Consider the following 57671-nt stretch of genomic DNA (forward strand, 5'->3'; position numbering starts at 1 on the left):
CGGCTGTATTTCCAGTCTAGCGTTCTTGCAATAACCGCCACGACGTTCGTTCTCTAGGTTTTCCACGCATCAGGCAAGCACAGCCAAAACCCCGCTTCTGGAACCTCTTCATTGAAAATTCTTGATGCCTCCTTCACGAAGCCGCACACGCGCAGATCGCGGCCAGTTCCTCACTACAACGTGCGACCATGTAGGTGTCCATTGGCCTAAATTTTGCTCTCCCAAACCAGTGGAAGAGCTAAGGTTGTTCTCTTATCAGACAATTATCAAAAGGGTTGCTCCGCAAGGGGTAAGCGAGCACAATCGTGGCATTACGTCGTTCGCGGCAATTCACAATACTGCGTTGTGTATACGGAGGCGATATCGTGACGACGCAAGCGATTCAGGACTATGCTACGCTGATCAAGGTGCCGTTTCTCGTGCACTTCACCCGAGCAGTAAACTTGCCTTCAATCATGACGCATGGGTTGTATCCTATTGCACGTGCGCATGAAGTTGGTGCAGCGCCAATCATAAATGATCGCCACCGTATTGATGGTCGTCTAGGGGGAACTTCGCTATCAATAGCCTTCCCCAACTGCCAAATGTTATATAAGTATCGCATGGAGAGCGCAGGAACGGACTGGGCAATTATTGTTTTGGAACCATCTGTGTTATGGGAAAAAGAATGTGCGTTTTGCCGCCACAACGCAGCAGATAACCGAATTAGATTCCAGCCACTCCCAAAGCTTATGAAACTGGAAGCATTCTCTGGTATGTTCGAAGAAATAGAAGGGATCGAATCCAGAAGTGAGCAAAAACTTAATACGTTTGATCCAACCGATGTACAGGCAGAGGTTTTGGTATTCGATGTAGTAGAGCCCCGTTATATTGCTGGCGCTTTGTTCGACAGCGTTGCGGCGCAAGCGAACTATGCTCCGTTTATGGGCGGCCGTCAAACGGCTGTTCATGCCAACAACAAGGGCCTATTCGCGTCCCGTGGTTATGCCCGTAAGTACCAATAGGACTTCCCATGGCTGAAAGACCAATCTTCATTCCCCGCTCAGAAGGGCGAGCTTTGGTTGTGACGAAACATGTTGAGTTCCAGTGGCATCCCGGAATGTCAGTAGTACAAAAGCAAAAGTCTGTGGATTCTCTCCACGCTGCCGCTTGTAAAATTCCGGGGATCAGCCGGGTTCTGGAAGTGTCAAGTAAGTCACGTGATGATATTGGCGTTTCTCTTAGCGCGTTCAATCTCAAGTTTACTACCGTGAAATATCAAATGGCAATAAGCGTAGAATGCGCTTTTCAGGGCAGCAAGGTTTTTGAGCGTGGAGGCCCATACACTGATTTGTACGAGAAAACTTCACGTGAAGCGAAGAAAGATGAAAGACTGATTACATCTGGTGATCTCAAAGGCTTTCGCTTTTTTGGTGTTGAATGGGCGCTCGAGCCACAGACAGCATTCTATGATTGGCTGTACATAAACACGCTTAGGAAGAACCAAGAACTCAGCGACAATCTTGAAGCTTATTCCGCGTTTTCTGACATTGAGTTTAATCCGAGTCGTTCAATTAATTGTCAGGCCTACTCCATCGCGCTATTTGTATCATTGCGCCAACGGGGATTGCTTGATGAAGCCATGTCATCTAAAGAATCATTTCTCCGGATTATTGAAAACGCCGTTGTGAGCAATGCACGGCAGGATGATACCAAGCAGCTTCGACTAAGGGGGTAGTGTGCTCAGGCAATGCCCCGGTGGAGTTTGACACGCGCGGCACACTCGTCAGCCAGTATTCCCGTGCGAAAACTCACGTCGGATGCCGCCCCTTAATTCTTATAACAGACCAATGCGGAAGTGCACGCGACTGCTGTCAGAGTCTGCCCCACCCCCTTATCCGGTTCTGAGCAATTTCTACGTATTTGTCATTCATGTCGATGCCGACGAAACGGCGGTCTTCCAGCATGCAAGCGACGCCAGTGGTCCCGCTTCCCATGAATGGGTCAAGCACCAACGCCCTTTGCATCGTGACAAGCCGTACCAGCCATTGGAGGAGTTGAATGGGCTTTGGTGTTGGGTGGGTGTTGATCATACCAGCGGGGAGATAGCGGTCCTTCTCGCCAATTGTTGCCCGCGGTGCGAAGAAGTGCTTCTTAAATTCCGCGCCGATGTTGCCCACAAAGTTAGCGGGGTATCGGTGTAGCCCGTCCTCGCCATGAACTCGACAGGCGTCCACGTTCAGCGTGCCAGTGCCGAACTTCATCACGTTGTCGAGCAACAAGCCTTCCAGGGGGCGGCGGGCAACAACGATAACCTGATGTGCGGGCTTCAACGCGGCGCGATGGCCGTCCCACGCCGTCGCCGTTGCAAGCAGCGACTTGTGTTCCAGGGATAGGGTGAACGAACTGTGCATAGCTGACGGGAGTACCGTGTACTTGCTCCGCACCCGCGCTCCCGCAACAGGGTAGCGTCGCAACGGCAAATCCATTGCTTCGCCATTATGCCCGCGCTCAACATCGTGATCGACACCATGGGCGTCCTTCAAAGCAGCGCGCATCACGCGACGACGGAGCATGCGTCCAACATCCTGAGTTCGAGGCATGCCGTTCGTCGTGATCCAGGCGATCTGATCACGAATCTCGAAGCCTGCGAGGCGAAGGGCCAGCGTCAGCAGATCAACAGTGCGTGGGGAGGCGAATGCCAGCAGGTATCCACCTGGGCGAAGCACCCGATGCACCTGCCGCCATGTAGATGGCTGCGGCAGTCCGCCATCCCAGTCCGCGTTGAGATAACTTCGCTGTTTACTGAAATCGAAATCGTGCCCCGTGACCCAGGTGGTGACGATCTGGTTCACGAGTTCTGAAGGGTACTCGGCCAGCCCATATGGCGGGTCGCATACGCATGCATGGAATTGGTGATCAGGAAAGTCGGACAGGACGGACTGCGCGTCACCTTGAACGACAGCGAAGTTGTCGCGCTCCACGGCCCGCAGAACCGTTGCCGACCTTGGCGTCAGGTCGAGGCGGATGTCCACGCCCAGCGCGTTCATTGCGGCAGCGAAGCTGGCGACGTGACCCCGCCCACGTTCCACACCGATCACCGTGGGCTTGCTGATCCCTGCCGTCGTTGCGAGACGCTGCTGGGACCATCCCTTGCCGACGCGGACATTGCGGAGCCATGAACCAAGTTCGACGGGATCACGACCATCCACTGTGGCCCCGAGTGCGGTCAGGATTGCGACCAGCATGGTGATGGTGCCGCCACCCGCTTCCACTGCTGTCACGGTGTCAGGATCAATCGCGGCATGCGCAGCAAGCTCGTTCTGGGTCATCCTTCGGTGCGTCCGCAAGGTGCGCACTTGGTCGCCAAGCGTAGTCAAGGTTTGTCGGTCCCGCCTGATCGAAGGCGGGTTTCGATACCCGAAGAAGGTTTACCAAAGGGTTTATCCACCAGCGGAGAGGCGGTGGGCACTGATCTTGTCCACCAGCAGCAAAGGTTCTGATTACGTTCTATTCAGTGGGCATGCGATAGCATGCGCTACGTCGCAGTGTGTTCGCTGGCTGGGCCAGCATTTGCGCACTGGCGCTCTTGGTCGGTGTGGCCTGACCCAAACCTACGGTCTCAACATGAGTGCGAAGCATGGGCGCATGCCGAAGACGGGAGATATTTCCTCAACTTTGTTTTAGCACTTAGATAAACAAAGTTTAGGACTTCTTGCTTCAATCAAACATAGTTGACGAATACGTTCTTGTTGATTTCAGAATAACCAAGGCACATTATCGCTTCGTCAGCCATACCTAACGTGAATATAGTTAGTTCGACGGCGATTACGTGGTGAAAGGAATAATAGAATGTCTTACACAAACACCTATAAAGTCGATGGAGAGACTTTGCGTTTACGGGTAACGGTCTCGCAAAGTCGAGATGCATATGCATATGCGTTACAAGTTCTTGTGAGAGAAGGCGCGAAGGACAAAATGGAGAGGATTAGAAGTTGGCTTGAGGATAACGCCCCACTCTCCTTGGTATCCTGCACACTCACTTCGGAAGGCGTGTGGGGAACCTCAGATACATTCTGTATGGGCTATGAGTTTGAGGTCAACTTCAAGCACGAGACTGACATGGTGCACTTTGCCATTGCAGTTCAAGGACAGAATGGCATCTTAGGTAATTCTCTGATGTCGGCTCTTCATATCTGAAGACACGCTCGTCGTGCTCTGCTCAGTGGACTTCCTGCCGAAGGCGGAGCACGGCGTGGCTTCCATAAACATAAAGCTGCGTGCCCCAACTACACTGGAAACGCTTCTCCTTATAGGACCACCCCAAGATTGATGAATATTGATAAAGCTGGATGAGATTAAGTACAATACGATCAGCAGCGGGAGCACTGTTGTTGCTGACGTAAGCCGCGACAATCTGCGCGGTGATCGCCTGGAAGTAGGTGGACATGCAAGTCTCCGATAACAGAATGTATCTCAGAAAACCTTAAGACCAACCGATGGAATGATCAATGCGTCGCGGCCCATCAGATTGGGTGTATCAAAGATTAACACCCGACAAGTCTGTGGACTGCTTTCCCTTAATGATCTATTCTCTTCTTTGTGTGGCGGACTGGACTGGCAGCGGCGGAAAGTTCAGTCACAACTGGTGGTTTGCTCAATGGTACAGCCTAGCGATATCGCCGAATTTGTAGAAGCTGCTCGTAAGGGGAACGTCGTCAAGTTTATCCGCTTAATGCCAGCAAGCAATTCCTTCGTTCTTAGCAAGCATAAGCCGAGCGGTTGCTATGCAATACCCGCTTTTGATTTTGGATACACCTGTGATCCAACCGATCCAAATTATACAGGCGATAGTTTCACCGGAAGTTTTACCGATGCCGCTTGGGGTGTCGGATTGGAGCTTTTGAAGCGGGGCGAGTTTCAGCTTCCATATCCAGAGTGCCTGTATCTTTTTCGCTTTCACGAAACCCGGACCAAGTACGCCACTCTCAACCTCATACGTCTCGTTCAAGACGGTAACGAGATCACAGGTGAGGTTTACTTCCGACAGGCTACAGCGCCAAAGTCGGAAATGCGGCTGTGGACCAAGGATGTGCACCAGTTCACGTTCGTTAACGGCACTGATGGGGTGGAGATTGCCTTCGATCCTGCGGTGTTGATGGATTCAGTGGCCGAGCGAGAGAAGTACGAGGACTGCAAGGCCGCATATACACACGTCGTCGTAGCCACGATCCTGTTGAATAATCCGAAACACACCTTCGAGGTGGCGCGTCCATCGGATTTCACACAATCCGTGAATGCAGGCCGCACCAGGGCTGGGCTGCTGCCGCTTCCAGACCTGCGGGTGGTGCATTGGGACAAGGAGGCTGCGATCCGTTACGTGGATGAAACTCGCGGCCCTGCATCGCGGAATTCGCCTCGTCCCCATGATAGGCGGGGGCATTACCGTACTCTGAAGAGTGGGAAGCGGGTACCGGTTTCGCCTGCAAAAATCAAGGGCGGCTCAGAGGTGCCTCCCAACTACGATGTGTCCCCGTAGCGATAGGGTGGCGGACGCGGGGCTGGGTGTAGGATGGGCGGCTGTCCTCTTCTGCATGGAAGAGAACAGCCTCCGCCGTAGGAATCTGGTCTACCGCAGCTTCAATCCACTCCGAACGCCTTGAATACCGCGTCCACTGGATCACTGAAGAACGAAGTCTGGAACTTGGTAAACAATTCGGCAGGAATGGTTGGGATGTCGGCGGCGCTCGACATCGGGATCAGGATGCGCTTGGCACCCGCGTCGAAGGCCACCTGAAGGCACTCTGCAAGGTTCTCCACGGGCACGACGCTGCCGCCCAGGCTCATGTCCCCAAGCACCACCATCTGGCTCTGAATCGGCTTCCCGAGCGCCCCTGAACAGAACGCCACGAAGCTCGCCAGCGTCATAGCCCTGGCAGCGCCCGTGTTATGGAGTTCGACGGCGTGAAGATGGAAGTCGTGGTCACCAGCCTTGGCATGGCCGCTGATCCGCGAGAGGTTGGCCTTCAGATAGTCGAAGGCAACCTTCACCGCCTCCTTCGCTGCCGAGTTCGATCCCAGCCCCGAGGTGGTCAGCTTGCCATTGCCTGCCGTCACCTGGGTTTCCAGTCGGTACAGTCCCAGGTGGCTGCTGGTTCCCGTGGCGACCGAATGCAGGACACCGGGCTTGAGCGGCCCTTCGGGAATGAGTTTGCCGCCCCCTTGCTCGGGAACGGTGATCCACCGCTCTTCCAGGGTCTCTTGGTCGATATAGGAGAAGTGAACGTCGAAGAACTCCATGCCGCCGATCTTCTTTAGCTGCTCCTTCACGCGGCGGCGCGCTTCAAGGGCGTATTCAAGGCAGCGACGAACGGCTTCCTTGTCGTATTCGCCATGGGGATAAAGGAGCTTCAGCAGCCCCGATACCGTCCGACGAACGGCAATTGTGTCGCGCTGGTTCAGGTTGTTCCCGAGCTTGAAGAAGCGGTCGATGGCGTCTCCGAACGTCTGCTTCCGCATCTCGCGCATGAATTCCGCGAGGTAGTCCACGATCAGCCCATACTGATTCGTGAAGAACTCGGGGCGCATCTTCGGGATTTCCCAGCCAGGGATGTAGGCGTGGAAGCGGTCGAAGAAGGCGCTGTCGATCATGGCGTCGGGGAAGGGGGACAGCAGGTGGCTGGTCTTCACCAGGGTATCGACGGGCTGGTTGATGTTGCCGACGAACACCATGGATGCGTAGGCCGACACGGCGTCCTTGCCACGCGCGAACGACCCTGACGCCATGTAGTCCTTCATGATCTGGACACCATCCTTGTCCTTGAAGGTGATGCCCGCCACCTCATCGAACGCCACCACATCCCACAGGCCGACCAAGCCAACGGTGCGTCGGCCCATGTTGTAGAACAGGTTCGCGACGGTGGTTTGCCCGCCCGAGATCAGGATGCTGTTCGGGCTGATCTCCTTGTAGATGTGGCTCTTGCCCGTACCGCGCGGCCCCAGTTCGCAGACGTTGAAGTTGTTCTCGACCAAGGGGATCATGCGGGCCAACATGTGCCACTTGACCCTCGGATTGAGGGTGGTCGGCTCCATACCGGTGGATCGCATCAGCACGTCGATCCACTGTTCCTCTGTGAACGCCTTCCGCCCCTGGTACACCTCCTCCATGTCCATGTTCGGCATCTGGATCGGCTTCAGATCGCTGATGATGAACGGCGACCCCTTCTGACCCTCTTCGTGGTAGAACTGAAGCGAGATGATGCACCAGATGCCGCCGACGAGCAGCTTTTCGAATTCACGGACATAGTGGTCGGGTATCTCAGCGTCCTTTACGCCGAGGTTCGATAGAAGCGCCTCGTAAACATTGCGTTTCTCATTGAGCCTGACGGTCACCTTGTCGATGATCTTGTAACTGCCACGCTCCCTGATCTTGGACTTGACCTTCTCGGCCTCATCGGGACGGACATAGTTCTCCGCAAGGACACGCTTGACCGTATTCATACCCTCACGAATGGTCTCCTCGTCGTCCGACGCGCAGTACATGCCCAAGAGGTATTCGAGCACGTAGACGGGTACGTTCGCCCCTTCCTTCACCAGCTTGGTGAGGTCTTTGCGAACGACCTTGCCAGGGAAGGTCTTGTTGAGAAGTTCGTCGAGGCTATCGCTCATAGATGGCTCAGTGCTTTAGAAATCGTTCGTGAAGGCGATGTTGATCGTGACTTCCACTCGGCTCTCCTCAACGCCGGTTTCGGTGTTGCGGAGGATCAGGTGGTAGGCACTCTTCTTGTCATAGGTTCGGTTCTGAAGCGATAGGATGACCTGCTTCTTCCGCTCATCAAAGTTCTCGGACTCGCTGTCGAACGTGATGCGCTGGACGTTGGTGATCGCGGCGTCATCCTCGTACACGGCGATATCAAGCGTCACCGGTTTCACGCGGTCGCTGACCCGCTCCGTCTGAATCAGTTCGAAGCGGCACCGATTTGTGGTGATTTTGTGCGTGGAGCCAAGGACGGTCACGCCGACCTGCTTGGTCTTCGTCTTCTGCTTGGACGCACCTTTGGCCTCCCGCACGGTGACCAGGGGCACCACGATCTCCTGCAACATCGCGCCGCCATGGACAAAACGAGCGCCCCCGACGAAATGGAAGCGGTTGTTGCCCTTGGGTACCCAGAACTCCATTCCACCATCCGCCTTGGCGGTCGTTTCTGTGCTTCCGTGATACGCCTTGCCGCTGTCAGGCAGATTTCGTCCCAGCAGGTAGCGTTTCTTCGCCTTGATCGTCCCAAGCGGCTTGTCGGACAAGGCGTTCTTGTCCGACAGATCAGGTGCGGTCTCTTGATACAGGAAGCCGTGGTCTGCGGTGACCAGAATGTACGAACCGTTCAGGTTGTTCATGATCAGCCGCACGAGTTCGGATAGCTCGACCACGGCCTTTCTCACCGCGTCGAACGTATCGGCCTCTGTGGCGAGATGGTCGCCCGTTGCGTCGATCACGTTGTGGTAGACGTACACCACCTTGTGGTGCTTCACGAACGCGCGCCCCTCGTCCTTCTTCATGTTACGGAGATCATCCGCCTTTATGGCGATGCCACCCACGGACGCCAGGATGTTCGACCGTTGCTGAAGCGTGCCTGTCGGCTGTCCGTCAGCCAGAACCTCGCCCTTGTCGGTGTAGGTCAACTTCTTGTGCGGCAGCAGCGCCGCCATGCCTAGCGCCGTATAGGACGGCAGGACGCCCAACAGCGGGTCGATGCTGGCCTGGATGCGGTAGGTGCCGTTGAGATCGTCCGCAAGCTCCTGGGCGGCTTCATAGCGCAGCGCATCGCTGATGATGACGAAGGCCCTTCGGTCATTGTCGCCCATCAGTGCGGCGGTGATCTTCTGCCGATAAAGCTCCTGCTGGTTCATGACACCAGGAACGCGCCACTCCTTGAGCAGATCGGCTTCTACGAAGCTGCCCCACTTCAGGCTAAGGTTGGTCAGGAACCAGTTGCCGTAGCAATCCTCCACCCGATCCCGCAGCGTCTTCAGGATGTCCCATCCCTGCGCCTTGGCCTTGTCAGCGGCCTCGGTGAAGTCGCGATAGAGGCGGTCGAACCGGTACAGGCGTTCAGCGTAGGCGCGGAACATCTCCTGTGCAGTCGTGTAGGCGAAACCGGTGCCGAATTCCCCACGAAGTTCGAAGAGGTCGGCAGCGGCAATCAGCGCGTCATAGACTGCGTGCATCGCTTCGCGGGGCGCGGCAGCGGTGGATGGCCTTTCACAGACCGCCCAGTACCCGTCCTGACGGCGCGTCGCGATGGCCTTGATCGCCGCAGCGTTGATCGCGGACGCGGTGTCGATCACCCGGTCTCGCAGCGCGCTGGCGATGTACTTCTCGACCATCAGGAAGGTCTTGGTGTCGAGCAGCGACTCGATCTCGAACCCGCCAAGCTGGGTATCGAGCTTGAGCGCGTCCGCGACGGCCTTCGACAAACGGTCATAGCTCTGGCTGCGCGAGTGGCTGTCCCGCCACTGGCTCAAACAGACAGAGGCGTTCGCGGCGAACGCCTTGGGAAGCTGAAGGTGCTTCAGTGCAGGCGGAAGCTCCTGAGTGGCTGAATGGGCCAGATCAGTCACCACCAACCTGATCAGAAGGTTTCTCAGCGATGGGTTGCCCTCGGTATACCCGAACTGCTCCTGCACCATCGTCCAGAACGGCGCAGCAAGGTCGAACTTCTCGATGTCCTCCCACGCAGCAGCGGAGCCATCCAGATCGCCTTCGGGGATCGAGTGATACAGCGCCGTAAGCACGTTGAGGAAGTCGTGTTGGTCCAGCTTCAGCAGGACCGCCAGCATCTTGCGGTCGATAGCCGACGCCGTGTCGGTTGGCTCGATGAGCTTCTTCAGTCGTGCCAACCGGTCCTTGCTCGCCAGGAATTTCCCGCGAGCGGCCAGATGGTCGCGGAGGTGCTGTTCGGCCAACCCGAGTTCGCCATGCACGATGGAGGCACGGTCGGCTCGGAATGCGCGGCTATAGAGCCGCACGTCCAGCAGCCAATCGTCAGACGGCGAGGGTGGGTTGGACGGAGCGTAGAGGAGGAACCGATGATTCGGCTCCTCCCTCTCAATACGCATCTTCGCTTCAAGCGCGGGCATGCCGTCAAGGCGCAGCACCGTCACGCCGTCGATAGACAGAGTGGGGACCGAATCCTCGAACTCCCGGTCAGCGTCGTTCCAGAACACGACGCGGTGGCCCTCTTCGAACAGCTTCGTGAGAGCCGCCGCGACCTGATCCTCATTCATCCGAACCGCCCGTTACCGTTTTCACCTCGGCCAGCAGATTGCCGAACTTTCCGTAGTTCACTTTCACGCCATCGTCCAGATCGAGCTTGATCCGCTTGTCCGCATAGTGGCGAAGCTCCTCGTCGAACTTGATCAACTCGGCCTGCTGCTTCTTCAGCTTTTCCTGCTCGACACGCAGCTTCTTCTGGGCCGCCGTCGTGGAGGCTGCCTGAATGTCCCGGTCAAGCTGCTCGATGCGCGCCGACACCCTACCTTGCAGCGGAGTGACATATTCCATGCGCATACGGGAGAGCGTGCTCTCGTTGTACCGGTGCAGGTAGACAAGGCATTCGAATGCCTTCTCCTTGCCGCTGCTGAACAGCCAATAGATCGGACGCTTCTTGTACGTCTTCAGATGATCCTTGTAGAAGTCGCGGCTCAGGTAGCGCCGAATCGTGTCCATTGGCGTCTCGTTGGCCTTTGCCCCAAGACTGTCCGCGACGAACCTCAGGTTCTCCTTCAGCGCCTCGAGCGACCACGCAACCTTAAGGAACTCCGAAAACCGATTGGCGGCATCATCCGAGAACCACGCCGTTTCAGTGATCGGGATAATGCCATCCTCATCAGCGGGGAAGTCGCCGTATCGAGACGCATCAAACCCTGTATTCCCGCTGCTGGCGTAGGCCAGACCGGGTTCTGCAAGGCTGTAGCGACCAAGCATGCAGCCGATAGCATATGACATCGCCTGCTTCACGTCCGAAAGGGGATTGGGACGTGCAAGTGAAACTTGGGCTTCATCTACGTTTTTATCCACCTTTCCATTCAGGTTATACAGATTAATAAGGGTTTGGTTAATCGACTCCTCAAGGTTTATTGTTTCCTTGATCCGGTTCGTTCTCTCCTGATTCCATGCTTCAATTTCCTGAGATAGGCACGTAGTTTTGCTTCCTAGGAGTGCTGTGGAGGAAAAATTCCAAGAAGTCTCACGTTCGTCCCAGTCTTTTTTAGACATTTCAATAAGGCGGTCAACAAGGCTACAATCTATGCTCTTAACGGCATCATCCACCGGTACATTGCCGATGTCCCCACTTGTATAGCTCATCGTCGGGTTTAGCGTTGAAAGAAATACCCCCCCTACCTTGCTGCACAGAAGACCAAGAAGAGGCTTTTGCCACGACATATCAATGGGGAAAGCTGAACGTCCGGTGTCATCGAAAACGAAACCAGCTTCCTTTATCCTGGCAGAGAAAAAGGAAGACGTAATCTTCGTCCAGGTGATCCCTTCGCGAAAGAACCACTCAGTATTCTGGGGGCGTGAGCGCAGCTTCCCGTTTGCATCTTTGAAATTGCGGATACGCTGTCCATTATGTTGCCAGTCAACAATAATTTCGTTATTTCCGTACCATTTCCTGAATGGTCCGCCGCTGTTGCAGGGGTACCACTTCTCACTGCGGTGCTTCGTCTCGTCTATTGAAGTGACGCCAAATCCGATGTTATCAAAAGCGACTTCCCACCAATACCGCTGAAATATAGTGTTGTCGCCCGTTGCCAATCCCGCTCGTGGTGATGCGAGACTGCCAAGTGAGCGGCGCTTCTTGAAAGCATTGCGCAATTCAGAAGGAATAGAATAGGCAAATGGCGATCCAGGTAGCGCCGCGAATTCCGAACTCGCGACTGAATACCTCCAATTGGCGGATTTATTCTGCACTGCTTCTTGCAATTTTACCGGCTGCAACTCAGCGCCATAGAACTTCCCTAAGTCAAAATATTCGCCAATCTGCTGTCGGCTCCTTGTGTCGATGGCGAAAGCACAAATGGGAACATAAGCGGAATCAAAAAATGCATGATACTCTGGTTGCACAAGGGTTCTAATGCTGCCCCTAGCCAATATAGAATATCGGAATCTCTCAAACGAAGAGATATACATCCATACAAATGGGGTCATAAACGCAAAGTAAGTGCCTGTTGGTTGGCTTCGCAGCCACCTTTCTATGAACATTGAGAACATGTCTGCTGAATGATCTTTCAGGCTTGCTCTTGCTGCATATTCTTTGATACTTGCTGTGATGTACTTCAACCCCATATATGGCGGGTTCGCGACAACGCAGTCATAGTGTCGAGACAGCACCTCGGCTTGCATCATAAGAGACGCTATTGTTGCCGATGAGTGGAGTTGAAGCTGGCCTTCCAAAGAATTCGCTGAAGTGGTGCCCTCAATGTCGCTTTTCAGTATATCAAGGTGGCTTTGAAGATCGGAGGGCACCTCTATGAGCGAACCTAAGGTCTTCCCTCGCTGGAAAAGCTCCACGAGAGAGTGTACTGTCGCTCTATTTAGCTTGCTACCAGTGTTGATCGCCAGCGTTGGCTGTGCAATTGTTTCTGAAAACAAATCGCTGTTTGGTAGAAGCTCGATACGTCTCTCACCCGGAAGATGTCTGATTAGTTCTAGTGCGTTAAGATGATCGCTTGCCTGAATTGACAATACGTTGAGATGCAGAGGATTTGTAAGAATGCGACGATCATCCTCGCGAGCCTTCATCATCAGCGCAAAACAGGCCAACTGAGTTGCGCGATCATCAATGTCAAGTCCGAAGAGATTTTTCGTCAGAATCAATTTCGGAATTTCACGAAGAGAGTATCCGCATTCAAGGTATATATCCTTGAGTAGATCGTATGCCTCTACAAGTATGTGGCCCGATCCGCATGCGGGGTCGATCAGCGTCAACTTCTCTGGGTTCAAGGCTGCTGGGGTGACGCTTGCGAGCGTAGCTTTAGCATCGCCTGACTGTTCCTCCGTCTCTACATAAAATTCCATTTTCGTGCGGATGCCTGATTGCGGATAAACTGCGATCCACTTGGCACCAAGGGAATTCTGGACCATGTATTTCACGATCCAGTTAGGTGTGAACAACTGAGTTGCAGCGGGAATATCCTCTGGCTTAACGACCCGCCCGATCACCTCATCTTTTTTTTCAGAAATGTAGAACTGATAGAGCCAGCCGATGATTTCAATTTCCTGCCAGTCAGATTCATCAATCTGGCTAACCATTTGACGGATTAAGGAATCTGAGTGCAGCAGGTTGTCGGGGAGGAGCAGTTCCGTCTCATCGTTAATTAGCTCGAACAGGAACGGCATGGCTGCATGCAGCGCGTTGCACTGGGCTGTCAGGAGCATGCGGTAAAGCTCCTCGTCCTTGGTGCCGTCCAGCTTGAGGCTGATAACCTTATCGCGGCCCAGACCTGGAAGATCAATGTGCTCTGCGTGCTCAATGATCTCGGGCGTCGCTTTCCCCTCCGGGTGGCTCAGCACACGGTAGCCGTGATCAAGATAGCCGTGGACCTCCATGAACCGGATCGCGGCGAAACGGTTGAACCACGTATACGCCGCTTCCTCCATGACCTGCTCGAAGCCACGAAGCGCGATCCGCTCTTCCAGCTTGCGTCGCTGCTCCGCGACCTTGCGCGGGTATGCCTGTCCGCCGATCAAGGCCACATCGCCTTGAACCTGAACAGGTTCGATCTTGGAAGTGGTGATGCCAAACTTCGAGGCTCGGGCGGTGACCGCCTGGATAAACGCACGACGAGCCTTTGGGGCGTAGGACTTCAGCTTGTTCCGGTTCATGGTCTGCTCTGTGGTCGGCGTGGCGGTCAGCGGATTTCAATGGGTTCGTTCTTGGCGAGGGCGTCTTCAAGCTCCTTGCGCAGTGCGGCAAGGAACTGCTCCACGTCCTCCTTGGTCTTGAGGTAACCACCCTTGTGGATCGCGACGGGGATCACCACGCGCGGTTTCTTGAAGATCGGCTTTGCTGGCGCGGGTCGGCTTGGTGGCTGAGGATCAGCCTTCGCCGCTGGACCTGCCCCAGCCGTCTCCTCCACCGGTTCAGGAATGGGATTGTGTTGCGGCGCCTTGCTGCGGACGAAACCCTCAATCTGCTCCATGGCGATGTCTTTGGCATCCAGAGCTTCGGTCTGCTCCGTGAAGATGCGAGCAATGCTGGTCTCCTTCAGCACGCTGGTGCGGATCGTCTGCAATCCCTGAAGGCACTTGTTCTGAAGGTCGGGTGGCGCGGCCACCTGTTCGAGCGCCTGCTTCACTTCGGTAATGTGCTCATCAATCTTGCCCACCGCATGAGAGCGCCGCTTGGCAACGAGATCATCGTTGATCCCGCCCACCTTGGCGATGAGGCCGTTGATCTCCTTGATGAACGAGTATGGCTCAACGTGGCTCAGGATGATGCTCATGCGCTTCAAGCCAGCGGCGGCATCGGCATTCTGATCGAGTTCCTTCCTGTTCAGTTGGAAGTCGCTGTACCGCTGCCGCAGGGCGTCCCAAACCGGACGCTGGGAACTGTAGAAAGTGTCTAGATCGTTCACACGATCCGAAAGCTCCTCCAAGTCGCTCTTCAGCGCAACGAACCGCTGGACGAACCCGTAGCTCTCCTTCTCGGCCATGAACTTCTTCAGTAGCGACAGCCCACCTTCGATGGCATCCTTGCCAGGGTAGTTGCCCGTCTCAGCCAGCTTGAGATAGCCCGTGAGATTGTTCACCCAGCCATCACAATTGGTCCGCAGGAACGTGTAGAGCGCATCTTCGCCATCCGGTCCCATCTTGGCGAACACAGCTTTGCCGATGTTACGTGCTTTCTGAAGCAGGGCCGCATCAACGGTCTGACGCTTCACGACCGTCATGCTGCGCCACTTGTTCGGGGTTTTAACCGCCTCGCCCACCTTGTCCCGAGAGAGCGTCGCGCCATCCATGACGAGGCTGACCTCGCCACCGGTCATCAGGCGCACGACGAGCAGCAAAATCTCCCATTCAGGCCACCCATAGGGTCGTTTGCCAAACCGCCCTTCGATGAGTTCGTGAAGGATGATTCTCTGGTTAGCGGTGTCCTTGAGCCGAATGAAGCTCAATACCTCCTTCAGTGCCTCGGCGTTGCCTTCTCCGCCGTCCAATTGGAGCTTCTGGTCAGCAGTATCGGGTGCACTCAGAACGGCGCGAATTTCGGCCTGTGGGTCTTGGCAGATGTGCTTCAGCAGCCCGAGCTTGGTGAAGGTATTGCGGATCAGGTAGTCCAGCGCCTCTCTGATCGCGGCGTCACCTGACCCACCCTTGGGACGGATCACCTGCCCAGCGGCATAGAAGTCAGCTTCCTTCAGCAGACCGCGAACGGTAACGATCAGCGTGTCCCAGCGAGTCCGGTTCTCATCCGCGCGGTCACGGAGAATCTTGATGGTGTTGGCAGGTAGACCACCATCGTTGGCGCGCGAGATGAACTTTTCGGTCTGTAGCCATGTGCGCAACTCACGGCCAAGCTTTCTGTCGTCGCGCAGCTTCACGATGATCTGCCCGCCGTCCGCGTTCGACTGCATAAGGCACTTCGCCTCGTGCCAGTCGGTATAGTCGTCGGACAGGGGCGTGATGACAGACACCGCTAGGTCTCCGTCTGTCTTGGTCCCGTGAGGGTGCTGATCGCAGAACCGGTTGAACGGAAAGTCCTTCTTCGTGTCTTCGAACCGGTGCTTCCGGTTGCCACCCAGCACCTCGTCGAAAATCAGTTCCCCGAGCTTCTTAACCTCCTCCCCACCCGACAGATCGACCGCTTTGATGCCACGCCCGATCTCCCGTTCCTCGTCGGTGAGGAAGAAGAACTCGTCACCGTTGCGGCGAACTAGGGTTTGCCCCTCAAGGCGCTGAAGGCTGGCCTCCACCTTGTTCCGCAGCGCCAACCGATCCGCGTCGATTTGGTCGATGAACAGGGTGACGAGGTTATCGACGTTGCCCTTGATCTCATCAACGTAGCGGATGAGGAACAACGTACGGAGCAACAGACCGTCGAATGGCTGATCCAGCGCAGGGTTGTCAGCGGCTTGGTCGATGGTGGCCTTCACCGCCGTATCGAGGAAGCTCTCGATGGAGGCGTAGAAGCGGTGCAGCGGCACCAGCGCACCAATCTCGTGAGGGCCAAGCTGGGTTGCCGCTGATTGGAAGGCGTCAAGCATCGACCGCTCACCGCGCGCCAAATGCAGACCGCTAGCTCCTACACGGCGGATCGCCTCAAAAATCTTCTGAACTAATTGGAACTGGTAGGGGGCGAACGGGTAGACCGCCGCAAAGTGGTTGCTGTCCGTGAACGCGCGGAAGGTCATGCCCGTGTTCGTGAAGCTAAGCTGGTTCTTCAGGATGTCGGCCTTGTCCTTGTAGACGGCGGTCAGCACATCCTTCGCATCCTCCGTCTTGGTCAGCAGGCGGGCCTGGATCACCTCATCGACATTGGCGCTGGACAGCGACAGGCGGGTGCGGAAGCGCCCCTGAATCTTGGAGAAGTCGTTGTTCTTGGTGGACTTCAGGTCTCCTAGGACCGCCTCGATGTCCTCTTGGGAGGTGACGATCACCCAAGCGCGACCCTTGCACACAGTGCCAAGGTTCTCTGTAATGGTCTGAAGGCGCAGCATCATGTGGGTATCTTGACCGATGAACTGGCCGATCTCGTCCACGAGGAACACGATGCGGTGCTTGGGACCACGGGAATCAAGATACTGCTTCACCCACTCCGCAAAGTTCTCAGGGGAGAGATGAAAGGCCGCCTCGGGGTTATCGAGCCACTGCTCAAACGCTTCTTCCGACTTGCCCAGCACCCGCGCGAGAGCGGCCTTTATGCTGTCGGTATTCAGGTAGAAGGCGTCGCGCTCTTCCACCCATTCGGCCCCAGCGATGTCCCGGTAAGCCACCTGAAAGTCGTGGAACTTGCCCTTACTGTCGAGCCACCGCTCCATATCTGCGATGTGCGGGTGGTCGGGACTGTATCCCAGCAACTCGTTGAACACGTTCAGAAAGACCGTGAGGATGGGGTCTTCCTTCCCGGTGTCGGCCTTGCTGTCGATGTTGAAGAGGATGACATCGGTGTCGGTGCTCACCGCGCGCTTGATGTCAGCAGCGAGCATGGCGTCGGTGATCTTGCCACCGAAGAAGCCTATCGCCCGCTTCGTCTCGCCGTCCCTGGACGCCTGTCGATTCGACAGCAGGTAAGACAGAACCTTGATGAAGTGGGACTTACCGGAACCGAAGAAGCCCGACACCCAGACGCCAATCTTTCCAGCGGCATCCATGTCCCCAGACAAATCCAGGGACTTGAGGTAGGTATCAAAGAACTTACGGAAGTGGACATCAAGCTCCCGCGTGATGACATACTCATCAAGTTCCTGCCAAACAGAATCATCGTCCCGCTGATCGGCCTTAATGACTCCATTAATGGGGCGGTCAATTTTCTTGTCGAACAATTCACGAATAATCATTATTCCCCACCTCACGCAACGAGCTTGAAGGCTCGGTAATAGTTGTCGTCTTTTATTTTTCCAAAAAGACGAAGGGATTGGCCGTCATAACGACCAGGGAAGAACATCACCAAAGGCTTGTCCTGCATCACATGGTGCAGGTTGTTCAGCATGGTGTGGGTCCGAAGGAGCGGGTATACACTTCCGACACCGGACACCAAGAAAAGGTCATGATTTGGTATGTCGCAGGCCTTCTCGAACACCGGGGCAAGCTTCGTCCCATGCAACGGCTTCTCAAGAGCCTTCAGCAGGAACTCATCGCCCTTTTCCCGAGCCTGCTCCAACGCCTTCTCGAGAAGGTTGCGTTCTTCGAGGTGCACCAGGACCATTTCGAATAGGTTGACGTGCTTGACCCGGATGCCAGGACGCTTCTTGGGCAGTTGCTCCAACAGGAACGCAATGTGCTCCCGCACCGCAAGTTCGTCCTCGGGCTGGTAGTCGAAGATGTAGAATCCGATCTCGTTGCCCAGCCCCTTACCGCTCAGCAGTTCGTCGGAGATCAACCGGTCCAACACCTTGTTTAGTCGGTCGGTTAGCGCGCTCATAGGCTCACCTGCATGCAACGAAGCACGTACTGCTCCTCGTGCTCGCGGAGGTACGCAAGAACTTCGGCTGAAATCCTGACGGGCTGAATGCGGTAGTTCTTGGTGTCGGTCAGGTAGCCGACCTCGGCCAGGATGCGGTAGATGCTGTCCGCAAGCTTGTTCGAGGTGGATTCCTGCCATTCGGGCATGAAGGGGTCGCGGTTTCGACACTGGTCAAGAAAGTCGTTCCACCGTTTGCGCGGGAGGTCTGGCCGAAACAGCCGAAACTGCTCTCGCACCACGAGATCGAGGAAATCGCCCAGCAGCCTGGAATGCTTGATTGCGCAGGAGAACACAGCATGCGTGGCGACAACATGGGAACCGTCTCGTACGAGTTCCCAGAGTTCCGGTCCCATAGTTGCGAGTCGGCTGCGCACCAACAACGCCTGTCTCTTTGCCGTTCCAGGGCTGCGCTTCTGAAGGACATTCCGCACTTCGATGGCATCCCGCCATTCAGAGTCATCGGCACCATCGAGCAGCAGCCCCGCGACCACACGGCTTTCAGGTACCTTCAGGGAACCGCCCGCGATATCCGCCTTGTAAAGAGCGTCCATCAGGCGATTTTCCCAATGCAATAGGCGGGGGCCTTGATCGGAAAACCGATCACCTGGAAGTGGTCATGGGAAATTCGGTCGGCGCACCGACCGTTTCGCGGAAGGGGACGCCGATTCGGGTTCACAGTGCAGAGCCGCGTAAGCGTCCTCTCAGCCTTTCTGTGCCCCAGGGGAGACAAGGGTCTGATCGGCTGGGCGGCGGTACAGCGCGGAAACACGATTGCCTCTTTGGTTTACTAAAATTGCCGATACCCATTTGGAGATGCTGCCCGATCAGCGACAGAGATGCAACGTCGGGAGCGTCGCGCCTGCGCCTTTCCGTTGAAAGGTTACAGGGCTGAAACACTTTTTGGGGCGTTCTGCTGAGTGTCGGTCGTTCCGTCGAACGACCTTTGGCGGTGGCGTGCAGGATAATCGCTAAGCCGATCAGTTAGATAAATAACTCCATAACAATGGAGGCTAATATGTTGGAATACATATATAACGAGCTTGTTAAACGAAATCTTATTCAATCTCGTCGCGCATTCAGTAAGATGTACCTGTGTCGTGCCAGTAATTATCTGTCTGATGCTAAAAATCCTAGTGCAAATACGCTTTCCTTTTTGCACACTAACCTGATGAAAGCTGGTCAGGATGACTTGGCGCTACAGGTTCTTCTAATGATTTTTGATCAAGCTCAGGAAGAGGTATCAAAGAGAGTTCGGAGGACACGATGATCCCCGCTCCACTCGTAACAAATAAAGGCAATTGTCTGATCCACAGCACCAAAACCGCGCACGTTCAGGAAGATAGGTCCAGGCCCAGCATCATCATCGTATCCAACGATGTATTTCTGGTGCGACTTCCACTGTCCACGAATGTCCTGTCGCTGAATGATCATCTATCACATGGTGATGAACCGTTCAGTCGTCTGTGCCCGCGCGATAGGAGGGGCATGGTATTGGACCCATGTGCAATGCGTCTTGAGCATAGATTTCGACGTGCAGGCATCGAAGCCAATTTTGTTGGCATGACAGAACTGTGGGATATCCCGGAGAAGGATATTGTTCTCAAGACGCTCGTGGCGGACTGGTGTATCCGTGAGTTCAACTCAGAAACTTTGACCCCCTTGCTGGATGGCCTTGGCTCCAACAGGGTTACCATTCGTTTCAGCTATCACAGCATCCGTCGTCTCTGTCCTACAAGCGTTCCGGTCGATGAGTTCCTCAAGAAGGCTGTGGTGGACCTTAGGCTTGATTGGTGCGCCAGAGAGAGTGTACCTGTCCAGTACATCAAGAACTATGAGGGCAATGTCGATGACGTGAATTGCAAATTCTTATCAGGGACGTTCGTCTTCGAAAGCCATGCCGATGCTACAGATTTCGAACTACACTGGGGCTGCGGGTTACAACACGTCGTTTTGGTCGAACCGCAGCACCGCATGTAATCTATTAGAGGAGATTGGGACGAAAGAACCTATTACCACCCAGCATCTTCGAGCATGTCCCGCACTGTCTCGCTCGCGCATGCGACCGTTACCGTCCAGAAATCGGGCAGAGATTTATCCACGTTACTGATAATCGCTTCAGGATGGCTCTCAGCAAGCTTCTGGAACCGCGTCCAAAGGTATGGGTCCATGTTGATGGTAGCGGTATACGGATGTGTTTTCGTTAGCTGACCTGAACAAGATAGGCCGTCAATCTGCTGAATGGTCATAATTTCACCTCACAGTCAGACGCTGTGAATTCAGCGTCAGCCGTATTTATCTCCTCTGCTTTCATGGCAAGACCAACATGCCAGTACCTGTAACCGCCCAAATGGTGATGAGTGCTGGCCCCGCCACCTGATTCGCCGACACCACCATCACCATAAAATCTCTCTTCTCTTGTGAGATGAGGATTGGTGCGGTGTTGGACGCAATCTTTCGGTTGACAGACTGAGAACTCGTGAGACCATGCTTGTTGTGTGCGGTTTTATTGTGAGATCAGCATGGCAGGTCGGCAGGCAAAGGTACTCTCCACAGCCCAGATGAAGGCAGTGCTGGCACACCTGTCCACGACTCGAAACCCAGCCCGTGACGCGGCGATGTTCCTGCTGAGCGTGCGGGCTGGATTGAGAGCCAAGGAGATCGCCGAAGCGACCTGGGGGATGGTTACCAACTCAGACGGCCAAGTTGGGGATTTCCTGCACCTGGAAGATCGCGCCGCAAAGATGGGGTCTGGTCGCACCATCCCTCTCAGCAGGGAGTTGCGTGACGCCCTGGTGCAGCTTCATGCCGAACGCCGTCCGCATCCAGATAGGCACATCATCTATTCGGAACGCGGGCATCGGATGTCGGCGGCATCGGTCACCCGTTGGTTCTTCGACCTCTATCACCGGCTTGGGTTCAACGGGTGCTCTAGCCATTCAGGTCGTCGAACTTTCATCACCAACGCTGCGCGCAAGATTACCCTGGTAGGCGGTTCCCTGCGGGATGTCATGGAACTGGCTGGACACCGATCTCTGGTCGTCACGGCCCGCTACATCGACGGAGATACCGAAGCCAAGCGCAAGGTGGTCAACATCATCTGATGCCAGTGATCATCAGCGTACCGGAAATCAACGGTTTGCCACGGTTTTTCATGGCCGTTCCAACCGCCGTGTAACCAAACGCATCATCGACATGAACCAACTGATCCTGATGACCTTCAGCAGCACCATGGTGGTGCTGCTGGCGGGCTATCGGACGTGCTTCTCGCCCTTCACTTCGTTCAGTGCGGCATCACGTCCGTCAGCCCATTCCTAATCACTGAATGAATGATTCAGATTCACATCCTAGATTTCACGTCACTTTCTCTCCCCCTTGGTCCAGACTCAAAGTCACACGCATGGACGTTTGATTATTCTGAACCAAGGGGAAGAAGATGACATCCTGAGTTTATGTAGTCACTCGATAAGCCACTTGCCATGTCTATAATAGCAGCAGGCGGTTGCCCTGTACCTGCTTAAGCAGCCTTTCTTACTCCCGTTCCACCTGATGGCGAGACTTCGGGGTACTGTAGGCTGGATGTGCATAGCATGCCTTTTTCATCCGCTACACCTTGCATCTCCGGTGAACGTTTGGGAGTCAACGGTTATGGAATTGATAATTCCAAGCTCACGCACTCAGCAATCGAGTAACTGGTGCGTGTGGGTAGTTGTCAAACATGTGAAGACAGAGCCACCCTCATTTTCGTTAAGCCTTCTTGTGGGAACTCAAGTCCCACCGAGCGGTCGCTACTCATCTCACCTGCTGTGGGTTGATGATGTTCGTCTCGTCGGTTGCCCTAACCTCATGGTCGTTTTCTGCTCGCCACGCTTCCACGCGCGAACTCCAACCGTGTGGGGTGGAGGAACCCCTGTACTCTCCTGGGCATTATGAATGAACGCATGCGTTCTCTAAGATTATTTATACCACGAAGGATTATGTCTTGTCGATATTATTCACTGCGCCGATCTCTCCCTGATCAACGCCGCCGCGCCGCCGACACTCCTGTCCTGGTGCGGAAGGAACCCAGCACCAGGAACAGCTTGGCCGACGAACGCGCCCTGTCAACATGACGATGCGTCAGCCGTTGTGTTGGCTGGGTGATGGCCTGCCAGTTCGGGCCGATGAGCACTGCGTTGGCTGGCAACGCCGAATCCGCCCTTGACGCCTATAGCGGGGGATCATCGGCACTCTCCGGAGGATGCTGGCGCTGGAATAGGAGCGGCTGCGGGTCTGATAGCACGCGCGCGCGACCATAGCGGTGCCGGGGGGCGTTTTAAAGCCTCGCGATGGCCCGATCCGTCCGCCCAACCGGCTTGTCTGCCCGCTCCGCTGTTGGCGGCATTAATCTTCACGGGCGAATCTTTGCCAGCCTAAGGGAATCCGCGCCTAACGTTGCGCGGGCGGACTTTCCGTCAATTCCCTGTCAACATAGGGATCCGCACGCCACCGTCCATCCAGACGCGAGGAAAACAGTCAAAGAGTCGCGCCTGGGTGGATTTGATTTGCTTGCAGTTGAATCCGCGCGAGCATTAAGCAACACTTGCACAGCGCATCGGGACCGGCCCCAGCCGGTTTCCGCGAGTTCCGCCGAACAGGCCATCCGAAGGGAGCCCTTCTTGTCCGACCCCGTCGCCGAGCTGGTCCGTGCGCCGTCGCGCTCGTCCGACGAGGCCCGGCTCTACCGCCTGCAATTCCTGGCGTCGATGGCGCTGGTCTCGGCGCTCGTCCTCGGGCTCGGCCTCTATTTCGTCTGGCAGCATTGGGCCGACCTGGAGCACGACCTCCAGCAGAGCGAGGCGCGCTATGTCGAGGAGCAGCACCAGGCCCTGGTGCAGGAGGTGGAGAACGCGCAGTCCTACCTCGCCTACATGCGCTCGCGCGTCGAACCGCTGCTGAAGGAGCAGCTGCGCGCCCAGGTGGACGAGGCCTATTCCATCGCCCGCAGCGTCCATGACCGGGAAAAGGACATCCTGCCCGAAGCGTCGGTGAAGGAATCGATCAAACAGACGCTGCGGCCGCTGCGCTTCTCCGGCGGGCGCGGCTACTACTTCATCAACGACCTGAACGGCGAATCGGTGCTGATGCCGGTCGACCCGGCGCGGGAGGGGACCTCTCCCTTCTCCGCTCCCGATCCGCAAGGGGCCGCGGTGATGCGCGAGCTGATGCGGGCCGTCCAGGATCCCAGCCTGCGCGGCTTCGCCCGCTATCGCTGGCGCATGCCGGACGATCCGGTCCAAACTGGCGACAGATCGGCCGTGGACAAGCTGGCCTTCGTCCGCCGCTTTGAACCCTATGACTGGGTGATCGGCGCCAGCGACGCGCTGGGAGCGGTGGAGGCGCGGTTGCAGCACGAATCGCTGGAGCGTCTGCGCGCCTTCCGCTTCGGGGAAACCGGCTATGTCGGGGTGCTGCGCCAGGACGGGCAGGTGCTGCTGTCGCCCACCGCCCCGGCGTCGGAGGGGATGAACGCCCGCGACCTGCCATGGAAGACCGAGCGCGACCTCGTCACCCGGTTGCTGGAACTCGGACGCCAGGGCGGCGGCGAGCTGCGCTATGACTGGATCCATCCGGTCACCGCCCGGCCGACCCCGAAGATGGCCTATGTCTCGGCCCCCAGCGTCTGGGGCTGGATCCTGGTCGCCGGCTTCTACATCGACGATGTCGGCAAGGAGATGGAGGTCCGCCGGGCGGAAATCAGCCGCGGCGTCAACCAGCGGGTCTGGACCACGGTGGCGGTGCTGGCCGTGGCGCTGGCGGCGTCGGTCGGCGTGTCATGGCTGGTCACCGGCTGGATCCGGCGCATCGTCGGCGGCTATCAGCTGCGGGTCAGGCACAGCGACAGCATGCTGCGCGAACGGGCGCGTCAGCTGTATCTCGCCAACTTCTTCATCGACCATGTGTCGGAGATCGTCGTGCTGGCCGACGCCGGCCTGCGCATCGCCTACATCAATCCCTTCGGCTGCCAGGCCCTGGGCGGAACGCTGGAAGACCTCGTGATGGGGCAGGCCGATCTGCTGAAGCGCTTCGCCGCCGAGGGCGAGGCCGCGGCCAGCCATTACGAGACCGCCTACCGCACCGCCGACGGCCGCACGCTGGAGCTGGAGGTCACCGCCAGCCGCATCACCTACGAAGGCGACGTCTATTACTCGGCCATCGCCCGCGACATCAGCGAGCGCAAGCGGGCGGAGTGGCAGCTGCGCCTGTCGGCCAAGGTGTTCGACAATGCGGCCGAGGGCATGTTCGTCGCCAACGAACACCGGCAGATCGTCGCCGCCAACGACGCCTTCTCCCGCATCACCGGATATGATCGGGACGAGGTGCTGGGCCGGGGCCCCGACTTCCTGCGCTCCGACCGCAATCCCTCCGGCTTCTATGAGGAGCTGTGGGCGCAGCTGCTCGAAAACGGCCATTGGGCCGGCGAGATCTGGAGCACCCGCAAGAACGGCGAGGTGTTCCCGGAGTGGCTGAGCGTCAAGCTGGTCTGCAACGAGGACGGCGCCGTCGCCAACTATATCGCGGCCTTCAGCGACATCACCGCGACCAGGGCGCAGGAGGAGCGCATCCGCCATCTGGCGCAGTTCGATTTCCTGACCGACCTGCCCAACCGCTTCCTGCTGCGCGACCGGCTGGAGCGCGCGATGCTGGCCGCCGGGCGCCACGGCACCAAGGTCGGGCTGCTGTTCGTCGATCTCGACCGCTTCAAGACGATCAACGACAGCCTGGGACATCAGGTCGGCGACGACCTGCTGCGCGAGGTGGCCGGGCGGCTGACCGGCACCGTGCGGGCGGGCGACACCGTCAGCCGCCAGGGCGGCGACGAGTTCATCATCCTGATCGGCGACATGGGCAGCCCCGACGCGGCGGACATCGTCGCGCGCAAGGTCCTGCACACTCTGTCTGAACCCTATCTGATCGACGGGCACGAGTTGCGGGTCACGCCCTCCATCGGCATCGCCATCTACCCCGACGACGGCACCGACATCGACGGGCTGCTGAAAAGCGCCGACATGGCGATGTATGCCGCGAAGGATGCCGGGCGCGCCACCTACCAGTTCTTCACGCCGGAGCTGAACCGCCGCGCGTCGGACCGGATGTGGACCGAAAACAACCTGCGCCGGGCGCTCGCCAACAACGAACTGGAACTGCATTTCCAACCGCAGTTCTCCATGGACGGCCGCCGGCTGATCGGGGCGGAGGCGCTGGTGCGCTGGCGCCAGCCCGACGGCACGCTGATCATGCCCGGCCAGTTCATCCCGGTGGCCGAGGATACCGGCCTGATCCTGCCTCTGGGCGATTGGGTGCTGGGCGAGGCCTGCCGCCGCGCGGCCGAACTGCTGCGCCACCATGACCTGCTGATCGCCATCAACCTGTCGGCGGTGCAGGTGCGCCGTCCGGGACTGGCGGAGCGGGTGGCCGGCTGGCTGTCGGCCTACGGCATCCCGCCCTCGGCGCTGGAGCTGGAGGTGACGGAAAGCGTCCTGATGGACGAGTCCGACGTGGTGTCGGAAACCTTCTCGCGGCTGCGCGAGCTGGGGGTGCCGGTCGCCATCGACGATTTCGGCACCGGCTATTCCTCGCTGGCCTATCTGAAGCGCTTCCGCGTCGACAAGCTGAAGATCGACCGCAGCTTCGTCAGCGGCCTGCGCGCCGGCAACCCGGACAGCGGCGCCATCGCCGAGGCGATCATCGGCATGGCGCGGTCTTTGCGCATGCAGACGCTGGCCGAAGGGGTGGAGACGGAGGAGCAGTATGGCTGCCTCGCCGAGATGGGCTGCGACCAGTGCCAGGGCTATCTGCTGGGCCGCCCGATGCCCTACGAGGATTTCCTGGAGTTCGTCCGCCGCGACGCAGCGGCAGCCGAGCCGCGGGTGGCCGAACCGGTGGGTTAGGCGGTCGATCAGGGCAGGCGTCACCCACCGGGCGTCACCCGTACCGCAGCAGCCGCGTGCCGTTCGCCTTCAGCCAGGCCCGCGGCCAGTCCACGCCGCTGCCGTCCGTCAGGCTGGCGCACAGCGCCCAGAAGCGCGGCGAGTGGTTCATCTCGCGCAGATGGGCCACCTCGTGGCCGACCACGTAATCCAGCACCGGCTCCGGCGTCAGGATCAGCCGCCAGGAGAAGGACAGCCGGCCGGTGGACGAACAGCTGCCCCAGCGGCTTTTGGTGTCGCGGATCGTGACCGCCGCCACGCGGGCGCCGATGACTGCGGCCTTCAGCCGGGCACGGGTCGCCAGCTCGCGCTTGGCCTCCGCGGTCAGGAAATCGCGGATGCGGCGGGCGACATGCTCGGGCTGGCCGCCGACCAGCAGGGCGCCGTCCTCAAGGCGCGTCGGGCCGCGCATGGCAGGGTCGTGGCGGATGACATGCTCGACGCCGAGATAGGGCACGCTGGCGCCGTCGGCGAAGGGCAGGGACGGCGGCATCGCCGCCAGCCGCGCCCGCAGCCAGCCGTCATGCCGGCCGACGAACTGGCGGGCATCGGTTTCCGACACGCCGACCGGCACCACCACCTGGACCAGCCCGCGCCCGGCATCGACCCGCAGGGTCATGCGGGTCGCACGCGCGCTTTCCCGCAGCTCCAGCGGAATCGGCAGGCCGGATATCTCCAGCGCGCGGGGCGGCTGGGGCGGCCGGGCGGCGGATCGCTTGCGGCGACGCACAAGGGCGGGGAGGCGTTGCACCATGCCGTCTTATAGCGCGGCCACTGCCGGCTGCGGAAGCATCCTCCGCCCTTTGTCTGAATGGTGCCGCGGTTCGGTTTCGGCTTAAAGCATTAGGGCTTTTGAACGATCCCGGCCTATGGGATCGACTGAGGTCACATTTGACACGATCGATCGGGGCACAAGATAAAGCAGAGGTAACGCGGTGGTCTGTAGACCTCCCATTTGCCGCCGGTTCACATGTTCGTTTGCCTATGGTTGTTCCGTTCGCCTCGCCCCTTAGCATTGCCGAGTACATGCCATGCCCCTCATCCCTGGAAAGACTCCGACACGTGAGGATTGGCTGGACACACTGCTGTCGGCCAACGCTTCTCCCCAGGCCCTGCTTGGCGAGGACGGGCGCGTGCTGGTGGCAAATCCGGCCTTCGCCATCCTGATCGGCCATGGGCCGGGCAGGGTGGAGGGGCTGTCGCTGGCGGAGGCCGGGCTGCCGGCCGGAACGGCCGAAGCGATCGACGGGCTGCGGCGGCGGGTGATGGCGACCGGCACGCCTGCCTCCGCCACCGGACCACTTCCCGGCTTTCCCGTCACGCCGGCATTGACGCCGGTCACGGGCGCCGATGGCCGTATCCACGCGGTGGCTCTCGTGGCCGACGCCGGGGCGGCCGCCTTGGCGCAAGCAAGGGCGGAGGCGGCGCAGGCCCGCGCCGATGCCGAGCGCGCCCGCACCGCCAAGGGCAAGTTCCTGTCGGCGGCCAGCCACGACCTGCGCCAGCCCTTCCAGGCGATGCACCTGTTCCACCATCTGTTGAGCGGCAGGCTGACCGATCCGGCCTCCATCGAGCTGGCGAACAAGCTGGAGCAGGCGATCCTCGGCGGCGAGGCGCTGCTGCGCGCCCTGCTGGAGGTCTCGGCGCTGGAGGCCGGGCTGGTCACCGCCAAGCCGCAGACCTTCCCGGTCGACGAACTGTTCGCCAAGATGCTGGAGGAGTTCGGCCCGGAGGCGGAGGCGAAGGGGCTACGCCTGAACATCCACCCGTTCGACGCCCACATCACCAGCGACCCGGCGCTGATGGAACGGCTGCTGCGGCCGATCATGGCCAACGCCCTGCGCTACACGCTGAAGGGCGGAGTCCTGCTGGCGGCACGGCGGCGCGGCGAGTTCCTGCGCATCGAGGTTTGGGACACCGGTGTCGGCATCGACCCGTCCAACCATGCCGTGATCTTCGAGGATTTCCACCAGCTCGGCAATCCGGGGCGCGACCGCAAGCAGGGTCTGGGTCTAGGCCTCGCCATCGTGCGGCGGCTGGGGCAGGTGCTGGGGCATCCGGTGACGGTGCGCTCCAGGCTCGGCAAGGGCTCCGTCTTCGCGGTGGAGGTGCCGCTGGCCGGCAATGACGGCGACCGCTCGGGCGACGAGTTCGGCGACAGCGAGCCGGAGCCGGCGGCCGGGCAGTCGTCCTTCGCTGCCGCTCCTGCGGTGACCGGCACGGTGCTGGTGATCGAGGACGACGCGGTGCAGCTTGAGGGGATCGGGTTGTTGCTGCGCGGCTGGGGCTATGCGGTCATCCCCGCCCGCGGCATCGACGAAGCCTGTGCCGGGCTGGGGGGCGGTGCTGCGGCGCCCGACCTCGTGCTGTCCGACCTGCGGCTGTCAGGACCGGAGACCGGCATCGACGCCATCCAGGCGGTCCGTGCCCGCTGCGGCCGGCGGGTGCCGGGCGTCATCGTCACCGGCGACACCGACCCCGACCGGCTGCGCAGCGTCGACCGCAGCGGCTTTCCCCTGGTCCACAAGCCCTGCGATCCGGCCGCCCTGCGCCGCCTGTTGAGCCGCAGCCTGATGGCCGGACGGGCGGGGGCTCCGGCACCCATCCGCCGGACGGATGCCGCCTGCCCGCGTTAGCCGTTCCGCACTTGCGCGTTTTCGCTCTGCAACATTCCATCGCCGCGATTTTCACGTCACAAAACTGTAATGCGACGCCTTGACAGACCCTCGTGTGCGTGCGCAGTGTGACGGTTAGAGCAACCAAACAGTTTCGGAAGCGATCATCACGCTGCCGGTCTTTTTCGCAATCGCACACAGCAACGTTGGCGATTGCCACCAAAACTTCACGAAAGCGTCGCGGGACGGCAACCCGTTGCCCTCATGACAACCGCGAACCATACCGGGATAGGGAGACCCACCGCATGTTGACCCGCCGCAAGCTTGCCCTCCTGACGGGCGCCGCCTCCGCTTCCGCCCTGCTGTTCGCCGCGGCATTGCCGGGCTCGGCGCTCGCGCAGCAGAAGACCGTGGTCGATTTCTGGCACGGCCTGCCGCAGCCGCTGGGCGGCCAGCTTGAGCAGATTGCCAAGGACTTCAACGACAGCCAGCAGGCGGTCCAGGTCAACGCCTCCTACAAGGGCAGCTATCCGGAGACGATGCAGGCGGCCATCGCCGCCTTCCGCGCCGGCAACGCGCCGCACATCGTGCAGATGTTCGAGGTCGGGACCGCCACCATGATGGCCGCCGGTCCGGCGGTGAAGCCGGTCTACCAGCTGATGCAGGAGACGGGCGCGTCCTTCGACGCCGACGCCTACATCCCGGCGGTGAAGGGGTACTACTCGTCCAAGGACGGGAAGATGATGGCGTTGCCGTTCAACAGCTCCAGCACCATCATGTTCTACAACAAGGACGCCTTCCAGAAGGCCGGCCTCGATCCCAACAAGCCGCCGGCGACCTGGCCGGAGATGATCGAGGCGACGAAGAAGCTGAAGGCCTCGGGCTCCACCTGTCCGTTCACCACCGCTTGGCCGGTGTGGGCGCAGTTCGAACAGCTGGGCGCCATCCACAACACGCCCTTCGCCAGCCAGGCCAACGGCTTCGGCGGCCTGAACGCCGAGCTGAAGATCGACGCCCCGCTCTACGTCAAGCATGTCCAGACGCTGATCGACATGCAGAAGGACGGCCTGTTCAAGTATGGCGGCCGCGACAACAAGCCCGACGCCCTGTTCCCGTCGGGCGAATGCGCGATGATCCACGCCTCGTCGGGCCTGCGCAGCCGCATCCTGAAGGAGGCGACCTTCGCCTGGGGTGCCGCTCCGCTGCCCTACTGGCCGGAATTTGCCAAGGACGGCCCGAAGAACAGCATCATCGGCGGCGCCGCCTTCTGGGTGATGACCTCGCCCAAGCGCACGCCGGCCGAATACAAGGCGGTGTCGCAGTTCTTCACCTATCTCGCCCGGCCCGAGGTCGATGCCAAGTGGCACATGGACACCGGCTATGTCCCGGTGACGATGAAGGGCTTCGACCTCGCCAAGGCGCAGGGCTATTACGAGAAGAATCCCGGCGCCGACGTGCCGGCCGCCCAGCTGACCCGGACGCCGACCACCGAGAACAGCATGGGCCTGCGGCTGGGCAACCTGCCGGAAATCCGCAACATCATCCAGGAAGAGCTTGAGAAGGCCTTCCAGGGCCAGCAGGACGCCCGCCAAGCGCTCGACGCCTCGATCAAGCGCGGCAACACCGTGCTGCGCAACTTCGAGCGCGCCAACAAGGGCTGAGATCGCCTGCAACACCATCCCTCTCCCGCCCGGTGGCGGGGGAGGGATGGCGCCGCTTACCATTGACGAAAGACCATCCTTTGCAGCGTCGCGTCACCTTCGACAACCGGCTGTTGCCCTACCTGCTGCTGGCGCCGCAGGTGGCCGTGACGCTGGTGTTCTTCATCTGGCCGGCCGCCAACGCGATCTGGCAGTCGGTGCATCTGCAGGACGCCTTCGGCATCCGCAGCGAATTCGTCTGGTTCGAGAACTTCACCAATGTGCTGGGCGACCCGAACTATCTCGACACGCTGAAGGTCACGGTCGTCTTCAGCCTGGCGGTGACCGTGCTGGCGATGGGGCTGGCGCTGCTGCTGGCGGTGCTGGCCGATTCCAAGATCAAGGGTGCGCGGGCCTACAAGACGCTGCTGATCTGGCCCTATGCGCTGGCCCCGGCCGTCGCGGCGGTGCTGTGGATGTTCATCTTCAACCCCGACATCGGGTCCTTCGGCCGGGCGCTGCGGGCGCTGGGTTATGATTGGGATTACCGGCTGAACGGCGGGCAGGCGCTGACGATGGTGATCATGGCCGCCAGCTGGAAGCAGGTGTCCTACAATTTCATCTTCTTCCTGGCCGGATTGCAGGCGATCCCGCGGTCGGTGATGGAGGCGGCCAGCATCGACGGCGCCGGTCCGGTGCGGCGGTTCTGGACCATCACCTTCCCGCTGCTGTCGCCGACCACCTTCTTCCTGCTGGTGGTCGACATGGTCTATGCCTTCTTCGAAACCTTCGGCACCATCCATGCCCTGACCCAGGGCGGGCCGGGCAAGGCGACGGAAACGCTGATCTTCCGCGTCTATCAGGACGGCGTCGTCAACAACGACCTCGGCGGATCGTCGGCCCAGTCGGTGATCCTGATGGTGATCGTCATCGCGCTGACCGCGGTGCAGTTCCGCTTCGTCGAGCGCAAGGTCCACTACTCATGAAGCCGACCCGTTTCATCGATCTGCTGCCGCACATCGTCCTGATCGTCGGCGTCCTGATCTTCGCCTATCCGATCTATGTGACGCTGATCGGCTCCACCTGGGATTCCGGCACCATCGGCCGCGGCGGCCTGCCGCTGTGGCCGGGCGGGCAGGGGCTGACCAACTACGCCCAGGCCTGGGTGGGCGAGGCCGGCGACCGCGCCATGTACACGCCCGTCCGCACCATGATGCTGAACAGCCTGGTGATGGCGCTGTCCATCGCGCTGGGCAAGATCGCCATCTCAATCCTGTCGGCCTATGCGGTGGCCTTCTTCCGCTTTCCGCTGCGCATGGCCTTCTTCTGGCTGATCTTCATCACGCTGATGCTGCCGGTTGAGGTGCGGATCATCCCGACCTACAAGGTCGTCGCCGATCTGGGCCTGATCAACAGCTATGCCGGGCTCGCAATCCCGCTGATCGCCTCGGCCACCGCGACCCTGCTGTTCCGCCAGTTCTTCCTGACCATTCCGGACGAATTGCTGGAGGCGGCGAAGATCGACGGTGCCGGGCCGGTGCGCTTCTTCATCGACGTGGTGCTGCCGCTGTCGCGCACCAACATCGCCGCACTCTTCGTCATCCTCTTCATCTATGGCTGGAACCAGTATCTCTGGCCGCTCCTGGTCACCAGCAGCGGCGACATGGAAACCATCGTGACCGGCATCACCAAGATGATCGGCACCGGCGAATCGGCCAACGACTGGCACATCATCATGGCGACCACGGTGCTGGCGATGCTTCCGCCGGTGGCGGTGGTGGTGTTCATGCAGCGCTGGTTCGTCAAAGGTCTTGTGGACAGCGAAAAGTAAGCGCGGGCGAAGGGAAAGAAAAACAATGGCAACCGTTGAAATCCGCAACGTCCGCAAGTCCTACGGCCCGGTCGAAGCGATCAAGGGCATCGACATCGCGATCCAGGACGGGGAATTCCTGGTCCTGCTCGGCCCGTCGGGATGCGGCAAGTCCACCCTGCTGCGCATGGTCGCCGGGCTGGAAGGCATCACCGGCGGCGAGATCGCCATCGGCGGGCGCGTGGTCAACCATCTGGACCCCAAGGACCGCGACATCGCGATGGTGTTCCAGAACTACGCGCTCTATCCGCACATGACGGTCTTCGACAACATGGCCTACGGCCTGAAGATCCGCGGCATTCCGAAGGCGGAGATCCGGGCGCGGGTCGACAAGGCGGCGACCATCCTCGAGCTCGGACGCTTCCTCGACCGCCGGCCGAGCCAGCTGTCGGGCGGCCAGCGCCAGCGCGTCGCCATGGGGCGCGCCATCGTGCGCGAACCGGCCGCCTTCCTGTTCGACGAGCCGCTGTCTAACCTCGACGCCAAGCTGCGCACCCAGATGCGGGTGGAGATCAAGCGGCTTCAGGACCGGCTCGGCATCACCAGCCTCTACGTCACCCACGATCAGGTGGAGGCGATGACGCTGGCCGACCGCATCCTGGTGATGAACCATGGTGTCGCCGAACAGATCGGCACGCCGCTGGAGGTCTATCAGCGCCCGGCCAGCCTGTTCGTCGCCGGCTTCATCGGTTCGCCGCCGATGAATGTGCTGGATGGCCGCATCGACGACCGTGGCGAGGCGGTGCTGCTGCCCGGCGGCCAGCGCCTGGCCCTGCCGCAGCCGCGCCCGACCGACGCAGGCCGCCCGGTGAAGCTGGGCATCCGGCCGGAGCACATGGCCGTCGCCGCGGAGGGGCTCTCAGGCGGTTTCTCCATCGAGGTCGAGCTGGTCGAGGCGCTGGGCGCCGACACCGTGGTCTATGGCCGCCTGCCGGACGGCGAGAGCCTGCTGGTCCGCATGGCGGGCATCCCCACCGTGCGCGAGCGCGACCGGCTGACGGTCACCCCGCAGGGCGGCGCCCTGCACCTGTTCGACGCGGTGACCGGCCGGCGGGTGGAGTGACCGGGTGCGGTCGCTCTCCGATCAGAAGTCCGAACAGCGTCCCTTGAACTCCCAGTCGCCGTAGCGGGTCGGCTCCGGCCCCTTCGGGCCGCCGATCTCGCCGGGCTTCTGTTCGGGGCTCTTCGTTTCCGTGGCGTCCGGAGTTGTCTGGTCGGACACCGCCTCGGCGGCGTCCTGCTGCGGCTTGGTCGGTTCGGTCATCATGTCCATCGCGATACTGCGGGTATCTTGAACGCGGGCGCGGCCCGGCCCCATATCTTTGCCATGTCCGGGATCGGAGCGGGTTACCCCGCTTCGGCCCATCCTGAACCGATATGGCGATCATGACCAGCTATCTGAAGACCACCATCCTCCTTGCCGGCCTGACGGCGATCTTCATGGCGGTCGGCTTCCTGCTGGGCGGCAAGACCGGCCTGATCATCGCCTTCGTCATAGCGCTGGGCATGAATTTGTTCAGCTACTGGAATTCGGGCGACATGGTGCTGTCGATGTACGGCGCCCGCGAGGTCGACGCCTATTCCGCCCCCGAATTCCATGGCATCGTCGCCCGGCTGGCGGAACGAGCCGGCCTGCCGATGCCGCGCGTCTACATCATCCAGAACGACCAGCCCAACGCCTTCGCCACCGGCCGCGATCCGGACCATGCGGCGGTCGCCGCGACCACCGGCCTGTTGCAGCGCCTGACGCCGGAGGAGATCGCCGGCGTGATGGCGCATGAGCTAGCCCACGTGAAGAACCGCGACACCCTGATCATGACGATCACCGCGACCATCGCCGGTGCGGTGTCGATGCTCGCCAACTTCGGCCTGTTCTTCGGCGGCTCCAGCAACGACGAGCGCGGCGGCAACCCGCTGGGCATGGTGGGCGCGATCCTGGCCGCGATCCTCGCGCCCATCGCCGCGACGCTGGTGCAGATGGCGATCAGCCGCACCCGCGAGTTCGAGGCCGACCGCATCGGCGCGGAGATCTGCGGCCGCCCCAACTGGCTGGCCGATGCCCTGACCAACATCCACAACAGCGCCAACCACATCCCCAATTATCAGGCGGAGGCGCATCCGGCGACCGCCCACCTGTTCATCGCCAATCCGCTCAGCGGCGCCAGCATGGCCAGCCTGTTCTCCACCCACCCCGACATGGGCGAGCGGGTGGCGCGGCTGCGCGCGATGGCCGCCCAGACTGGCGGCTTTACCGGCGGGTTCGGTGGGGGTGGCCGTGCGGCTCCGCCGCGTGACGGGCGCTCGCCCTGGGGCGCGCCGCCGCAAAGCAGCCAAGGCGGCTTCATGCCGCAGAACCGCCGCGGCCCCTGGGGCTGATCTCTCAGGCGGGCCTCTGGTAAAGCATTGCGCGCCGAAGGGGTAGGCGACTACCCTTCCGGCACGCGCTCAACCATGATGGTCGCCAGGGGATTTCTTGCATGTCCGACGCCGCGAAGTACCGCCTTGTCACCCGGTCCGATTTCGACGGGCTCGTCTGCGCCGTCCTGCTGAAGGAGCTGGGCATCCTCGACGAGATCAAGTTCGTCCATCCCAAGGACATGCAGGACGGCAAGATCGAGATCACCGACCGCGACATCACCACCAACCTGCCTTATGTCGACGGCGCCCATCTGGTGTTCGACCATCACCTGTCGGAAACCATGCGCGTCGGCGAGAAGCCCAACCACATCATCGACCCCAAGGCGCCGTCGGCCGCCCGTGTCGTCTATGATTATTACGGCGGGAAGGAGCGCTTCCCCACCATCTCCGACGAGATGATGGAAGCGGTCGATCAGGCCGACTCGGCGCAGTACCAGCGCGAGGACATCCTGAACCCGACCGGCTGGACCCTGCTGAACTTCATCATGGACGCGCGCACCGGCCTCGGCCGCTTCCGCGAGTTCCGGGTGTCGAACTACCAGCTGATGATGGATCTGATCGACTACTGCCGCAGCCACTCCATCGAGCAGATCCTGGATCTGCCCGACGTGAAGGAGCGGGTGGAGCTTTACACCCAGCATGCCGAGCTGTTCGTCGATCAGCTGAAGCGCTGCGCCACCGTGCGCGGCAACGTCGTCGTGCTCGACCTCCGCAAGGAGGAGACGATCTATGCCGGCAACCGCTTCATGATCTATGCGCTGTTCCCCGACACCAACGTGTCGATCCATGTCCTGTGGGGCCTGAAGCAGCAGAACACCGTGCTGGCCTGCGGCAAGTCGATCCTGGACCGCAGTTCCAAGACCGACATCGGCCCGCTGATGCTGGAGTATGGCGGCGGCGGCCATCAGGCGGCCGGCACCTGCCAGGTCGACAACGACCGGGCGGAAGAGGTACTGGAGGCGGTGGTCGCCCGCATGCGCGCGGACGGCTGAGCGTCACCGACCGGGTTTTGTGCGATTGAGCGCCTTTCTTCCTTTCTCCGACGACACTCTGTTCGATGCCCGCTGGCTGTCCGCCCTGTCCGACGAGGTGCCGAGGGCGGAGGCGCTCGACCGCGCCCGGCCGGTTGTCGCCGATGCCATCGCCCGCACCGGTGCGGCAGGGGCGGCGGCGCTGGCCGGCATCGAGGCGCTGGTGGCGGCAGCGGCGCTCGACGCCATCCCGGCCTTGCTGGCGGCGGAGACGGTGGAGTTGCCGGATGCCGCCGCGGCGAGCGAGCGCTCGATTCATGAGCTGATGAGCCGGGTCGCCTACAAGCGCCGCGAGCTGATGCCACTGTTCCCCGAGCTGATCGAGCGGGTGGCCGCCGTCCATGCCGCCGCGATCCGGGCCTGTGGCACTGCCCGCTGGCGGTTGATGGCGGCGCGGGCGCGGATGCAGCCCGGCCGTCCGTCCAGCCCGATCCAGGGCGCCGGCACCCGCTATGTGAAGAGCGACCGCTTCGACGCCCGCGCCGCCGAGAGCCTTCCCGGCATCGACCGCACCCGCGCCGACCGCATCCTGAAGCGGCTGGGCGAGACGCCGGTTCCGGACGAGCTGGAGCTTCGCCCGCTGGACGGCGGCGGCGATCTCTGGACCATCAAGGCCGGTGGGGTCAGCCGCTTCATCCTGCGGGTCGAGCGCGACCGGCGGGGGCCGTTCTACATGGTGGAGGATGTCGGGCCGCAAGCCGCCTGACGCGTTTCCTTACGACGGCTGCCGCGACCGCATCTGTTCGCGATAGAAGATGTAGACGCCGCTGCCGACGATGACGGCGGTGCCGAGGATCGTCGACAGGCGCAGCTCCTCGCCGAACAGCATCAGCGAATAGACCGCCGCCCACACCAGCGTGGTGTAGCCGAAGGGCGCCACGGTGGCGGCCGGGGCGGCGCTGTAGGCGCGGATCAGGCAGAAATGGCTGATGCCGCCCAGCGTCCCCAGCAGGATCATCAGCGCCGCCCCCGTCAGGTCGGGCGTCACCCAGTTGAAGGGCAGGGCCAGCGTACAGGCGACCGTCCCGGCCATGCCGGTGTAGAAGATGGTGGTCGTCGGCGAATCCGCGCCCCGCAGCTTGCGGGTGGCGATCTGGTACAGCGCGTTGCTGAAGGCCGCAGCCAGCGGCAGGGCCAGCGCCCATTGGAAGGTGCCGCCCACCGGCCCGACGATGATCAGGGCGCCGGCCATCCCGACCAGCACGCCAACCCAGCGCCGCCAGCCGACCTTCTCGCCCAGCAATGGCACCGACAGCGCCGTGATCAGGACCGGCACGGCGGCAGCGATTGCCTGCACCTCGGCGAAGGGGATGCTGCGCAGGGCCAGAACGGCGAACAGCGTGGTCGCCAGCAGCAGGCAGGAGCGGACGAGTTGCAGCGGCAGCCGGTGCGACACCATCAGATGCGGGCTGCGCCATGCGACGACCGTACCCACCAGCAGCATGTGCACGGCGAAGCGCGCCCACGCGACCTCCACCACCGGATAGCTTTTGGTCAGGACCCGGATGGTGGCGTCCTGGGTGACGAACAGCAGGGTCGTCAGCATCATCCAGAAAATACCGGCCCGGCCCGACCGCCGTTCCGCCAGGGCACGCTCGGCCAAAATTGCTTCCGCCTGCGCGCCCTCCGCCGCAGCCGGCGCACTCTCTCCCGTACTCATCGCCCCCGCTTTCCCTGCCTCGTCATACTAGTATATGGACAGGGCGCGGGCGGTGGCCTGACAAGGGCGGGACATTGCCGTGTCCGGGGCGCAGGGCTGGAGCGCGAGGTTGCGGCAACTCAGATGCCGGCGACGCCCCACAGCAGCAGCGCCACCAGCCCGACCAACAGCAGGGAGGCGACGGCGGACAGAGCGAGCGCCCGTCCGATGTCGGCGGGGGTGACGCGGGCGCGGCCGTCGCCGATCCAGTTCTCGGTGATGACAACGCCGCCATCGCGGTGCGGGCCGCCCAGCGCCAGCCCCAACGCGCCGGCCATCGCGGCGATGGGCCAGCCCATGTTCAGCGACGGGTGCTTGCGCGCGTCACGGCCGAGAGCGCGCAGAGCGCTTCCGGCCTTGGCGGTGCCGATGAAGGGGGCGGCCAGCGCCAGCAGCAGCCCGGCCAGACGGGCGGGCAGGGCGTTCAGCGCGTCGTCCAGCGTCGCGGCGGTCGATCCGAAGCGGCCATGGCGGACGCCGGGGCTGCCGAGCGCGGCGTCGGCGCCGTCCATCGCGGTCCAGACGAACAGGCCCGGCACGCCGAGCAGGGCATAGCCGAAGACCGGCGCCACCAGCTTGCGGTCGAAGGCGCGGGCGGCGGCCTCCACCGCCGCGCGGGCGATGCCATGCTCGTCCAGCCCATAGACATGGCGGCGGGTCAACGACTGGATCGCCTCCTGCCCGGCAACGACTCCGCCGCTTTCCAGCGCACGCCGCACCGCCCGGACGCGGGTCCAGGCTGCCCGGCCGCGCAGGCCGCAGAGCAGGGCCAGCAGTTCCACCATCCAGCCGCGGCCGATGGAGCCGATCCATTCCACCAGCAGCCCGGCGACGGCGGCGATCAGCACCAGCGCCAGCACCACCAGCGCCCCGCGGAACACCTGCGCCGACTTGCCCCGTTCTGCCCGGTTCAGCCGGGCATCGGCGGCGTTGCAGAAGCGCCGCGCCAGACCCGCCGGGTCGGGCAGGATGCGATCCAGCCAGTCGCCGAACAGCGCGTCGATCCCCAGCGCCAGCAGCAGGAGCAGCAGCGGGCCGGGACCGCCGAAGGCCGAACCGAACATGGAGTCTCCGGGGCAGAGGATCAGCGGGCGTGGGGCAGGGGGATCAGCGGGCGCCGGCCTGGCGCAGCAAGGTTCCTACGCGGGGGTTGCGGCTTTCCTGCGCCCAGTTCAGCGCGGTCCGTCCGGTGAAGTCGGAACGGTCGACCTTGGCCCCGGCCTTCAGCAGCTTGTCCACCACGTCGGCCCGGCCGTTGCGGGCGGCGACCATCAGCGGGGTCATGCCCTCGCGGTTCTCCATGTCGACCTTGGCGCCCTTCTTCAGCAGCAGGTCGATCAGTTCCGGATTGCCGTTCTCGGCCGCGGCCAGCAGCGGGGTGATGCCTGCCTTGTCGGCGCGGTTCACGTTGGCACCGCTGTCCAGCAGCAGGGCGGCGATGGCCGGGCTGGAGCGGTCGACGGCAGCCAGCAGGGCGGTCTTGCCATGGATGTCCGCCTGGTTGGGGTTCTCGCCCCGCAACAGGGCGCCCTTCGTCTTGGTGACGTCGCCGTCATTGACCGCCTGCATCAGACCGGTGTCCTGGAACAGGCTGATCTGGGCGAGGGCAGGGGCGGCGGAGCCGGCGGTCAGGCCGGCCACAAGCAGAGGGGCGAACAGGGTGGCGATCAGGAGCCGCTTCATGGCGGGTATCCTTCCTTGACAGCATGGGTGCCGGATACTAGCCAGAACACCGGTGCTTTTGCCAGATCGGCCTTCATCGCCAGCCCCTCCGCCGGCGGGTCCGCATCGACAGGTTGAACCCATGGTCCGCAATCCGCTCGCCCGCCACATCGCGCTGTTCCTGCTGGTGAAGGCCGTGCTGATCGGGCTGGGCCTGTGGTGGTTCCTGGGGACCATGCCGGAGCCGCGCGGCGCGGTGCCTCCGCCAGCTGCATCGCGGCCCTGATCGAAGTCCGCATCGCGACCCTGAACGGAACCTTGCCTCCGCTTTCCGGTTGGATTCGGATTGTTCGGACTTCCTGTCAAGCGAAGGGGTGGAGGCATGATCGAGAGCCGCGACCAGAACCCGACCACGATCGATTCCAGTGCCTGGACGGGAGACAGCGGAACCGCCGGCACCGATGCCGGCAGCACCGATGCGACGGTGCGCGAGGCCGTGGCGGTCTTCGACAGCCGCGATGCCCTGCAGAACGCCATCGACGACCTGACGCTCGCCGGCTTCCAGCGACATGAGCTGAGCCTGCTGGCCAATGACGAGACGATCCGCGAGCGGCTGGGCGATGTGCCGGGCGACGTCGGCAGCCTCGCCCACGATCCCGACGCGCCGCGGCAGGCCTACATCTCGCCGGAGGATGTCGGCAGCGGCAAGGGGGCCGCGGTCGGCTTCCCCGCCTATGTCGGCGCCATCATCGCCACCGGTGCCGTGCTCGCCACCGGCGGCACCGCACTGGCCGCCGCAGCCGCTGCCGCAGCGGCGGGTGTCGGCAGCGGGGCGGCGGGGTCTTTCCTGTCGCAATGGATCACCGACAAGCGCAACGAGCCGATGCTGCAACACCTCGACAAGGGCGGCATCCTGCTGTGGGTCAATGTCGGCGATGCCGCGCGCGAACGCATCGCGCTGGAGATCCTGAACCGCCATACCACCCGGCCGGCCGAGGTTCACGACGTGCGGCAGACCGGATCGATGTGACGGTCCGCCGCCGCTTCACCCCCGCCCCGGCTACCCCCGCCGTCCGCGGCGGACCAGCGCCTCGGGGGTGAAGTCCTCCGGCTTCAGTGGGGCGTCGTATCGCGGCGGAGGCAGCCCGTTCTCGACGCCGCGGGCGGCATAGCGGTCGGCCGTCAGGTCGAAGGCGAACTCCATCGTCGGCACCAGGGCCGGCACCTGCCAGTCCGGCAGCGGGTGCGCTTCGGCGTAGCGCAGAAGCTCCCCCTTGCCGTTGTAATGCTCCGACGCCAGGATCTGCCAGCTGTCCTCATCCAGGTAAAAGGTGCGGTCGGGCAGCGAATGCTTGAAGTTCGGCTTCAGCCGGGCGTCGACCACCCAGACCCGGTGCATCTCATAGCGCAGGAACTGCGGGTTGGGATGGTGCGGCCACAGGATGTCCCGCATCGTCAGGCTGGGGTTGGTCAGCCGGTGGGCGTTGTACGGCATGTACATCTCGCGCCGAGTCACCAGCGTGTAGTCGAAGCGGTCGAGCGCGCCGCTGAACATGTCCAGCATGTCGGCGGTGCAGATCCCGCCGGTCACCGGGTCGGGCGTGTCATAGGCGAAGTCGGAGGCCGGAACCACGCGCCCGCGCTCGCCCTCCCGCACCCAGGCGCGGGTGCGGGCGGCGATGGGGTCGAGCGTCCCCTGGACGATCAGGCTGCTGCCCGCCTGTTCCTTGGGATCCAGGATCGTGCGGCGATAGAGCAGGGGCGGGGCGGCGGCATCCCCGGCGGCATAGGGCGAGGCGATATCCTCGCGCAGCCGGGTCAGCGACCGGGTTCCGTCGCCGGACTGCACCACCGTCAGGCTGGTGCGCGACAGGGTACCGCCACGCCAGCGCAGCTTGTGGTTCCACATCGCCTGTACGCCGTTCGCCGGAATCGGGAAGGGCACGCCGACCGCCGCATCGCGCAAGGCCAGCCCGTTCTCGCCCAGCCTGGCGCGGTCGGCATTGGCGAGCGAGGCGTCATAGATGCGCTGCGGTGCCGCGGCGCTGCGGCGGCTGGGAAACAGCGCCAGTTCAAAGCTGTCCGGAAACTTCACCAGCAGGGCCTGCTGCCCGGCGGTCAGCCGAACCTTGTAGCGCTCGACATCGGCGGCGCCGACGGTGAACCAGCGCACGTCCTCGATATAGGGATCGGGCGACGGGCGGTCCGGCACATAGCCGCGCGGCGCCTCGGTCAGCCCGCCGGTCCAGGGTGGGATCGCCCGCGTGCGGTTGCCGGCGCGCACCGCCCCGAAGGCCGTCAGTTCCTCACCCAGCCGCGGCACGCCGACATCGGCCGGGGCGCTTTGAGCGAGAGCGCCGGAAGGGGCGGCGGCAGAAGCGGCGGCCCCCAGCAGCAGGCCAAGTGCTTGGCGCCGGTCGGGGTGGAAATCCATCGGGTCGTTCATGCCGTCGACCGCTCCACGAGAGCCAGTTCCCGTTCGATGGCGGTGCAGGTCGCGGCGAAGCTGTCGCGCAGCCGGCTGGCCTCCTCCATGAGCCGGGAGAGGGGCGCGCCTTCGGTTGCCGACTGCTCCAGCATGCGGGCGGCCTCGGCCAGCGGCTTGGCGCCGGCATTGCGGGAGGAGCCCTTCAGATTGTGGGCGCAAGCCCGCATCCGGTCGCGGTCGCCCATGTCGAGAGCCTTGTCCAGATCCGCGATCACCCCGCGGCCGATGGCGATGAAATCGCCCAGCAGTTCCGCCAGCATCTCCGCATCGTCGCCGCACAGCGCGCGCAGGCCGGCGAGTTCGATCCACTCTCCGGGCTGCGCCTCGGGCAGCGCCTGTGCCGGGACCTCGGCTGGCTCGGCGGGGACCGGCGGCAGCCAGCGTGCGAGCGTCGCTCCCAACTGCGACAGCTCCAGCGGCTTGCTCAGCACATCGTCCATGCCGGCGGCGCGGTAGCGTTCGATGTCGGCCGGAGCGGCATTGGCGGTGATGGCGACAATCGGGAGGCGGTCCGCCGACGGTTCGTCGCTGCGGATCCGGCGGGTCAGCTCGAATCCGTCGATCTCCGGCATCTGGACGTCGGTCAGCAGCAGGGCGAAACGCCGGCGGCCCTGCCGCATGGCGTCGAGCGCCGCAAGCGCCTCGGCCCCGCCGGGCGCCATCTCCGCGGCATAGCCCAGCGCCTGCAACTGCATCAGCAGAACCTTGCGGTTCACCGGATTGTCTTCGGCCACCAGGATCAGGCGCCCCTGGGCTTCCGCCTCCTCCACGCCGGGGACGCCGGCGGCTGGGCCTGCCGCGGTCCTGGCGGTGGCGGGCGAGGGCAGGGCAGAGGACTGGGGCTGGGAATGGGGGGGAACCGGCTGGAGATGCAGCCGCCCGGTGGCGACGGCCACCGCGCGCAGCAGGACCAGCCGGCGCAGCGGGCGGCTCAGCACCACCGTGCCGGCTTCCGCCCCGCGCGTCGCGGGGTGGGAGGCCGGGCCGGGCATGCCGCCCGTCTCATGGCAGAGCAGGACCACCGGTGGCCGGGCCTCGCCGCTGCGGCGGCCAAGCTCCTCCGGCGCGCAGGCGGCGGCGGGCACGTGCAGCGCCTCGTCGATGGTGACGACGCCGACGGCGCAGCCGGCTTCGCGGGCGATGCGGGCCTGCGCCGCCAGTTCGGGCGGGGAGGCGGCGGGCAGCACGCGGGCGCCGGCCTGCTCCAGATAGCGAGCGAGGAAACCGCGCTCCGTGTCGTCGGGCACGCCCAGCAGGACGGTCAGCCCGTCCAGATCGACGGCATCGGGACCGTCCTCCGCCGCATCCGGCGCGGCGGTGCCGGTCAGGGGCAGGCGCAGCCAGAAGGTGGAGCCGAGGCCGGGCTCGCTCTCCACCCCGATCTCGCCGCCCATCAGCGCCGCCAGCCGGCGGCTGATCGACAGGCCGAGCCCGGTGCCGCCGAAGCGCCGGGTGGTGGAGCTTTCCGCCTGGGTGAAGGGCTGGAACAGGCGCTGGCGCGTCGCCTCGGCGATGCCGATGCCGGTGTCGCAGACGGCGATGCGCAGCAGAGTCTCCGCCCCTGCCGGGGGCGACTCAAGCTCGGCGCGCAGCACGACGCGGCCGGCCTCGGTGAATTTGATGGCGTTGCCGGCCAGATTGAACAGGATCTGGCGCAGCCGCACCGGATCGCCCAGCAAAGCCTGCGGGATCGCCGGGTCGACATAGGTCAGCAGCGCCAGCCCCTTAGCTCCGGCGGCGGGGGCCAGCGTTTCCGCCACCCCCTCCACCAGCGCCGGGACCGACAGCGCCACCCGTTCCAGATCCATCTTCCCGGCTTCGATCTTCGAGAAGTCCAGGATGTCGTCGATGATCCGCAGCAGCGCGTTGGCCGACTCGCGCATGGTGCCGACGGTGTCGCGCTGGTGCTCGTCCAGCTCCGTCCGTTCCAGCAGGCCCAGCATGCCCAGCACCCCGTTCATCGGCGTGCGGATCTCGTGGCTCATGGTGGCGAGGAAGGCGGATTTGGCCTTGGTCGCCTCCTCCGCCTGCTCGCGGCTTTCGCGCAGCTCGCGCGTGCGTTCCGCCACTCGTGTTTCGATCGATTGGATCTGGTCGAAGGCGCGCAGCGCCGCGATCACCGCGGTGAACAGGCTTTCCGCCGACAGGTCGGCCTTCGGCTTGTAGTCGTTGATGTCGTAATCGACGATCACGTCGCGCTGCGGCGCCTGACCCGGCTGGCCGGTGCGCAGGATGATGCGGACATCGCGGTTGCCCAGCCCGTCCCTGATCCAGCGCACCAGCTTCAGGCCGGAATCATCCTCCTCCATCACCACGTCGAGCAGGACCACGGCGATGTCGTTCCGGCTTTCCAGCACGGTGCGGGCGTCCGCCGCGGTGAAGCAGCTGACGAGGTCCAGCCGCCGCCGCTGGAAGGCGACGTCGGCCAGCAGCAGCCCGGTCATGGAATGGACGTCGGACTCGTCGTCAACCACCAGGATCACCCAGGGTGGGGCCGCCGGGTCGACCGGCTCCGCGCCGGTGGCCGCCTCGCCGGGATCGGGTGCAGCGCCGTCCGTCTCCTCGTCGGCGAACAGGATTTCGTCGTCGTCGTAGGCGCCGGTGCTCATGCGGGTTCGGTCTCCAGCGGTACGGGCGGCGGCGAAGGCGTGGCGGCGGCAGGACTGCCGGGGGGGATGACGGTCTTCGGAATGCGCAGGGTGAAGGTAGTTCCATCGCCGGGAACGCTGTCAACCGAGATCCGCCCGCCCAGCGACTGGGTGACCAGATTGAACACGATGTGCAGCCCCAGGCCGCTGCCGCCCGACCCGCGCCGGGTGGTGAAGAAGGGTTCGAACACCTTAGGCAGGTTTTCCGCGGCGATGCCGACTCCGTCGTCGGCGAAGCGGATCTCCACCTCGCCCTCGGCCACCTCGTCCACGTCGATGACCATGTGCCCCCTGCTGTCCGCCGGGAAGGCGTGGGTCAGCGCGTTCATCACCAGATTGGTCACCACCTGGCTCAGCGCACCGGGGAAGCTGTCCATCAGGATGCCGGGCGAGCAGGCGATGGCAACCCGGTGGCGGCTCTTGCGCAGGGTGGGGCCGAGCGAGGTCACCACCTCCTCCAGATAGGCCAGCAGGTCGAAGCGGCGGCGCTCCTCGCTGGTCTGGTCGACGGCGACCCGTTTGAAGCTCTGGATCAGCTCCGCGGCACGGGTCAGGTTCTGTTCGATCAGGCGGGAGGATTCGCTGGCGGTGGCGACATAGGCGGCAAGCTCCGACTTCTTCATCGTCCCGCGCTCGAACCCCTCGGCCAGCATGCCGGTCCGGCCCGACAGATGTGTGGCGCAGCCGAAGGCGATGCCGATCGGGGTGTTGATCTCATGCGCGACGCCGGCGACCAGCAGGGCGAGCGAGGCCATCTTCTCGGCCTGGACCAGATTGGCCTGCGTCTCCTTCAAATCGGCATAGGCGCGTTCCAACTCCTGCATTGCATTGAAGATTTCCTCGGCCGACCGGGCTTCCACCGTCACGTCGGTCAGGGTGCGGACGAATCCGCCCTCCGGCAGCGGGTTGGTGCGCACCTCGACGATGCGGCCGTCGGGCCGGCGGCGCTTGAAGGTGAAGGGCTGGTCGATCATCCCCGCCGGCTCGCCCGGCTGCATTCCGAAGCCGCCATCCGTATCGGTGTCGGAGCCGCGTCCGCTGCCCTCCGTGCCGATGCCGTAGCTGAGATACAGGTCGGGGTCGTCGCCCATCTCGCCGAACTCGCCCTGGCGGCGCTGGAGCGCCACGACGTCGGCGAAGCGCGGGTTGCCGGCCAGCACCTCGGGCGGGATGTTCAGCAGCTCCGCGGCGCGGCGGTTCGCCGTCACCACCCGCCCGTTGCCGTCGACCTTGATGATGCCCTGGTCGGTGTTGTCCAGCGTGACCTGCAGCACGTTGCGCTCATGGGCCAGATCCAGTTCGGCCCGCACCCGTTCGGTGACGTCGGACATGGTTCCGGTCAGGCGGCGGGCGCGGCCGTCGGGGTCGCGCTGGGCGGTGGCGCGGTCTTCGATCCAGGCCCACCGGCCGTCGCGCCGGCGCATGCGGTAGACGGCGGTGTAGGCCATGGCGCGGTCGCGCACCCGGCGCCGCGACTCCTGCATCACCCGCTCCGCCTCGTCCGGATGCAGCAGCGAGGACCAGGTCGCCGCCGTCATCGGCAGCTCGCTCGGGCCATAGCCGAGCAGGGCGGGGAATTCCTTCGACCACCAATATTGCCCGCTGCGCAGGTCGTAATCCCAGACGGAGGACCGGGTGGCGGTGATGGCCAGCGCCAGCCGCTGCTCGCTCTTGCGCAGGGCGGCCTCCTCCTGTCCCAGCCGGGCGAGCATGGCGTTGTGGGCCTGGATCACCCGCCCAAGCTCGTCGGCGGCGCGCCAGTCCACCGGCTGGTGCCCGCCGCCCCGTTCCGATTCGAGGATGGAGGCGATCAGCCGCCCCAGCGGCCGGCCCACCGTCAGCCGCAGCGCCGCCAGCGCCGCCGCTATGGTGCCGGCCAGCATCAGCAGAAGCAGCACCGCGGTGTTCACCACCTCCTGCCGCAGCTGCTCGCGGACGACGTCGTGGCTGTAATGCAGGGTGATGGTGCCGACCTGGAGGTTCTGGACCCGGACCGGCCGCCGTTCGATGTTGGCGTCGCTGCTCAAGGGACAGCTCGGCCCCGGCCAGGCGAACAGCCCGTCGGCCAGATCGTCGCTCACCTCGACGCAGACAAGCTCCCGGTTGGCGCCGATGGCCTGGATGACGTTGCGGATGGCCTGGACGTCGAAGGTCCACAGATTGTTGGACAGCGCCGCCGCGTTGATGTCGGCGATGGTCGCCACCTTCTCCCGCAACGCCGCCTGCAAATCCTTGTAGCGGTCATAGAAGAACAGGGCCGAGAACAGCGAAACCGCGACCACGAGGCTGGGCACCAGGATCAGCAGGAACTTGGCCGATACGGTCGGTATGCGCCGCCATGCCTCAACGATCCTGGTCATGCCTTGCCGTTCCGGAGGTTCGTCGATAGGGCGGCTGGCGGCGGCGCGGCACGCGGAGCGCGCACCTCCCCAGGGACGTTCTACCCCGTCGTCGGCCGCCCGTCCATGCGGGTTGCGTCCCGGCGGCTGGAAGCGGAGGAAAAGTGTCGCGCCGGGGGAGAGCGTTTATCCGATTACGGTATCGGGACTTGAGGCCGGATGAGTGCTTGCACTACTGTGCATAGGCGGATTGCCTTGGTTTCGCGCGCATTTGTATGGGTGCGGCCAGGGCTGCGGACCGGGTAAAGAGGATCTTGAGAGGACCTATGGATTTCAAGACGACCATTACAGTCGATGCGACCGAGGTCTGGCTGACGGGCCGCCTCGAATTCACCGACCATGACCGGCTCAGGGACATCGTCGAACTGGTGGAGCAGTCCCGTGCACGGCGCTTCGTCATCGACATGTCGAAGCTGGACTTCATCGACTCCGCCGGGCTCGGGATGTTGCTGATCCTCCAGGAGGAGACCGAGAGCCGTAACATCAAGATGATCGTCCGCCATCCCCTGGGTGACGTGAAGCGGTCGATCGATCTGGCGCGGCTGGGCGAGATCATCACCATCGAATCGTAAACCGCCGAGTCCTGGCCCGCCGGTCCTTGTCCCAGGGGAGTTTGCCGCATGGACGCCGCTCATCACGACTGCCCGACCGAACCGGCACTCCGCGGCTTCAGCCTGTTGCGCGACCGGGTGCCTGCCGACATGGCCGCCCGCGTCGCGTCGCGCTTCGCCGGGACGGTTCAGGACCAGCAGGACGACGCCATGGCAACCAGGCGGCTGCTGCCGGACCGGGCGGTCGAAACGCTGCTGATGGAGCGGGCCGACCGCGACCGTCTGCGCGCCGCCTTCGACCGCAGCCCCTTTCTGATGGTCGAGTTGGGAGAGGGCGCCGACGAGGCGGCGGCCCCGCTCGACGACTGGTCGGGGGCACCGGCGGCGGACGATCCCGAGTGTCCCGGATTCTACCTGTCGCTGACCACCGGCACCGCCTATGGCCTGCAATGCCCGGTGCTGGTCTGCGACGAGCTGGTGCGGCGCGGCGTTCTGGATCCGCAGCGCCGGTCCAATGTGGAGCTTTGCCTCCACGAGGCCGTCGCCAACGCCATCGTCCACGGCAATCTGGGCCTGTCCAGCGCGGTGAAGGGAGAGCCGGGCGGCTATCGCCGGTTCAGCGAGATGATGCGCGACCGGCTGGACGATCCCGCCGTGACGCGGCGGCGGCTGGACATCTTCTGCCGCTGGAACGGGCGCTGCATCGCCATTGCGGTGGTGGACCAGGGCGGCGGCTTCGACACCGCGCTGGCCCCGGCGACCACCGGCAACAAGGCGCGGTCGGGCCGCGGCTTCGTCTTCATGCGGACGCTGGCCTCGCGGGTGACGGTGACCGATGGCGGGCGGTGCACCGTCCTGCAGTTCGACCGCTGACGGAGCGTCCATGGCCGCGCCCGCTTTGTCGCTGTCGGACTGCCGCGTCCTGATCGTCGACGACAACGAATTCAACCGCAAATCGCTGGCCCTGGTGATCCGCCGCGCCGGCATCGCCGAGATCGCCTTCGCCGAGAACGGCCGGGAAGGGCTGGCGGCGGTCGACCGCTTCCGCCCCGACCTTGTCCTGCTGGACGTCGACATGCCGGTGATGAACGGCTGGGAGATGTGCGAGGCGCTGCGCCGCAACGCGACGCACGAGCAGCTTCCCGTGCTGTTCCAGACCGCGCTGGACAGCGACGAGGAGCAGGTGCGCTGTTTCGAGGCCGGCGGCAGCGATTTCATCTCCAAGCCGATCAAGCCCGGCGAATGCGTGGCGCGTGTCCGCCACCAGCTGGAAAAACGCAAGCTGTTCAACGATCTCGCCGCGTTCCACGAACGGGTCCAGCGCGAGCTGTCGCATGCCCGCGCCATGCAGACCTCGCTTCTGCCGGAGACCCGCAAGCTTGCCGAGGTGGCGGACCGCTACGGGCTGACGCTGGACGCCCATTTCGAGACCTCGTCGGAGCTGGGCGGCGATTTCTGGGGCCTCTATCCGCTGGGCGACCGCCGGCTGGGGCTGCTGATGATCGATTTCGCCGGGCACGGCATCACCGCGGCGATCAACACCTTCCGCCTGCACACGCTGATCGACCGCTTTCCGATGCAGCATATGGCGCCGTCGCAATGGCTGACCCAATTGAACGGCGCACTGAAGGACGTGCTGCCGACGGGGCAGTTCGCCACCGCCTTCTTCGGCATCCTCGACCTCGCCATCGACACGCTGACCTTCGCCGCGGCGGGCTCGCCCAACCCGGTGCTGGGGACGCCGGTGGGCGCGAAGGGAAACGGACCCGACATCCGCCTGCTCGACTCGGCCGGGCTGGTGCTCGGCGCCTCGCGCCGGGCGCAGTATGTCGACCAGAGCCACCGCCTGCCGCGCGGCGGCTTCCTGTTCCTGTACAGCGATGCGCTGATCGAATGCGGCGGCGACGGGCATGCCCCGCTGGGGCAGGGCGCCGTGCCCGATTTCGTCCGCGACGCGCTGGCCCGCGACCGCCAGCACCCGCTGCGGCCGATGATGGACAGCTTCTATGCCCGCACCAGCCTGCCGCTGCGCGACGACCTGACCGCCGTGTGGGTTGCGCGGCGGGCGTGACGTAGGGATGCGAGCCTTACGGCGCGAACTGTTCCTTCAGGATGCGCTCTTCAAAGTTCAGTTCCGGGTCGAACAGCAGGGTCAGGCCGACCTCGCGGCATTCCTGGACCTCGACCCGCAGAACCTCGCGCACCTCGGTGAAGTCGGCGACGGCGCTGACCGGGCGCTTGCCTTCCTCCAGCACGTCGAAGGTGATCTTGGCAGTGTGCGGCAGCAGCGCGCCACGCCAGCGCCGCGGGCGGAAGGCGCTGATCGGGGTCAGCGCCAGAACGCCGGCATTCAGCGGCACGATGGGGCCGTGGGCCGACAGGTTGTAAGCGGTGCTGCCCGCCGGCGTCGCCACCAGCGCGCCGTCGCAGATCAGCTCCGGCAGCCGGATGACACCGTCGATGGTGATGCGCAGCTTGGCTGCCTGCCGCGTCTCGCGCAGAAGGGAAACCTCGTTGATGCCGAGCGCCTCGACCCGCTCGCCATTCACCCGCGTCGCCACCATGCGCAGCGGATGCAGTCGGACATGCTGGGACGCCACGATCCGCTCCGCCAGATCCTCCTCGCGGTAGGCGTTCAGCAGGAAGCCGACCGAGCCGCGGTTCATGCCATAGACCGGAGTCGGCCGTTCGCGGTTGCGGGTTAGCGCCCGGTGCAGGGTTTCCAGCAGGAATCCGTCGCCGCCCAGCGCCACGATCACGTCGGCTTCGTCCGCCATGGCATTGCCGTAGCGATGGACCAGCCGGGTGCGGGCGGAGCGCGCCTCGTCCGTGTCGGCGCAGGAAAATGCGATGCGCAGCGCATCGGGGGCCGGCATCAGCGGCGCCTGCGCATCTGCGGACTGGACAAGGCCGGATTGATCGACGGCGGGCGGCGTGGCGGCGGATTCGGTCATGGCGCGACCATACCGCAGTCGGGCCTTCGCGCAAAAGTATCACGCGGTGACGACCCGATGCAAAAGAGCGCATCCGTCGGCCGTACCCATTGGCCGCACAACGAAAAAGGGGACCGCGGACGGTCCCCTTTTTTGCCATGCGGAACGGGTCGGTGGACCGATGGGCCGACCTTACTCGACCATCTCCGACACCATCTCCTCGTCATCGTCGCCGGAGGTGCGCTTCGGCCGGTTGCCTTCGGTATAATCGAAGGCCGGCTTGTCGTCCTTGACGGTGACCTTGACCAGGCCGCCCTTGCTGAGCTTGCCGAACAGCAGCTCTTCCGCCAGCGGCTTCTTGATGTACTCCTGGATCACGCGGCCGAGCGGGCGGGCGCCGTAGAGCGGGTCGTAGCCCTTCTTGCCCAGCCACTCGCGGGCCTCCTCGTTCAGCTCGATGGACACGCCGCGGTCTTCCAGCTGCGCTTCCATCTGCATGATGAACTTGTCGACGACGCGGTTGATGACCTCCTGCGTCAGCGGCGCGAACGGGATGATCGCGTCGAGACGGTTGCGGAACTCCGGCGTGAACATCTTCTCGACCGCTTCGATGTCCTCGCCGACCCGGCGGTCACGCTCGAAGCCGATGGCGGGCTTCGCCATGTCGGCGGCCCCGGCGTTCGAGGTCATGATCAGGATGACGTTGCGGAAATCGACGATCTTGCCGTTGTGATCGGTCAGCTTGCCGTGGTCCATGATCTGCAACAGGATGTTGAACAGATCCGGATGGGCCTTCTCGATCTCGTCCAGCAGCAGGACGCAGTGCGGGTGCTGGTCGATGGCGTCGGTCAGCATGCCGCCCTGGTCGAAGCCGACATAGCCCGGAGGGGCGCCGATCAGGCGCGACACCGTGTGCCGCTCCATGTACTCGGACATGTCGAAACGGGTCAGCTCGATGCCCAGCGTCATGGCGAGCTGGCGGGCCACCTCGGTCTTGCCGACACCGGTCGGGCCGGTGAACAGGTAGTTGCCGATGGGCTTCTCCGGCTCGCGCAGGCCGGCTCTCGCCAGCTTGATCGCGGAGACCAGCGCGTCGATCGCCTTGTTCTGGCCGAAGACCATGGTCTTCAGGTCGCGTTCAAGGTTCAGCAGCGTTTCCTTGTCGTCGCGGCTGACCGACTTCGGCGGGATGCGGGCGATTTTGGCGACCACCGCCTCCACGTCCTTCACGCCGATCTTCTTGCGGCGCTTGTTCTCCGGCAGCAGCATCTGCGCCGCACCGACCTCGTCGATGATGTCGATGGCCTTGTCGGGCAGCTTGCGGTCGCCGATGTACTTGGCCGACAGCTCCACCGCGACGCGAATGGCGTCGTTGGTGTAGGTGACCTTGTGGTGCTTCTCGTAATAAGGCTTCAGGCCCTGGAGGATCTTGATCGCATCCTCGACCGACGGCTCGTTGACGTCGATCTTCTGGAAGCGGCGGACCAGCGCCCGGTCCTTCTCGAAGTAGCTGCGGTATTCCTTGTAGGTGGTCGAGCCGATGCAGCGCAGCGAACCCGACGCCAGCGCCGGCTTCAGCAGGTTCGAGGCATCCATCGCACCGCCCGAGGTGGCGCCGGCGCCGATCACCGTGTGGATCTCGTCGATGAAGAGGATCGCCCCCTCCGTCGCCTCGAGTTCGGACACGACGGCCTTCAGACGCTCCTCGAAATCGCCGCGGTAGCGCGTGCCGGCCAGCAGCGAGCCCATGTCGAGCGCGAAGATGGTGGCGTTGCGCAGCACCTCCGGCACTTCCTGCTGCACGATGCGGCGGGCGAGGCCCTCTGCGATGGCGGTCTTGCCGACACCGGGGTCGCCGACGTAGAGCGGGTTGTTCTTCGACCGCCGGCACAGGATCTGGATGGTCCGTTCGACCTCCTGCTCCCGGCCGATCAGCGGATCGATCTTCCCGCCGGACGCCTTCTTGTTCAGGTTGACGCAATATGCGTCTAGCGCTTCGCTGCCTTTTTTCACGACCTTCTCCGCCGCCGCCTCGTCGTCAGCGCCCGAGACACGCTTTGTTTCCGAGCGGCCCGGAGCCTTCGCGATTCCGTGAGAGATGTAGTTGACCGCATCGAACCTGGTCATCTCCTGCTCCTGCAGGAAGTAAACCGCGTGGCTCTCGCGTTCAGAGAACAAGGCAACGAGCACATTTGCTCCCGTCACCTCCTCACGTCCCGACGACTGGACGTGGATGGCCGCACGCTGCAGAACCCGCTGGAAACCAGCCGTCGGCTTGGCATCATCGGGCCTGTTCGTGATAAGGTTCGCCAATTCATTGTCGAGGTAATCCGACAGTTCCGCGCGCAGTCGGTCGAGATCGATCCCGCAAGCGCGCAAGACGGCGGTAGCATCGGAGTCTTCGGTCAACGCGAGAAGCAGATGTTCGAGCGTCGCGTATTCATGCCTGCGCTCGTTCGCGTGGGCCAGGGCTCGGTGCAGCGTCTGTTCCAGGTTACGCGACAGCATGTGTGGGTCTAATCCTTTTCTAACGTGCATTGCAGCGGGTGCTGGTTCTGGCGCGCAAAGTCCATCACCTGCGTGACTTTCGTCTCCGCCACCTCGTAGGTGAACACGCCGCACAACCCCACACCCCGCCGGTGCACATGCAGCATGATCTGTGTCGCTTCCTCCCGCGATTTGCTGAAGAAGCGTTCGAGAACGAGAACGACGAACTCCATGGGAGTGTAATCGTCGTTCAGCATCAACACCTTGTACATCGACGGCTTCTTGGTCTTCGGCTTGGCCTTGACGACCACGCCGCTGTTAGTGCCGTCGTTGCCCTGCTTGTCAGAGTCGGCCATGGTCCCAGTCGAATGTCATCGCGATGCACTTTCACTGGGAATGATATGGTCATTTCGGGCGCGGTGGGAAGGGGCCGTTTTCAGCTGACCTCCATTTGGCAGACCCTCCTTTGGACCACAGGCCCTTCCGCTACTCCGTAATAGGAGACACCGCTTCGGAAATGGCCGCAATCGGCGGAAAACCCTACCCCGATCAAGGGGCCTTCCGACCGTTGGAGGAGGGCCGCGGCCGGAAACGCAAAACGGCCCGGCATCCCAAGGCGGGATGCCGGGCCGCTGCGATGCGGTCCTTCAGGTGGGCATTGCCTGCCCACCGGTCAAGAAAGCAGGAGAGTCGGACCGGTCAGGCGGCGACCGGCTTCTTCGACAGGACCTCGACCGTGGCGTTGACGCGCGCGTTCAGCGGGGCCAGCGCCTCGTTGGCGACCTTGACGGTCAGCTCCTGCAGCTTGGTGCTCTCCGACACGAATGCATCGAGGCTGGCCTTGGTGAAGGCGCTCTGCAGTTCGACCAGTTCCTGGATCGTCTTCACCGCCAGCACGGCCTTGGCGTTCGACACGCTCTTCTCCAGCGAGGACTGGGTGAAGGCGGCGACCTGCTTGCCGGCCTCTTCCGCGCCCTTGGCGACGACGGTGCCGGACTTCACGAGCGCATCGACATTCTCCTTGGTGAGAACGGTCAGCTCGTCATAGCCCTTCAGCACCTTGGCGGAGGCCTTCTCGATCTGCTCCTGCTGGGCCTTCACCAGGCCTTCCAGATTCTGCTTGGCAGTGGCGATGGCGTCTTCGACGGACTTGGTGACGGCGGCGATCTGGTCGGACATGGCTATGCTCCTCGCGCTCTATAAGGGGTCAACCGCGCGGCCCCGACGGTGCGGCGGCCGATTGCGGAGTGGGTTGAAACCCTCGGACCCCGACAGGGCGGGCGCCCGAAGTATGCTGCACTGCAACATAAGCTGAAGATAAGGAAAGCGGCGCGGGGAGTCAATGGGCATTGTGCATTGCACAAAAAACTTCCGCGCGAAAATCCGGCGGGAGCGTAGGGGGCTTAACGCAGAACGGCCCGGCAACCGCGTGGAGGTTGCCGGGCCGTTTGCGATGCCGGGATCCATGGCTGGATCCCGGCCGTCACGTGCCATCCGATGGGGCCGCTCAGGCGGCGATCGGCTTGACGATCGGCTTGGAGAAGGTTTCGACCGTCGCGGTGACGCGGGCGTTCAGCGGGGCCAGCGCCTCGTTGGTGACCTTGGTCGACAGCTCCTGCAGGCGGGTGGTCTCGGCCAGCAGCGAGTCGAAGCTGGTCTTCAGGAAATCGTTCTGCAGCTCCACCACCTCCTGGATGGTGCGGGCAGTCAGCAGCGCCTTGCCGGTGGTGATGGACTTGTCCAGCGCAGACTGGCCGTAGGCGACGACCTCGCGGCCCAGATCCTCGGCGCCCTTGGCGGCGATGGTGCTGCTGGCGATCAGCGCCTCGACATTGGCCTTGCCGGTGGCCTGAAGGTCCTCATAGCTCTTCAGCAGCTGGGCGGCGGTCTTCTCGAACTGCTCCTTGGCGGCGGTCGCGGTCTGCTCGAACTGCTTGACCGTCTGTTCCTGGCCGGCCTTCACCAGACCCTCATACTGCTCCTTGGCCTGGGCGGCGACGTTCTCGATCGACTTCGGCGTGAACTGGTTCATGGCGTGCGTTCCTTCCTGGCTGATGCCGGCGTTTGGTTGATGAGACCCGTCCGCCGCAAAGCGTGGCGAGGAGCCTGCCGGCAGCGGTGTGCGTTTGAGTTTTTTACGTTGTGCAGCCCTCAACCGCCGTCTTTCCACACAAGGGAAGGGCGCCAGAATGCTGCACTGCAATATAAGGATTTTATGGGCTAAGCATGGGGCGGTGTCAACTGTCCGTTCGGGGGTGCCCGGCCTAGTCTCTTGCGCCGCAGCATACCCCTATGGCGTGACGCTTCGATGACGACCGCGCCTTTCCCGTTGCCGGACCGGGCGGAACCCGCCTCAAGTCCTTGAAAGCGGCCCTGATGGCGGATGTCCTTAACGAAGGCTTTACCGGCGCTGGGACAAGTGTAGCTTGGCCGCGGGCGGGATTCGCCTCGGCCATAGGTCAGGTGCGGCGCTTGGACGCGGCGTGCCGGACCATCCGCTCTTCAGGCCGCATCTTCGGGACCATTTCGATCATGACCTACTGCCTTGGCATCAAGACCCGCGACGGCCTGATCGGTCTGTCGGACGGCCGGATCACCAGCGGATCGCAGCTTTCGTCGGCCCGTAAGGTGACGATGATGGGAAGCGGCGGCGACCGCTTCTTCATCATGAACTCCGGCCTGCGCAGCGTGCGCGACAAGACGCTGGCCTATCTGCGCCGCGACATGCAAAAGCGCCGGGGCGAGTCCTATTCGACCATGCTGGACGCGGTTTCGGCCTTCACCGCCTGCCTGCGGCAAGTCGCCGCGGAGGACAGGGAATCGCTGGAGGCGTCGAAGCTGCACTTCAACCTGCACGCCATCATCGGCGGCCAGCTGGCCGAAGACCGCGAACCCTACATGTTCCTGGTCTATCCGGAGGGCAACTGGATCGAGGTCGACGAGCGCACCCCCTATCTTTCGATCGGCGCCACCGCCTATGGCAAGCCGATCCTGGACCGGGCGCTGACCTACGGCACCGACATGCAGACGGCGCTGAAGCTGGCCTACCTGTCCTTCGACAGCACGCGTTTCTCCAGCAACGATGTCGGCTTCCCCATCGACATGGTGTCCTACCATGCCGACTCGCGCAGCTGGCGCCAGTCGAACTACGACTATGACGACCTTGCCGAACAGCGCCAGTGGTGGAACCGCAACCTGACCGAACTGGCCCGGCGCATGCCGGACGGCCCCTGGGTCGAGACGCTGGTCCCGGAAGACATGCGCCCGCGCCAGCCGGCCGAAGAGGCCGTCTGAACCCCGCCGGTCACCCGTGGCTGCCACCGTCGGTTTTGCTCATTTCCCCGGAAGGGCGCTCAGCAGCAGCGCCCCGAAGGGGGCGGTCGGGCCCACCAGCCCATAGTGGCCCAGCCCGTCGCGCCCGATCTGCACCTCGAAGAACACGCCTCCGTCCGCCAACTGGCCGGAGGAGGGCAGGGTGCGCGGAGCCTCGTCGGGAGCCGGCAGGCCGGGATAGGCGATGCCGGTCGGGTCGATGCTGCGCAGCAGCTCCGGGAACCGGGCGTCGGTGAAGCGGCTGGACGGGTAGGGGTAGGCGGTGAAGAACCACTGCCCGGCCCGGCAGCCGTTGATCAGCCAGTAAAAGCCGTTGGACGGCAAGCGCAAGCCCTGGGGCGGCGGGTCGAACACCCCGTCCTCGCGCAGGCGGCCGACGAAGCTGTCGAACTGGGCGGCGCTCAGTTGCAGGGTCGCCGTGTTGCCGCGCGCGGCGGAGAACGGATCGGCCAGCGTCAGGCGGGCGAGGTCGGTCGCCTCGATCACGTGGGCTTCGACCGCGGCGCCGCCGCGGTCCATGTCGCCGACGATGTCGTAGGTGCGGACATGCCGGTTGTAGTCGGCATTGAAGATCAGCCGGTAGCGGTCGGCGCTGTCCTTGCCGCAGCGGGACCGCAGGTCGTCGCCGTTGAGGTAGCTGAACCAGGTCAGCTTGCGCGCCACCGGGTTGTCGGTCGGCCCGACGGAGCTGCAACCGGCCAGCGCGAGCAGCGTCGCCGCCATGGCGGCAACCCCCGTCATCCTGGCGGTTGCGCGGACCATGGCCCGGCGGTCACCCCCGCGGGAAAAAAAGGCGGCCGGAACGGTTCTTTGATGACCACGGCTCATTGTCGCTTGCCTCGCGTCGGCGGCCCCTGGTAGGTGGAGAACGAAGGACGTGGCGGCAAGACCCGATCTCCGGACACCGGTGGGCTTTGGCCTGTCGGGGGACGCCGGTAATCCGTTTGCCCCTTCCGTTTGCGCCGTGCCGCAACCCTTCCGCCGTGCCGTCCCCGCCGTTCCTTCCCTCTACATGCAGGACCCGCGATTTTGGCCACAGAAACTGCGAAAAGCCAAAGCAGTAAATTAACGAATTCATGCTAGACACTGATTTCGCACGAATTTACCATTGAACCAAGCACCAAGATCTAGCGGTTGGCGGGGCCATCATGAGTGTAACGCGCAACACCGTTCGTAACGGATTGTTTCCGTTCGCCTTTCGCGCGGCGGATACGGCCGGCGGGCGGAGTTCGGCGGGTATGGGGCGCCATCTGCTCGCGGCGGCCGCGCTGCTGGGGATGGTTGCCGTCGGGTCCGGCCTGTCCGCCGCCGAGGCGCTGGCGGCCAAGGCCGCCGCCATCGTCGTCGATGCCCGCACCGGGCAGGTGCTGATCGACCAGGACGCCGACGCGATCACCCATCCGGCGTCGCTGACCAAGATGATGACGCTCTATCTGACCTTCGACGCGCTGGAGGACGGTCGCCTGACCCTCGACCAGCAGTTGCCGGTCTCGTCCTGGGCGGAGAGCATGACGCCGACCAAGCTCGGCCTGCGCGCCGGCCAGACGCTGAAGGTGGAGACGGCGATCCTCGGCCTCGTCACCAAGTCGGCCAACGACGCCGCCGTGGTGCTGGCGGAGGCGCTGGGCGGCACCGAGTCGCGCTTCGCCGAGATGATGACGCGCAAGGCACGCGAACTGGGCATGCGCCACACCGTTTACCGCAACGCCTCGGGCCTGCCGAACATGGAGCAGGTGACGACCGCCCGCGACTATTCCTATCTGTCC

44 protein-coding genes (1 of these 44 cut by a window edge) are annotated in these 57671 nt (G+C 62.9%); 22 read left to right on the forward strand and 22 right to left on the reverse strand.

Going from position 1 to position 57671, the window contains the following annotated elements:
• The first annotated feature begins 365 nt into the window (after positions 1-365).
• A complete protein-coding gene (locus TSH64_RS11935) occupies positions 366-1004 on the forward strand; it encodes a DarT ssDNA thymidine ADP-ribosyltransferase family protein (protein ID WP_109096913.1) in 639 nt (212 codons plus the stop codon).
• An 8-nt stretch (positions 1005-1012) separates the two neighbouring features.
• Positions 1013-1717: a hypothetical protein gene (locus tag TSH64_RS11940; RefSeq protein ID WP_109096914.1), complete on the forward strand. Its 705-nt coding sequence runs from the start codon at positions 1013-1015 to the stop codon at positions 1715-1717.
• A 136-nt stretch (positions 1718-1853) separates the two neighbouring features.
• Here TSH64_RS11940 and TSH64_RS11945 read toward each other — a convergent pair whose 3' ends face one another.
• Positions 1854-3338, reverse strand: a complete 1485-nt coding sequence (locus TSH64_RS11945; protein WP_282188148.1) for a DNA methyltransferase — start codon at positions 3336-3338, stop codon at positions 1854-1856.
• A 493-nt stretch (positions 3339-3831) separates the two neighbouring features.
• On the opposite strand from TSH64_RS11945, the gene TSH64_RS35830 reads away from it, so the two are divergent.
• Positions 3832-4179, forward strand: a complete 348-nt coding sequence (locus TSH64_RS35830) for a hypothetical protein (RefSeq protein ID WP_199237543.1) — start codon at positions 3832-3834, stop codon at positions 4177-4179.
• 22 nt (positions 4180-4201) lie between these two features.
• Here the strand turns inward: TSH64_RS35830 and TSH64_RS11950 are convergent, their stop codons facing one another.
• Positions 4202-4429: a hypothetical protein gene (locus TSH64_RS11950; RefSeq protein WP_109096916.1), complete on the reverse strand. Its 228-nt coding sequence runs from the start codon at positions 4427-4429 to the stop codon at positions 4202-4204.
• Positions 4430-4639: 210 nt separating this feature from the next.
• On the opposite strand from TSH64_RS11950, the gene TSH64_RS35320 reads away from it, so the two are divergent.
• The gene (locus TSH64_RS35320) at positions 4640-5518 is read left to right on the forward strand and encodes a hypothetical protein (protein ID WP_146208020.1); all 879 of its coding nucleotides are present in this window, start codon (positions 4640-4642) and stop codon (positions 5516-5518) included.
• A 101-nt stretch (positions 5519-5619) separates the two neighbouring features.
• Here the strand turns inward: TSH64_RS35320 and brxL are convergent, their stop codons facing one another.
• From brxL to TSH64_RS11980, 6 genes are read right to left on the reverse strand one after another with little or no spacing between them, the layout of a single operon-like run.
• Entirely contained in the window at positions 5620-7647 is a 2028-nt protein-coding gene (gene brxL, locus TSH64_RS11955) for a protease Lon-related BREX system protein BrxL (RefSeq protein ID WP_109096917.1), read from the reverse strand.
• A gap of 15 nt (positions 7648-7662) precedes the next feature.
• A complete protein-coding gene (gene pglZ / locus TSH64_RS11960) occupies positions 7663-10263 on the reverse strand; it encodes a BREX-1 system phosphatase PglZ type A (RefSeq protein ID WP_109096918.1) in 2601 nt (866 codons plus the stop codon).
• The gene (pglX, locus tag TSH64_RS11965; protein WP_109096919.1) at positions 10256-13864 is read right to left on the reverse strand and encodes a BREX-1 system adenine-specific DNA-methyltransferase PglX; all 3609 of its coding nucleotides are present in this window, start codon (positions 13862-13864) and stop codon (positions 10256-10258) included. Before pglX ends, pglZ begins: the two co-directional genes overlap by 8 nt.
• Before the next feature lie 26 nt (positions 13865-13890).
• Positions 13891-17538, reverse strand: coding sequence for a BREX system P-loop protein BrxC (gene brxC, locus TSH64_RS11970; RefSeq protein WP_109096920.1), 3648 nt, complete (start codon positions 17536-17538; stop codon positions 13891-13893).
• Positions 17539-17549: 11 nt separating this feature from the next.
• Positions 17550-18122 carry a DUF1788 domain-containing protein gene (locus TSH64_RS11975; protein ID WP_109096921.1) on the reverse strand — a complete coding sequence of 191 codons (573 nt, stop codon included), beginning with the start codon at positions 18120-18122 and terminating at the stop codon, positions 17550-17552.
• The gene (locus tag TSH64_RS11980; protein ID WP_109096922.1) at positions 18119-18715 is read right to left on the reverse strand and encodes a DUF1819 family protein; all 597 of its coding nucleotides are present in this window, start codon (positions 18713-18715) and stop codon (positions 18119-18121) included. Before TSH64_RS11980 ends, TSH64_RS11975 begins: the two co-directional genes overlap by 4 nt.
• 712 nt (positions 18716-19427) lie before the next feature.
• On the opposite strand from TSH64_RS11980, the gene TSH64_RS35325 reads away from it, so the two are divergent.
• From TSH64_RS35325 to TSH64_RS36605, 3 genes are all read left to right on the forward strand, one after another.
• Positions 19428-20141, forward strand: a complete 714-nt coding sequence (locus TSH64_RS35325) for a hypothetical protein (protein ID WP_146208021.1) — start codon at positions 19428-19430, stop codon at positions 20139-20141.
• Between the two features lie 542 nt (positions 20142-20683).
• Positions 20684-21265 (forward strand): site-specific integrase, encoded by a 582-nt coding sequence (locus TSH64_RS11990; RefSeq protein ID WP_109095393.1) that lies wholly within the window; start codon positions 20684-20686, stop codon positions 21263-21265.
• Positions 21266-22819: 1554 nt separating this feature from the next.
• Positions 22820-26092 (forward strand): EAL domain-containing protein, encoded by a 3273-nt coding sequence (locus tag TSH64_RS36605; protein ID WP_109096924.1) that lies wholly within the window; start codon positions 22820-22822, stop codon positions 26090-26092.
• Between the two features lie 34 nt (positions 26093-26126).
• Here TSH64_RS36605 and TSH64_RS12000 read toward each other — a convergent pair whose 3' ends face one another.
• Complete coding sequence (locus TSH64_RS12000; protein ID WP_109096925.1) at positions 26127-26885, reverse strand: SprT family zinc-dependent metalloprotease; 759 nt, start codon at positions 26883-26885, stop codon at positions 26127-26129.
• A gap of 277 nt (positions 26886-27162) precedes the next feature.
• Here TSH64_RS12000 and TSH64_RS12005 point away from each other — a divergent pair, with 277 nt between their 5' ends.
• From TSH64_RS12005 to TSH64_RS12025, 5 genes are all read left to right on the forward strand, one after another.
• On the forward strand, positions 27163-28767 hold the full coding sequence (locus TSH64_RS12005) for an ATP-binding protein (RefSeq protein WP_109096926.1): 1605 nt from the start codon (positions 27163-27165) through the stop codon (positions 28765-28767).
• A 284-nt stretch (positions 28768-29051) separates the two neighbouring features.
• Positions 29052-30407 carry a sn-glycerol-3-phosphate ABC transporter substrate-binding protein UgpB gene (gene ugpB / locus TSH64_RS12010; protein ID WP_109096927.1) on the forward strand — a complete coding sequence of 452 codons (1356 nt, stop codon included), beginning with the start codon at positions 29052-29054 and terminating at the stop codon, positions 30405-30407.
• Positions 30408-30487: 80 nt separating this feature from the next.
• The gene (ugpA, locus tag TSH64_RS12015; RefSeq protein ID WP_109096928.1) at positions 30488-31372 is read left to right on the forward strand and encodes a sn-glycerol-3-phosphate ABC transporter permease UgpA; all 885 of its coding nucleotides are present in this window, start codon (positions 30488-30490) and stop codon (positions 31370-31372) included.
• On the forward strand, positions 31369-32217 hold the full coding sequence (gene ugpE / locus TSH64_RS12020) for a sn-glycerol-3-phosphate ABC transporter permease UgpE (RefSeq protein WP_109096929.1): 849 nt from the start codon (positions 31369-31371) through the stop codon (positions 32215-32217). Before ugpA ends, ugpE begins: the two co-directional genes overlap by 4 nt.
• 25 nt (positions 32218-32242) lie before the next feature.
• Entirely contained in the window at positions 32243-33319 is a 1077-nt protein-coding gene (locus TSH64_RS12025) for a sn-glycerol-3-phosphate import ATP-binding protein UgpC (protein WP_109096930.1), read from the forward strand.
• A 21-nt stretch (positions 33320-33340) separates the two neighbouring features.
• On the opposite strand, the gene TSH64_RS12030 is transcribed toward TSH64_RS12025, so the two are convergent.
• The gene (locus TSH64_RS12030) at positions 33341-33529 is read right to left on the reverse strand and encodes a succinate dehydrogenase assembly factor 4 (RefSeq protein ID WP_109096931.1); all 189 of its coding nucleotides are present in this window, start codon (positions 33527-33529) and stop codon (positions 33341-33343) included.
• Positions 33530-33633: 104 nt separating this feature from the next.
• On the opposite strand from TSH64_RS12030, the gene htpX reads away from it, so the two are divergent.
• The 3 genes from htpX to TSH64_RS12045 all read left to right on the forward strand — a co-directional run bounded on the left by htpX (position 33634) and on the right by TSH64_RS12045 (position 36411).
• Positions 33634-34632 carry a zinc metalloprotease HtpX gene (htpX, locus tag TSH64_RS12035; protein WP_109445302.1) on the forward strand — a complete coding sequence of 333 codons (999 nt, stop codon included), beginning with the start codon at positions 33634-33636 and terminating at the stop codon, positions 34630-34632.
• A 101-nt stretch (positions 34633-34733) separates the two neighbouring features.
• The gene (locus TSH64_RS12040) at positions 34734-35666 is read left to right on the forward strand and encodes an exopolyphosphatase (RefSeq protein ID WP_109445303.1); all 933 of its coding nucleotides are present in this window, start codon (positions 34734-34736) and stop codon (positions 35664-35666) included.
• 19 nt (positions 35667-35685) lie between these two features.
• Positions 35686-36411 (forward strand): hypothetical protein, encoded by a 726-nt coding sequence (locus TSH64_RS12045; protein WP_247872899.1) that lies wholly within the window; start codon positions 35686-35688, stop codon positions 36409-36411.
• Positions 36412-36420: 9 nt separating this feature from the next.
• Here TSH64_RS12045 and TSH64_RS12050 read toward each other — a convergent pair whose 3' ends face one another.
• From TSH64_RS12050 to TSH64_RS12060, 3 genes are all read right to left on the reverse strand, one after another.
• Positions 36421-37365 carry a DMT family transporter gene (locus TSH64_RS12050; protein ID WP_109445305.1) on the reverse strand — a complete coding sequence of 315 codons (945 nt, stop codon included), beginning with the start codon at positions 37363-37365 and terminating at the stop codon, positions 36421-36423.
• A 119-nt stretch (positions 37366-37484) separates the two neighbouring features.
• The gene (locus TSH64_RS12055) at positions 37485-38468 is read right to left on the reverse strand and encodes a CobD/CbiB family cobalamin biosynthesis protein (RefSeq protein ID WP_109445306.1); all 984 of its coding nucleotides are present in this window, start codon (positions 38466-38468) and stop codon (positions 37485-37487) included.
• Between the two features lie 43 nt (positions 38469-38511).
• The gene (locus TSH64_RS12060) at positions 38512-39087 is read right to left on the reverse strand and encodes an ankyrin repeat domain-containing protein (protein ID WP_109445307.1); all 576 of its coding nucleotides are present in this window, start codon (positions 39085-39087) and stop codon (positions 38512-38514) included.
• 121 nt (positions 39088-39208) lie between these two features.
• On the opposite strand from TSH64_RS12060, the gene TSH64_RS35835 reads away from it, so the two are divergent.
• Positions 39209-39352, forward strand: coding sequence for a hypothetical protein (locus TSH64_RS35835; protein ID WP_199237544.1), 144 nt, complete (start codon positions 39209-39211; stop codon positions 39350-39352).
• A gap of 96 nt (positions 39353-39448) precedes the next feature.
• Positions 39449-40096 carry a hypothetical protein gene (locus TSH64_RS12065; protein ID WP_109445308.1) on the forward strand — a complete coding sequence of 216 codons (648 nt, stop codon included), beginning with the start codon at positions 39449-39451 and terminating at the stop codon, positions 40094-40096.
• Positions 40097-40126: 30 nt separating this feature from the next.
• On the opposite strand, the gene TSH64_RS12070 is transcribed toward TSH64_RS12065, so the two are convergent.
• The 3 genes from TSH64_RS12070 to TSH64_RS12080 are packed head-to-tail and all read right to left on the reverse strand — an operon-like array spanning position 40127 to position 46562.
• Positions 40127-41512: a DUF1329 domain-containing protein gene (locus TSH64_RS12070; RefSeq protein ID WP_109445309.1), complete on the reverse strand. Its 1386-nt coding sequence runs from the start codon at positions 41510-41512 to the stop codon at positions 40127-40129.
• Entirely contained in the window at positions 41509-44163 is a 2655-nt protein-coding gene (locus TSH64_RS36610; protein ID WP_109445310.1) for an ATP-binding protein, read from the reverse strand. Before TSH64_RS36610 ends, TSH64_RS12070 begins: the two co-directional genes overlap by 4 nt.
• Positions 44160-46562, reverse strand: a complete 2403-nt coding sequence (locus TSH64_RS12080) for an ATP-binding protein (protein ID WP_109445311.1) — start codon at positions 46560-46562, stop codon at positions 44160-44162. The genes TSH64_RS36610 and TSH64_RS12080 overlap by 4 nt, the downstream gene beginning before the upstream one ends.
• Before the next feature lie 305 nt (positions 46563-46867).
• Here TSH64_RS12080 and TSH64_RS12085 point away from each other — a divergent pair, with 305 nt between their 5' ends.
• From TSH64_RS12085 to TSH64_RS12095, 3 genes are read left to right on the forward strand one after another with little or no spacing between them, the layout of a single operon-like run.
• Positions 46868-47173 (forward strand): STAS domain-containing protein, encoded by a 306-nt coding sequence (locus tag TSH64_RS12085; RefSeq protein ID WP_109445312.1) that lies wholly within the window; start codon positions 46868-46870, stop codon positions 47171-47173.
• A gap of 48 nt (positions 47174-47221) precedes the next feature.
• Positions 47222-48025 carry an ATP-binding protein gene (locus tag TSH64_RS12090; protein WP_109445313.1) on the forward strand — a complete coding sequence of 268 codons (804 nt, stop codon included), beginning with the start codon at positions 47222-47224 and terminating at the stop codon, positions 48023-48025.
• A 10-nt stretch (positions 48026-48035) separates the two neighbouring features.
• Positions 48036-49223 carry a fused response regulator/phosphatase gene (locus TSH64_RS12095; protein WP_109445314.1) on the forward strand — a complete coding sequence of 396 codons (1188 nt, stop codon included), beginning with the start codon at positions 48036-48038 and terminating at the stop codon, positions 49221-49223.
• Positions 49224-49239: 16 nt separating this feature from the next.
• On the opposite strand, the gene TSH64_RS12100 is transcribed toward TSH64_RS12095, so the two are convergent.
• From TSH64_RS12100 to phaP, 5 genes are all read right to left on the reverse strand, one after another.
• Entirely contained in the window at positions 49240-50028 is a 789-nt protein-coding gene (locus tag TSH64_RS12100; protein ID WP_109452570.1) for an NAD kinase, read from the reverse strand.
• A gap of 249 nt (positions 50029-50277) precedes the next feature.
• The gene (gene clpA, locus TSH64_RS12105) at positions 50278-52593 is read right to left on the reverse strand and encodes an ATP-dependent Clp protease ATP-binding subunit ClpA (protein ID WP_109445315.1); all 2316 of its coding nucleotides are present in this window, start codon (positions 52591-52593) and stop codon (positions 50278-50280) included.
• An 8-nt stretch (positions 52594-52601) separates the two neighbouring features.
• Entirely contained in the window at positions 52602-52928 is a 327-nt protein-coding gene (gene clpS / locus TSH64_RS12110) for an ATP-dependent Clp protease adapter ClpS (RefSeq protein WP_014246998.1), read from the reverse strand.
• A gap of 343 nt (positions 52929-53271) precedes the next feature.
• A complete protein-coding gene (locus tag TSH64_RS12115; RefSeq protein ID WP_109445316.1) occupies positions 53272-53751 on the reverse strand; it encodes a phasin family protein in 480 nt (159 codons plus the stop codon).
• A 328-nt stretch (positions 53752-54079) separates the two neighbouring features.
• Positions 54080-54604, reverse strand: a complete 525-nt coding sequence (gene phaP / locus TSH64_RS12120) for a TIGR01841 family phasin (protein ID WP_109445317.1) — start codon at positions 54602-54604, stop codon at positions 54080-54082.
• A 500-nt stretch (positions 54605-55104) separates the two neighbouring features.
• Here phaP and TSH64_RS12125 point away from each other — a divergent pair, with 500 nt between their 5' ends.
• Complete coding sequence (locus TSH64_RS12125; RefSeq protein WP_109445318.1) at positions 55105-55866, forward strand: peptidase; 762 nt, start codon at positions 55105-55107, stop codon at positions 55864-55866.
• Between the two features lie 39 nt (positions 55867-55905).
• Here TSH64_RS12125 and TSH64_RS12130 read toward each other — a convergent pair whose 3' ends face one another.
• Entirely contained in the window at positions 55906-56667 is a 762-nt protein-coding gene (locus TSH64_RS12130) for a hypothetical protein (RefSeq protein WP_247872900.1), read from the reverse strand.
• Positions 56668-57143: 476 nt separating this feature from the next.
• Between TSH64_RS12130 and TSH64_RS12135 the strand changes: the two genes are divergently transcribed.
• On the forward strand, positions 57144-57671 hold the 5' end (the start) of the coding sequence (locus TSH64_RS12135; protein WP_109445320.1) for a D-alanyl-D-alanine carboxypeptidase. The gene runs 741 nt beyond the window's last position; 528 of the gene's 1269 nt are visible here — the first part of the coding sequence; it begins with the start codon at positions 57144-57146; its stop codon lies beyond the right edge, outside the window.

Origin of the sequence: Azospirillum sp. TSH64, from assembly GCF_003116035.1 — a bacterium.
Taxonomy (GTDB): domain Bacteria; phylum Pseudomonadota; class Alphaproteobacteria; order Azospirillales; family Azospirillaceae; genus Azospirillum.

Excerpts from the sequence above, each read along its gene's own strand:
- TSH64_RS11940 (WP_109096914.1), top strand. The coding sequence starts at position 1,013 with ATGGCTGAAAGACCAATCTTCATTCCCCGCTCAGAAGGGCGAGCTTTG.
- TSH64_RS35830 (WP_199237543.1), top strand. The coding sequence starts at position 3,832 with ATGTCTTACACAAACACCTATAAAGTCGATGGAGAGACTTTGCGTTTA.
- TSH64_RS11950 (WP_109096916.1), bottom strand. The coding sequence starts at position 4,429 with ATGTCCACCTACTTCCAGGCGATCACCGCGCAGATTGTCGCGGCTTAC.
- TSH64_RS35320 (WP_146208020.1), top strand. The coding sequence starts at position 4,640 with ATGGTACAGCCTAGCGATATCGCCGAATTTGTAGAAGCTGCTCGTAAG.
- brxL (WP_109096917.1), bottom strand. The coding sequence starts at position 7,647 with ATGAGCGATAGCCTCGACGAACTTCTCAACAAGACCTTCCCTGGCAAG.
- pglZ (WP_109096918.1), bottom strand. The coding sequence starts at position 10,263 with ATGAATGAGGATCAGGTCGCGGCGGCTCTCACGAAGCTGTTCGAAGAG.
- pglX (WP_109096919.1), bottom strand. The coding sequence starts at position 13,864 with ATGAACCGGAACAAGCTGAAGTCCTACGCCCCAAAGGCTCGTCGTGCG.
- brxC (WP_109096920.1), bottom strand. The coding sequence starts at position 17,538 with ATGATTATTCGTGAATTGTTCGACAAGAAAATTGACCGCCCCATTAAT.
- TSH64_RS11975 (WP_109096921.1), bottom strand. The coding sequence starts at position 18,122 with ATGAGCGCGCTAACCGACCGACTAAACAAGGTGTTGGACCGGTTGATC.
- TSH64_RS11980 (WP_109096922.1), bottom strand. The coding sequence starts at position 18,715 with ATGGACGCTCTTTACAAGGCGGATATCGCGGGCGGTTCCCTGAAGGTA.
- TSH64_RS35325 (WP_146208021.1), top strand. The coding sequence starts at position 19,428 with ATGATCCCCGCTCCACTCGTAACAAATAAAGGCAATTGTCTGATCCAC.
- TSH64_RS11990 (WP_109095393.1), top strand. The coding sequence starts at position 20,684 with ATGGCAGGTCGGCAGGCAAAGGTACTCTCCACAGCCCAGATGAAGGCA.
- TSH64_RS12000 (WP_109096925.1), bottom strand. The coding sequence starts at position 26,885 with ATGGTGCAACGCCTCCCCGCCCTTGTGCGTCGCCGCAAGCGATCCGCC.
- TSH64_RS12005 (WP_109096926.1), top strand. The coding sequence starts at position 27,163 with ATGCCCCTCATCCCTGGAAAGACTCCGACACGTGAGGATTGGCTGGAC.
- ugpB (WP_109096927.1), top strand. The coding sequence starts at position 29,052 with ATGTTGACCCGCCGCAAGCTTGCCCTCCTGACGGGCGCCGCCTCCGCT.
- ugpE (WP_109096929.1), top strand. The coding sequence starts at position 31,369 with ATGAAGCCGACCCGTTTCATCGATCTGCTGCCGCACATCGTCCTGATC.
- TSH64_RS12025 (WP_109096930.1), top strand. The coding sequence starts at position 32,243 with ATGGCAACCGTTGAAATCCGCAACGTCCGCAAGTCCTACGGCCCGGTC.
- TSH64_RS12030 (WP_109096931.1), bottom strand. The coding sequence starts at position 33,529 with ATGGACATGATGACCGAACCGACCAAGCCGCAGCAGGACGCCGCCGAG.
- htpX (WP_109445302.1), top strand. The coding sequence starts at position 33,634 with ATGGCGATCATGACCAGCTATCTGAAGACCACCATCCTCCTTGCCGGC.
- TSH64_RS12040 (WP_109445303.1), top strand. The coding sequence starts at position 34,734 with ATGTCCGACGCCGCGAAGTACCGCCTTGTCACCCGGTCCGATTTCGAC.
- TSH64_RS12050 (WP_109445305.1), bottom strand. The coding sequence starts at position 37,365 with ATGAGTACGGGAGAGAGTGCGCCGGCTGCGGCGGAGGGCGCGCAGGCG.
- TSH64_RS12055 (WP_109445306.1), bottom strand. The coding sequence starts at position 38,468 with ATGTTCGGTTCGGCCTTCGGCGGTCCCGGCCCGCTGCTGCTCCTGCTG.
- TSH64_RS12060 (WP_109445307.1), bottom strand. The coding sequence starts at position 39,087 with ATGAAGCGGCTCCTGATCGCCACCCTGTTCGCCCCTCTGCTTGTGGCC.
- TSH64_RS35835 (WP_199237544.1), top strand. The coding sequence starts at position 39,209 with ATGGTCCGCAATCCGCTCGCCCGCCACATCGCGCTGTTCCTGCTGGTG.
- TSH64_RS12065 (WP_109445308.1), top strand. The coding sequence starts at position 39,449 with ATGATCGAGAGCCGCGACCAGAACCCGACCACGATCGATTCCAGTGCC.
- TSH64_RS12070 (WP_109445309.1), bottom strand. The coding sequence starts at position 41,512 with ATGAACGACCCGATGGATTTCCACCCCGACCGGCGCCAAGCACTTGGC.
- TSH64_RS36610 (WP_109445310.1), bottom strand. The coding sequence starts at position 44,163 with ATGAGCACCGGCGCCTACGACGACGACGAAATCCTGTTCGCCGACGAG.
- TSH64_RS12080 (WP_109445311.1), bottom strand. The coding sequence starts at position 46,562 with ATGACCAGGATCGTTGAGGCATGGCGGCGCATACCGACCGTATCGGCC.
- TSH64_RS12085 (WP_109445312.1), top strand. The coding sequence starts at position 46,868 with ATGGATTTCAAGACGACCATTACAGTCGATGCGACCGAGGTCTGGCTG.
- TSH64_RS12090 (WP_109445313.1), top strand. The coding sequence starts at position 47,222 with ATGGACGCCGCTCATCACGACTGCCCGACCGAACCGGCACTCCGCGGC.
- TSH64_RS12095 (WP_109445314.1), top strand. The coding sequence starts at position 48,036 with ATGGCCGCGCCCGCTTTGTCGCTGTCGGACTGCCGCGTCCTGATCGTC.
- TSH64_RS12100 (WP_109452570.1), bottom strand. The coding sequence starts at position 50,028 with ATGCCGGCCCCCGATGCGCTGCGCATCGCATTTTCCTGCGCCGACACG.
- clpA (WP_109445315.1), bottom strand. The coding sequence starts at position 52,593 with ATGCTGTCGCGTAACCTGGAACAGACGCTGCACCGAGCCCTGGCCCAC.
- clpS (WP_014246998.1), bottom strand. The coding sequence starts at position 52,928 with ATGGCCGACTCTGACAAGCAGGGCAACGACGGCACTAACAGCGGCGTG.
- TSH64_RS12115 (WP_109445316.1), bottom strand. The coding sequence starts at position 53,751 with ATGTCCGACCAGATCGCCGCCGTCACCAAGTCCGTCGAAGACGCCATC.
- phaP (WP_109445317.1), bottom strand. The coding sequence starts at position 54,604 with ATGAACCAGTTCACGCCGAAGTCGATCGAGAACGTCGCCGCCCAGGCC.
- TSH64_RS12125 (WP_109445318.1), top strand. The coding sequence starts at position 55,105 with ATGACCTACTGCCTTGGCATCAAGACCCGCGACGGCCTGATCGGTCTG.
- TSH64_RS12130 (WP_247872900.1), bottom strand. The coding sequence starts at position 56,667 with ATGGTCCGCGCAACCGCCAGGATGACGGGGGTTGCCGCCATGGCGGCG.